At 59.5% G+C, this 57671-nt stretch carries 53 protein-coding genes, 1 other RNA gene and 1 riboswitch (1 of these 55 running past the window's edge); of the genes, 12 read left to right on the top strand and 42 right to left on the bottom strand.

Annotated features, from left to right (window positions below; all coding sequences use genetic code 11):
* On the top strand, window positions 1–370 hold the 3' portion of the coding sequence (locus tag SFLMC1_RS03320; protein ID WP_226814241.1) for a C-GCAxxG-C-C family protein. The gene continues 77 nt to the left of window position 1, outside the view; the window shows 370 of its 447 coding nt (coding positions 78–447); the start codon falls outside the window, past its left edge; it ends in the stop codon at window positions 368–370.
* Window positions 371–437: 67 nt separating this feature from the next.
* On the opposite strand, the gene SFLMC1_RS03315 is transcribed toward SFLMC1_RS03320, so the two are convergent.
* The 3 genes from SFLMC1_RS03315 to rpsA all read right to left on the bottom strand — a co-directional run bounded on the left by SFLMC1_RS03315 (window position 438) and on the right by rpsA (window position 3170).
* Window positions 438–1076 (bottom strand): YigZ family protein, encoded by a 639-nt coding sequence (locus SFLMC1_RS03315; RefSeq protein WP_187323842.1) that lies wholly within the window; start codon window positions 1074–1076, stop codon window positions 438–440.
* 223 nt (window positions 1077–1299) lie between these two features.
* Window positions 1300–1661, bottom strand: an RNA gene (gene rnpB, locus SFLMC1_RS03310) — RNase P RNA component class A.
* Between the two features lie 342 nt (window positions 1662–2003).
* Window positions 2004–3170: a 30S ribosomal protein S1 gene (rpsA, locus tag SFLMC1_RS03305; protein WP_022095232.1), complete on the bottom strand. Its 1167-nt coding sequence runs from the start codon at window positions 3168–3170 to the stop codon at window positions 2004–2006.
* A gap of 316 nt (window positions 3171–3486) precedes the next feature.
* Between rpsA and SFLMC1_RS03300 the strand changes: the two genes are divergently transcribed.
* Entirely contained in the window at window positions 3487–4245 is a 759-nt protein-coding gene (locus SFLMC1_RS03300) for an HAD family hydrolase (RefSeq protein ID WP_152073982.1), read from the top strand.
* Window positions 4246–4479: 234 nt separating this feature from the next.
* Here SFLMC1_RS03300 and SFLMC1_RS03295 read toward each other — a convergent pair whose 3' ends face one another.
* Window positions 4480–5799 carry a serine dehydratase subunit alpha family protein gene (locus tag SFLMC1_RS03295; RefSeq protein ID WP_152073983.1) on the bottom strand — a complete coding sequence of 440 codons (1320 nt, stop codon included), beginning with the start codon at window positions 5797–5799 and terminating at the stop codon, window positions 4480–4482.
* A gap of 272 nt (window positions 5800–6071) precedes the next feature.
* Here SFLMC1_RS03295 and rpiB point away from each other — a divergent pair, with 272 nt between their 5' ends.
* Window positions 6072–6539: a ribose 5-phosphate isomerase B gene (gene rpiB / locus SFLMC1_RS03290; RefSeq protein WP_152073984.1), complete on the top strand. Its 468-nt coding sequence runs from the start codon at window positions 6072–6074 to the stop codon at window positions 6537–6539.
* A gap of 180 nt (window positions 6540–6719) precedes the next feature.
* Here the strand turns inward: rpiB and ndk are convergent, their stop codons facing one another.
* The 4 genes from ndk to SFLMC1_RS03270 all read right to left on the bottom strand — a co-directional run bounded on the left by ndk (window position 6720) and on the right by SFLMC1_RS03270 (window position 10688).
* Window positions 6720–7124 (bottom strand): nucleoside-diphosphate kinase, encoded by a 405-nt coding sequence (ndk, locus tag SFLMC1_RS03285; protein ID WP_128620015.1) that lies wholly within the window; start codon window positions 7122–7124, stop codon window positions 6720–6722.
* Between the two features lie 382 nt (window positions 7125–7506).
* Window positions 7507–8937 carry an argininosuccinate lyase gene (gene argH / locus SFLMC1_RS03280; protein WP_152073985.1) on the bottom strand — a complete coding sequence of 477 codons (1431 nt, stop codon included), beginning with the start codon at window positions 8935–8937 and terminating at the stop codon, window positions 7507–7509.
* A gap of 118 nt (window positions 8938–9055) precedes the next feature.
* Window positions 9056–9226: a hypothetical protein gene (locus tag SFLMC1_RS03275; protein WP_156062830.1), complete on the bottom strand. Its 171-nt coding sequence runs from the start codon at window positions 9224–9226 to the stop codon at window positions 9056–9058.
* 235 nt (window positions 9227–9461) lie between these two features.
* A complete protein-coding gene (locus SFLMC1_RS03270) occupies window positions 9462–10688 on the bottom strand; it encodes an argininosuccinate synthase (RefSeq protein ID WP_035138001.1) in 1227 nt (408 codons plus the stop codon).
* Between the two features lie 555 nt (window positions 10689–11243).
* On the opposite strand from SFLMC1_RS03270, the gene SFLMC1_RS03265 reads away from it, so the two are divergent.
* Window positions 11244–12071: a Cof-type HAD-IIB family hydrolase gene (locus SFLMC1_RS03265; RefSeq protein WP_152073986.1), complete on the top strand. Its 828-nt coding sequence runs from the start codon at window positions 11244–11246 to the stop codon at window positions 12069–12071.
* A 269-nt stretch (window positions 12072–12340) separates the two neighbouring features.
* On the opposite strand, the gene polA is transcribed toward SFLMC1_RS03265, so the two are convergent.
* Entirely contained in the window at window positions 12341–15091 is a 2751-nt protein-coding gene (gene polA, locus SFLMC1_RS03260; RefSeq protein WP_152073987.1) for a DNA polymerase I, read from the bottom strand.
* Between the two features lie 166 nt (window positions 15092–15257).
* Here polA and SFLMC1_RS03255 point away from each other — a divergent pair, with 166 nt between their 5' ends.
* Both SFLMC1_RS03255 and SFLMC1_RS03250 read left to right on the top strand, forming a co-directional pair.
* Complete coding sequence (locus tag SFLMC1_RS03255) at window positions 15258–16655, top strand: aminopeptidase (protein WP_152073988.1); 1398 nt, start codon at window positions 15258–15260, stop codon at window positions 16653–16655.
* Between the two features lie 101 nt (window positions 16656–16756).
* Window positions 16757–17566, top strand: coding sequence for a YaaA family protein (locus SFLMC1_RS03250; RefSeq protein WP_152073989.1), 810 nt, complete (start codon window positions 16757–16759; stop codon window positions 17564–17566).
* Between the two features lie 40 nt (window positions 17567–17606).
* Here the strand turns inward: SFLMC1_RS03250 and SFLMC1_RS03245 are convergent, their stop codons facing one another.
* Window positions 17607–18122 (bottom strand): hypothetical protein, encoded by a 516-nt coding sequence (locus SFLMC1_RS03245; RefSeq protein WP_152073990.1) that lies wholly within the window; start codon window positions 18120–18122, stop codon window positions 17607–17609.
* A gap of 63 nt (window positions 18123–18185) precedes the next feature.
* A riboswitch (TPP riboswitch) is annotated at window positions 18186–18301 on the top strand.
* Here SFLMC1_RS03245 and thiC point away from each other — a divergent pair.
* Window positions 18294–19628 (top strand): phosphomethylpyrimidine synthase ThiC, encoded by a 1335-nt coding sequence (gene thiC / locus SFLMC1_RS03240; RefSeq protein WP_152073991.1) that lies wholly within the window; start codon window positions 18294–18296, stop codon window positions 19626–19628. Its footprint overlaps the riboswitch before it by 8 nt.
* Before the next feature lie 182 nt (window positions 19629–19810).
* Window positions 19811–20641, top strand: coding sequence for a bifunctional hydroxymethylpyrimidine kinase/phosphomethylpyrimidine kinase (thiD, locus tag SFLMC1_RS03235; protein ID WP_152073992.1), 831 nt, complete (start codon window positions 19811–19813; stop codon window positions 20639–20641).
* A gap of 388 nt (window positions 20642–21029) precedes the next feature.
* On the opposite strand, the gene SFLMC1_RS03230 is transcribed toward thiD, so the two are convergent.
* From SFLMC1_RS03230 to SFLMC1_RS03210, 5 genes are all read right to left on the bottom strand, one after another.
* Window positions 21030–21635: a pentapeptide repeat-containing protein gene (locus tag SFLMC1_RS03230; protein ID WP_226814242.1), complete on the bottom strand. Its 606-nt coding sequence runs from the start codon at window positions 21633–21635 to the stop codon at window positions 21030–21032.
* An 85-nt stretch (window positions 21636–21720) separates the two neighbouring features.
* A complete protein-coding gene (locus SFLMC1_RS03225; RefSeq protein ID WP_152073993.1) occupies window positions 21721–22380 on the bottom strand; it encodes an SGNH/GDSL hydrolase family protein in 660 nt (219 codons plus the stop codon).
* Between the two features lie 75 nt (window positions 22381–22455).
* Complete coding sequence (locus SFLMC1_RS03220) at window positions 22456–23589, bottom strand: TIGR02452 family protein (protein ID WP_152073994.1); 1134 nt, start codon at window positions 23587–23589, stop codon at window positions 22456–22458.
* Window positions 23590–23730: 141 nt separating this feature from the next.
* Window positions 23731–24426, bottom strand: a complete 696-nt coding sequence (locus SFLMC1_RS03215) for a Bax inhibitor-1 family protein (RefSeq protein ID WP_152073995.1) — start codon at window positions 24424–24426, stop codon at window positions 23731–23733.
* 78 nt (window positions 24427–24504) lie between these two features.
* On the bottom strand, window positions 24505–24843 hold the full coding sequence (locus SFLMC1_RS03210) for a hypothetical protein (protein WP_152073996.1): 339 nt from the start codon (window positions 24841–24843) through the stop codon (window positions 24505–24507).
* Between the two features lie 250 nt (window positions 24844–25093).
* On the opposite strand from SFLMC1_RS03210, the gene SFLMC1_RS03205 reads away from it, so the two are divergent.
* The 4 genes from SFLMC1_RS03205 (at window position 25094) to SFLMC1_RS03190 (ending at window position 28539) form a co-directional block, all read left to right on the top strand.
* Window positions 25094–26143, top strand: coding sequence for an inorganic phosphate transporter (locus tag SFLMC1_RS03205; RefSeq protein WP_152073997.1), 1050 nt, complete (start codon window positions 25094–25096; stop codon window positions 26141–26143).
* A gap of 67 nt (window positions 26144–26210) precedes the next feature.
* Window positions 26211–26834 carry a DUF47 domain-containing protein gene (locus SFLMC1_RS03200; RefSeq protein WP_118237944.1) on the top strand — a complete coding sequence of 208 codons (624 nt, stop codon included), beginning with the start codon at window positions 26211–26213 and terminating at the stop codon, window positions 26832–26834.
* Window positions 26835–27117: 283 nt separating this feature from the next.
* Window positions 27118–27648 (top strand): nitroreductase family protein, encoded by a 531-nt coding sequence (locus SFLMC1_RS03195; RefSeq protein WP_152073998.1) that lies wholly within the window; start codon window positions 27118–27120, stop codon window positions 27646–27648.
* Between the two features lie 180 nt (window positions 27649–27828).
* A complete protein-coding gene (locus SFLMC1_RS03190; RefSeq protein WP_187323841.1) occupies window positions 27829–28539 on the top strand; it encodes a transposase in 711 nt (236 codons plus the stop codon).
* Window positions 28540–28617: 78 nt separating this feature from the next.
* On the opposite strand, the gene SFLMC1_RS03185 is transcribed toward SFLMC1_RS03190, so the two are convergent.
* The 27 genes from SFLMC1_RS03185 to SFLMC1_RS03055 form a co-directional block, all read right to left on the bottom strand.
* Window positions 28618–29295, bottom strand: coding sequence for a DivIVA domain-containing protein (locus SFLMC1_RS03185; protein WP_152074000.1), 678 nt, complete (start codon window positions 29293–29295; stop codon window positions 28618–28620).
* Between the two features lie 62 nt (window positions 29296–29357).
* Window positions 29358–29603, bottom strand: a complete 246-nt coding sequence (locus SFLMC1_RS03180; protein ID WP_222838021.1) for a YggT family protein — start codon at window positions 29601–29603, stop codon at window positions 29358–29360.
* 57 nt (window positions 29604–29660) lie between these two features.
* Window positions 29661–30386 carry a cell division protein SepF gene (locus SFLMC1_RS03175; RefSeq protein WP_152074002.1) on the bottom strand — a complete coding sequence of 242 codons (726 nt, stop codon included), beginning with the start codon at window positions 30384–30386 and terminating at the stop codon, window positions 29661–29663.
* Window positions 30387–30446: 60 nt separating this feature from the next.
* The gene (locus SFLMC1_RS03170) at window positions 30447–31184 is read right to left on the bottom strand and encodes a YggS family pyridoxal phosphate-dependent enzyme (protein ID WP_152074003.1); all 738 of its coding nucleotides are present in this window, start codon (window positions 31182–31184) and stop codon (window positions 30447–30449) included.
* Between the two features lie 120 nt (window positions 31185–31304).
* A complete protein-coding gene (locus tag SFLMC1_RS03165) occupies window positions 31305–32162 on the bottom strand; it encodes a phosphate signaling complex PhoU family protein (RefSeq protein ID WP_154063900.1) in 858 nt (285 codons plus the stop codon).
* Window positions 32163–32254: 92 nt separating this feature from the next.
* Window positions 32255–33058: a phosphate ABC transporter ATP-binding protein PstB gene (gene pstB / locus SFLMC1_RS03160; protein WP_154063899.1), complete on the bottom strand. Its 804-nt coding sequence runs from the start codon at window positions 33056–33058 to the stop codon at window positions 32255–32257.
* A 12-nt stretch (window positions 33059–33070) separates the two neighbouring features.
* A complete protein-coding gene (pstA, locus tag SFLMC1_RS03155) occupies window positions 33071–33976 on the bottom strand; it encodes a phosphate ABC transporter permease PstA (RefSeq protein WP_154063898.1) in 906 nt (301 codons plus the stop codon).
* A 3-nt stretch (window positions 33977–33979) separates the two neighbouring features.
* A complete protein-coding gene (pstC, locus tag SFLMC1_RS03150; protein WP_152074004.1) occupies window positions 33980–34906 on the bottom strand; it encodes a phosphate ABC transporter permease subunit PstC in 927 nt (308 codons plus the stop codon).
* 1 nt (window position 34907) lies between these two features.
* A complete protein-coding gene (locus SFLMC1_RS03145; protein ID WP_152074005.1) occupies window positions 34908–35744 on the bottom strand; it encodes a phosphate ABC transporter substrate-binding protein in 837 nt (278 codons plus the stop codon).
* Window positions 35741–36541, bottom strand: coding sequence for a polyphenol oxidase family protein (locus SFLMC1_RS03140; RefSeq protein ID WP_152074006.1), 801 nt, complete (start codon window positions 36539–36541; stop codon window positions 35741–35743). Before SFLMC1_RS03140 ends, SFLMC1_RS03145 begins: the two co-directional genes overlap by 4 nt.
* Before the next feature lie 208 nt (window positions 36542–36749).
* A complete protein-coding gene (ftsZ, locus tag SFLMC1_RS03135) occupies window positions 36750–37904 on the bottom strand; it encodes a cell division protein FtsZ (RefSeq protein WP_152074007.1) in 1155 nt (384 codons plus the stop codon).
* A gap of 199 nt (window positions 37905–38103) precedes the next feature.
* Window positions 38104–39252 (bottom strand): cell division protein FtsQ/DivIB, encoded by a 1149-nt coding sequence (locus tag SFLMC1_RS03130; protein ID WP_226814244.1) that lies wholly within the window; start codon window positions 39250–39252, stop codon window positions 38104–38106.
* Between the two features lie 73 nt (window positions 39253–39325).
* Complete coding sequence (gene murB, locus SFLMC1_RS03125) at window positions 39326–40237, bottom strand: UDP-N-acetylmuramate dehydrogenase (protein WP_152074009.1); 912 nt, start codon at window positions 40235–40237, stop codon at window positions 39326–39328.
* Between the two features lie 5 nt (window positions 40238–40242).
* Entirely contained in the window at window positions 40243–41661 is a 1419-nt protein-coding gene (gene murC / locus SFLMC1_RS03120; protein WP_152074010.1) for a UDP-N-acetylmuramate--L-alanine ligase, read from the bottom strand.
* A gap of 97 nt (window positions 41662–41758) precedes the next feature.
* Entirely contained in the window at window positions 41759–42874 is a 1116-nt protein-coding gene (murG, locus tag SFLMC1_RS03115) for an undecaprenyldiphospho-muramoylpentapeptide beta-N-acetylglucosaminyltransferase (protein WP_152074011.1), read from the bottom strand.
* Window positions 42864–44384, bottom strand: coding sequence for a putative lipid II flippase FtsW (ftsW, locus tag SFLMC1_RS03110; RefSeq protein WP_152074012.1), 1521 nt, complete (start codon window positions 44382–44384; stop codon window positions 42864–42866). The genes murG and ftsW overlap by 11 nt, the downstream gene beginning before the upstream one ends.
* A gap of 9 nt (window positions 44385–44393) precedes the next feature.
* Window positions 44394–45800 (bottom strand): UDP-N-acetylmuramoyl-L-alanine--D-glutamate ligase, encoded by a 1407-nt coding sequence (gene murD, locus SFLMC1_RS03105; RefSeq protein WP_152074013.1) that lies wholly within the window; start codon window positions 45798–45800, stop codon window positions 44394–44396.
* A 9-nt stretch (window positions 45801–45809) separates the two neighbouring features.
* Entirely contained in the window at window positions 45810–46829 is a 1020-nt protein-coding gene (gene mraY / locus SFLMC1_RS03100; protein ID WP_152074014.1) for a phospho-N-acetylmuramoyl-pentapeptide-transferase, read from the bottom strand.
* 3 nt (window positions 46830–46832) lie between these two features.
* Window positions 46833–48257: a UDP-N-acetylmuramoyl-tripeptide--D-alanyl-D-alanine ligase gene (murF, locus tag SFLMC1_RS03095; RefSeq protein ID WP_152074015.1), complete on the bottom strand. Its 1425-nt coding sequence runs from the start codon at window positions 48255–48257 to the stop codon at window positions 46833–46835.
* A gap of 125 nt (window positions 48258–48382) precedes the next feature.
* A complete protein-coding gene (locus SFLMC1_RS03090; RefSeq protein WP_152074016.1) occupies window positions 48383–50005 on the bottom strand; it encodes a peptidoglycan D,D-transpeptidase FtsI family protein in 1623 nt (540 codons plus the stop codon).
* Window positions 50006–50268: 263 nt separating this feature from the next.
* Window positions 50269–50739, bottom strand: a complete 471-nt coding sequence (locus tag SFLMC1_RS03085) for a hypothetical protein (RefSeq protein WP_152074017.1) — start codon at window positions 50737–50739, stop codon at window positions 50269–50271.
* 90 nt (window positions 50740–50829) lie between these two features.
* Window positions 50830–51795: a 16S rRNA (cytosine(1402)-N(4))-methyltransferase RsmH gene (gene rsmH / locus SFLMC1_RS03080; protein WP_152074018.1), complete on the bottom strand. Its 966-nt coding sequence runs from the start codon at window positions 51793–51795 to the stop codon at window positions 50830–50832.
* A 20-nt stretch (window positions 51796–51815) separates the two neighbouring features.
* Window positions 51816–52250, bottom strand: a complete 435-nt coding sequence (locus tag SFLMC1_RS03075) for a division/cell wall cluster transcriptional repressor MraZ (protein ID WP_035137949.1) — start codon at window positions 52248–52250, stop codon at window positions 51816–51818.
* Between the two features lie 462 nt (window positions 52251–52712).
* Complete coding sequence (gene xerD / locus SFLMC1_RS03070) at window positions 52713–53654, bottom strand: site-specific tyrosine recombinase XerD (protein WP_187323840.1); 942 nt, start codon at window positions 53652–53654, stop codon at window positions 52713–52715.
* 2 nt (window positions 53655–53656) lie between these two features.
* Window positions 53657–55318: a CTP synthase gene (locus SFLMC1_RS03065; protein ID WP_152074019.1), complete on the bottom strand. Its 1662-nt coding sequence runs from the start codon at window positions 55316–55318 to the stop codon at window positions 53657–53659.
* Window positions 55319–55495: 177 nt separating this feature from the next.
* Window positions 55496–55834, bottom strand: coding sequence for a hypothetical protein (locus SFLMC1_RS03060; protein WP_152074020.1), 339 nt, complete (start codon window positions 55832–55834; stop codon window positions 55496–55498).
* 249 nt (window positions 55835–56083) lie between these two features.
* Window positions 56084–57565, bottom strand: a complete 1482-nt coding sequence (locus SFLMC1_RS03055) for a DUF1846 domain-containing protein (RefSeq protein ID WP_152074021.1) — start codon at window positions 57563–57565, stop codon at window positions 56084–56086.
* Between the last annotated feature and the right edge of the window lie 106 nt (window positions 57566–57671).

The following is a 57671-nucleotide window of genomic DNA, read 5'->3' as shown; positions in this document are numbered from 1 at the left end:
TAACTGCGCCCAGGCCGTCGCCTGCACGCTCGCGCCCGCCGTCGGACTCGACCCCCAGGTCGCCTTTACCCTCACCGAGGGCTTTGGCGCCGGCATGGGCGGCATGACCGAAACCTGCGGCGCCATCTCGGGCGCCGTGGCCATCATGGGCTTTGTAATGAGCGACGGCATGGAAAACCCCAAGACCAAGGGCCTGACCTACAAGCTGTCGCGCGAAATCGCCAAGCGTTTTGGCGAGAAGAACACGACGACCGTCTGTGGCACGCTCAAGGGCATCGGATCGGATAAGGGTCCGCTCCGCAGCTGCCCCGGTTGCATCGACGATGCCATCGAGATCGCCTGCGATGTGCTAAAGCAGCTCGCCGAGTAAACGGCAGCAACAGAAAACGACGGCCGGCGCGCTTGGGATCCATCCAAAAGCACGCCGGCCGTCGCCGTTAGAACTCGGCAAATTCGGGAGCGCCGACCTCGATCTTCTCGCGCCCCGCCATAAGCTCGCGCATCTTAGCGCAAAACGGCTCCTGCTCCCCCGCTTTAAACACTAAATGAATCGTCACGGCATCCGCGTAATCGGTATCCGAAACCTTGGCATCCGAATCCTGCGCCAAACGAAGCACCTGCCCATACTGCGGATAGGCCACGTGTACGTCAACAGGCACGACACTCGTCATCTCGACGATCTGCCCGGACTCCTGAGCTGCGGCCACCGCCGCCTGCGTCGCCGCGGTATAGGCGCGTACCAAGCCACCAGGCCCCAACAGCGTGCCACCAAAATAGCGCGTCACCACGCAGCAAACATTTTTGAGCCCCGCGCCGCGCAGCACCTCGAGCGTCGGCATACCGCTCGTGCGGCTCGGCTCACCGTCATCGCTCTGGCGCTCGCGGCCATCGACCAAAATCCACGCAGGAACATTGTGTCGAGCGTCGTAATGGCGCTTGCGAACCATCTCGATAAAGGCATTCGCCTCATCCTCGGACTCAATATGGACCAGCTGGGCAATAAACCGACTCTTGCGATCGACAAACTCGCCCGAAGCCTCAATATTCGATTGCAGAGTAAAATAGCTGTCCAACAAAGCCCCTCAAACACAAGCAAAGCAATAAACAGCCTCAATAATACGGCAAAGGGTGTACCGTTGACCCCGGTAAAGAGAACGGCAATACCGATGACCAGGCAAAAACAGCGAGACGGCGTCAGCTGAGTCGATTTGGCCCGAAAGAGGAGGGAGCACGCCTTATGGCGGCGACCGACGAATGAGCGCCAAATCGGCCAGCTGACGCCGTCGCAGCGTCAACAAAGTGCCAAGTGGGCCGATAAGCCGGGTTCTGTCGTGAACGATCATTTATCTTGTCTGCACGTTACCGCGCAGCTCCACGCACGCTACCCGAACGCGGACCGGGCCGGCCCATAGCGTTCCTATTCGCGCTTGCTCCGGATGGGGCTTGCCAAGCCGCCGTGTTGCCACGACGCTGGTGGTCTCTTACACCACCGTTTCAGCTTTTCCCTTTACGCCTTGCGGCGCAGGTGGGAGTCTTCTTTTCTGCGGCGCTTTCCGTCGAATCACTCCGCCCGGCCGTTAGCCGGCATCCCGCCCTCTGGAGCCCGGACTTTCCTCACGTGTGCTGCAAGCAGCACATCGCGCGACCGTCTGGCCCACTCAGCAGAGCAAGAGTGTAGCACACCGTTGCCGCGGGCAATGGCACAACACAAGCGTTCGACACGATAAACCAAGAACCACGTCATGCAGTACAATAGGGTTGTCGATGGGCAACGTCGTCAGTCGAGACGCGACCGCGCTCCGCACCCCTCCGTCTACTCGGTGCGTTCCCGCCTCCTCCCCGAGGCGGGATGTCGGCATTTTTCATGCACCGACAACCCAATAGCCTGTGAACAGCCCGGGCAGCATTGTGCACGGGCACCATCACGCACCTCAGCAGCAAATGCAAAAAGGGACCCGTCCATTGCGAACGGGTCCCTTAAAACAAGTGATCGTCAAACCGATTTACTCGGCGTCGGTCTCCTCGTCCTTCTTCTCGGAAGGCAGCGGGGTAACCTCAATCTCAACGCCCAGAGTCTCAGCAGCAGACTTCATGGACAGAGAGATACGACGACGGTCGAGGTCGATCTCCATGACCTTGACCTGTACCTTGTCGCCCACGTGGGTGACCTGAGAAGGCTGGTCGACGTGCTTGTTGGCCATCTCGGAGATGTGCACCAGGCCCTCGATGCCCTCGCCCAGGTCGACGAAAGCGCCGAACGGGACAAGCTTGGTCACAGTGCCCTCGACGATAGCGCCGACGGGGTACTTCTTGACCAGTGCGCGCCACGGATCCTCGGTGGTCTGCTTGAGACCCAGGGAGATGCGCTCGCGGTTGAGATCGACGTCGAGAACCTCGACCTCGACCTCCTGGCCGACCTTGACAACCTCGGAAGGATGGTTGACGTGGTTCCAGGAGAGCTCGGAGATGTGGATGAGGCCGTCGATACCGCCGAGGTCGACGAAGGCGCCGAAGTCGACGATGGAGGAAACGGTGCCCTGGAGACGCATGCCAGACTTGAGCTTGGACAGGATCTCGGAGCGCTCGGCCTTACGGGACTCCTCGAGCACGACGCGACGGGAGAGGACGACGTTGTTGCGGTTGCGGTCCATCTCGATGACGCGGGCCTCGATGCGGGTACCCATGTAGGAGGTGAGGTCCTTGACACGACGAAGATCGACGAGGGAAGCAGGCAGGAAACCACGCAGGCCGATGTCGAGGATCAGGCCGCCCTTGACAACCTCGATAACCTCGCCCTCGACGTTCTCGCCGGAGTTGAACTTCTCCTCGATGCGGTTCCAGGCACGCTCGTACTCGGCACGCTTCTTGGACAGGACCAGACGACCGTCCTTGTCCTCCTTCTGGAGAACCAGGGCCTCGATGGGATCACCAAGTGCAACGATGTCTGCAGGGTTAGCGTCCTTACGGATGGACAGCTCGCGGACCGGGATAACGCCCTCGGACTTGAATCCGATGTCAACGAGCACCTCGTCATGCTCGATCTTAACGACAGTGCCGTTAACGAGATCGCCCTCATCAAAGTCGGTAATCGTACCGTCGATGAGGTTGTTCATCTCCTCCTCGTTGACATCGTCAAGAGAGAAAATGGACGAGTTCTGAATCTCACTCAAAGGTGGACCCCTTTCGAACTACGGGGCCCCGATTGCTAGGACCTACAGAAGGGTGCGACAAGCACACAACGTTTAGGAACACTCGGGAGCCGACAGATACTAATGTGACGCTTATGCAATCACGTTCGTATAGGTTACGGGGAAATGGGTTCGATTTCAAGCGTGAACTGCGTTTTTTTACTCGTGTGGAGACTTTTTCGTAATCTTATGGACAGGTGTCTCCACAACTTGACGATAAGCAGTTTGCCCATACGCCTTTGGGGTAAAGTATCCCAGACATACGATTCTGGAACGATTTTTCGAGAAAGGTGCCCGCGTGCTCAAAGCAGTCGTTTTCGATATGGACGAAACGCTTCTTAGCATTAACCTCAACGCGTTCATCCTTCGGTATTTTAAGGATGTCTCGTCGATGCTCGCGGATATCGGGCGACGCGGCCGCGGCGGCACGATGGCGCGCCTGGGCACGATTCTGGTCGACCTCAACGCCAATCGTCGAAGCGGCACGGATAATCGCACCAATCTTGAGTTCTACCAAGAAGAGGTTGAGCGCCGGTGCGGCATTTGCCTCTCGGACCCACTCATCTACGAGGCGTTTACCTACTACGATCGCGAAGTCCTGCCGTACAAGAACGATGACGTAATCAATGCGAAAGCCATGCCGGGTGCGCACGCCGCGCTTCACGCGGTACAGAACGCGGGCCTGCGCTGCGCGCTCTTTACGAACCCCAGTTTTCCCCAAGGCGCCATCGAGTGCCGCATGGGCTGGGGCGACCTGGTCGACGCCCCCTTTGAGCTCGTCACGCACATGGGAAACGCCACCCGCTGCAAACCCGATGCCACCTACTATCTAGAGCAGCTTCAGGTGATGGGGCTCGAGCCGCACGAGGTCCTTATGGTGGGCAACGACCCCAAGCGCGACTTCCCCAGCCCCGCCTGCGGTATTCAAACCGCCTATGTTGGCCAGGGAAAACCTGGCCGAGCCACCTGGCGCGGAACCATGGAAGACTTCGCCCGCGACTTCAATGCCGTAGTAGAAGCCTTCTATGAGCACCAAGTTGCCGACGAACTATCGTAAGGGTTAGTCGTTGGGGACGTTCTTAAACGTCTAGTCAAACAAGAACGTCCCCAACGACTACTCCGGCAACGCCGATGTTTTGGCAACGACAGCGAAAACCCGCCAGAGCGAGCAAGGTGCCCTGAAACGAGGCGGCATTGACCTTCTGGTCATGCCGCCGAAGTTGAAAGGCAGATTGCCGCTTAGGGGCGTTTGCAGCGGCAACTGGTTACGCGGTTTGGCAAAACCGCGCAACTAGCAAACCTGGGTTTTGCCGATCATAATGTTGAGAATCTCGATGTCGGTATCCTTCATACCCACGCGGCCCACATAGCCCATGCTGGCGATCGTCTGTTCGACGGTATCCTGGATTAGGCCCTCACCGGCACGGAAGCCGCGACCCTGCATGGCCATATCGTGGCCCAGAATCGCCGCATCGACGGCAGCGGAAATCTTGGCGGCACAGCTTGCCTTGGCGCCATCGCACACGATGCCGCCCACGTTGCCGAGCGTGTTCGAAACCGTCGCGCCAATCTGCTCGCGCGTGCCACCGCACAGCCAGGTAATCGCGGCGCCGGCGCCGCACGCGGCGCAAATAGCACCGCAAAACGCCGAGAGCGCACCGATATAGCTCTTGATATGCACGGCGATAAGATCGGACAGCATCACGGCGCGCACCAGGCGCTCGTGGTCGCAGCGCAGGTACTCGGCATACTCCATAACGGGCAAGGCACAGGTAATGCCCTGATTGCCCGAGCCGCACACAATGACGACCGGCAAAGCACAGCCGTTCATGCGAGCGTCAGACCCGGCGGCTGCACGGGCACGGGCACGACAGGCAACGTCATCGGCACGAGCGCCCAGCAGCGTACGGCCCACCTCGGCGCCCCAAGCGTGCGCGAGGCCCTCGGCACTGATCGCACCGTTCAGCTCAATCTGACGCTCAACGGCAGCGCGGGCGCCATCGATGTCGCCGTCCTCGATGAAGTCGATGATGGACTCGATCGACATGGGCGCGTCGGCGCTACCTGTCGCACGCTCGGCCACGACGCGCTCGGCGCAGGCGGCACACTCCCCCGCCGACTTGCCGCATACCGGAATACCGTCAAGCGTATGGCACGTGACATTGGTGTGGTGGTCGGTAATCTCGACGACCGCGGTATGTCCGCCGGCGGTCGCGGTTACTTTGATATACAGATTGGGCACACCCTCGACAAGCGACACATCGCAGTAACCGGCATCGGCGAGGAGCTCGGCCACGCGAGCACGATCTTCGTCGTTAACGCTCTCGAGCACCTCGAGCGCGCTCTTGGCGTCGCCGCCCACGGCACCCAGCACGGCCGCGGCCTCAATACCGTGCATACCGCCCGAGTTAGGCACGGTCACACTCTTAACGTTCTTGATGATATTGCCCGAGCAGGAAACATCCATATGATCAGGTTCGCAACCGAGCGTCTGGCTCGTCAGCGCCGCTGCATAGGCAACGGCAATAGGCTCGGTGCAGCCGAGCGCACAGACAAGCTCGCGGTTCAAGACATCGCAAAAAGTAGCATCGCGAATGGAATCGGTAGGCATAGGTATCTCCTGCTTGTATAACGGACTGGGCTCTCGATAGCAATTAGCTCTATTAATTTGATAACAATGCATCAAAAACCGCAACCCAAGTTCCGGCGGACGGTGTTCAAGCGCAAAGTAACGGCATTCGTTCATGAGAAGATAGGCTTGTTGCAAGCTAAAGCGTTTGACCAAAAAAACGCCCGAACGTTTACACAAAAGTCGCGCTATCATGCAGTCGAACGCGGTAAACCTTTAGCAATTCCGCCGCACGGACCAGAGAGGAACCATCCATGAAGATCGGTATCGGTAACGACCACGCCGCCGTCGAGCTCAAGAACATCATCTCCGAGCACCTGAAGGAGCGTGGCTATGAGGTCGTGAACTTTGGAACCGACACCTCCGAGAGCTTCGATTACCCCATCGCCGGCTACAAGGTGGGCAAGGCAGTAGCCAACGGCGACGTCGATCTGGGCATCCTGATCTGCGGCACCGGCGTCGGGATCAGTCTTGCCGCCAACAAGGTCGAGGGCGTTCGCGCCGTCGTGTGCTCCGAGCCCTTCAGCGCCAAGCTCTCGCGCATGCACAATAACACCAACGTGCTCGCCTTTGGTGCCCGCGTCGTGGGTTCCGAACTCGCCAAGATGATTGTCGACGAGTGGCTCGACGCCGAGTTTGAGGGCGGTCGCCACGAGCGTCGCGTAAATCTCCTCAACGAGATCGACCAGACCCGCGGACTCAAGGTCGTCGACGAGGCCTAAACTACTTAGCGAAAAAGCTCACAGCAAGGTGCCCGCTCGGAACACACATCCGGGCGGGCACCTTTGTAGATTTTTGGGACATGCCTAGAAATCTACTGGTATATAACAAAAAGAGCGCCGCGGATGGAGTTCCGCGGCGCCCAAGCCACACGCTAACAGCTTTAAGGAGTCAAAGCTGGTTTAGCCAAAGAAACGCTTGATCTCGATCTCGGCGTTCTCCAGGCAGTCGGAGCCGTGGATCACGTTGGCGTTGACATCGACCGCAAAGTCGCCGCGGATGGTGCCAGGGGCAGCGTCGAGCGGATTGGTAGCGCCCATAAGGGTGCGCATCTTAGCAACAGCGGAAGAACCGGAAACGACCATCTTGACGACCGGACCGCTCGTCATAAAGTCACACAGACCGCCAAAGAAGGGCTTGTCGGCCAGATGGGCGTAGTGCTCCTCGGCGGTAGCACGCTCGAGCGTGGTCATCTCCATGCGCTCGATGACAAGGCCGCTGCGCTCAATGCGGGCAACGATCTGGCCGATCTTACGGTCGCGTACAGCGTCGGGCTTAATCATGATGAAGGTCTTCTCGATAGCCATAAGGTAGCCTTTCAAGTAGGTTCGCGCGTGCTCAAGTCCCATTCCGGCACCCGCCTGGACTGCATCGTAACAGAGTTTTAGCTGCAGTTAAACAAAAAGCTGTTTTTTGAAACGCTACAATTTATTAAAGCGTTCCATATGTGTCACTTATGTTTAAAAGTCCGATTAGAGTACCATCCGACCGAGCATCATCCGCATCGAACCGAGAGGACGGTCGGTTGCCGCCCGTGGACGTACTCCCTTCACAACCCGCCCAAAGGTCCTACAGAAGTTCTTGACAAGCCCCCCCCATAGCAACAAAATACGGGCGCCCGCAACAGCAGACGCCCGCAAAAACAAAACGATTTATCAATACATGGCCAAAGCCGCTACAGCCAAAACCTTACTTTGCCCCGTGTCCCATCTCAACGACCCTGGTTAGCGACCCAAACACACCTTCGTCGGCAACGAGTTGCGCCTCGGCGCGCTGCAGCTGCACGGCAACGGCGGCAGGGGCGGTACCGCCCTCGGTCGTGCGCGCAGCGACAATCGACGGAATGTCGAGAGCCTCGGTAATGTCACGCTCAAAGAGCGGGCTTGCCTCCTGGAACACCTCAAACGGCAGGTCCTCAAGATTGCAGCCGCGCTTCTCGCACATCAAGACCAGATGCCCCACCACGGCATGTGCCTCGCGGAACGGCAGACCACGCTTAGCCAGGTAATCGGCAACATCGGTGGCGGCAAGGTGCCCCACGCCGCACTCGCGCGCCATGGCATCCTCGTTGACGGTCCAGGTCGAAATCATTCCGGCCATAACGGACAGGCACTGCATGAGCGTATGGGCGGTATCGAGCGCGCCCTCCTTGTCCTCCTGCAAGTCCTTGTTATAAGCGAGCGGCAAGCCCTTCATGGTCACGAGCAGCTGCACCAGGTTGCCATAGACTCGGCCGCTCTTACCGCGGATGAGCTCAGCAAAATCGGGATTCTTCTTCTGCGGCATGATGGACGAGCCGGTGGAGTAGGAGTCGGAAAGCGTGATAAAGCCAAATTCGGAGCTCGACCACAGCACGATTTCCTCGGAAAGACGCGACAGATGCATCGCCATGACGGAGCCGGCGTAATGCAGATCGAGCAGGAAATCACGGTCGGAAACCGCATCGAGCGAGTTGGGAATCACGCCCGCAAAGCCAAGTTCGGCAGCCGTCATCTGGCGATCGAGCGGATAGCTCGTACCGGCAAGCGCGGCAGCACCCAGCGGGCAGTTGTCAGCGGCATCAAAGGCGGCCTTCAGGCGCGTAAAGTCGCGCGCGAACATCCAGGAATACGCCAGCAGATGATGCGACAGCAGCACGGGCTGAGCATGCTGCATGTGGGTATAGCCCGGCAGAATCACCTTGTCGTACTTCTTGGCCGCATCCACCAGTACATGACGCAGCTCAAGATTGGCCTCCATGAGCTCCTTGGCCAGTGCCTTGACGCCCAAGCGCGTGTCGGTCGCCACCTGGTCGTTGCGCGAACGTCCGGTATGCAAGCGCTTGCCAGCCTCGCCGATGCGACGCGTCAGCTCGCTCTCGATAGACATATGGATATCCTCGTCGTTGATATCGAAGCAGAAGTTGCCGGCATCGATATCCTGCTCGATTTCGGTCAGGCCCTCGGCAATCGCCTGCTCGTCCTCGACACTGATGATGCCCTGGGCGGCCAGCATCTTGGCATGCGCCTTAGAGCCGGCGATATCCTGCTTATAGAGATGTTTGTCGACCGGCAACGACGCGCCAAACTCCTGCGTGACCTCGGCCACTCCTGCCTCAAAACGACCGCCCCAAAGAGCCATGGAATCGTCCCCTTTCATCAAATACCAAACCCAGCGCCCAATGAAATGCGCCATGTCGCTAAAGCGATTTACCAACCGCTAGTTTTGCACAATCCCCGCTGCGTGCGGGGCCGTGTAGCTAATTTGCAAAGAAGTGACGCACCAGGCACTTGGCGCCCATCGACTCCCGCCAGCCGTTGCTCGCCGAGCCGTCAATCCATGCCTTCAGGCTCACCGGGACCTCCTCGACCTTTGCAGCATCGAACTCGGGCGCGAGGGAGAGCAAAGCATTCGCGATAGCATTGAACATAATGGATACTCCTCAGATATATATAGGCGCAGAGCCGCCAAATTGATAGAAAGAGCCCCACCGGACAACCCCGGCGGGGCTCGGACTCAGCCGCAGTCGCGGCATCATATATGCGGGCGGAACGTAGGGGCCACCGATGTTAAGAAGTGTCAGCAAGCATAACGAAAGGTAGGGACCCCGTGCGCCCGTTATGTATCACGCGGATGGGCCGCGCGGATACCAAGAAAAGGAAGCCTTAAGCCTGAGCGGCAGCAGAGCTGGGACCCTGGACCTTAGCCCACGTCTTGAGCGACAGCGTATCGATCTCGATAAAACCGGCGCTGGCCTTCTCGTCAAACGTGGTGTCACGGTCGTAGGTGGCCAGACCGTAGTCGTAAAGGCTGAAGGGGCTCTTGCGGCCGACAACATGGCAGTTGCCCTTAAAGAACTTCAGACGGACGGTGCCGGTCACGAACTTCTGGGTGTCGGCCATAAAGGCATCGAGCGCGTTTTTGAGCGGGCTATACCACTGGCCGTTGTACACGGCGGTGGCCCAATCCTGCTCGAGCTTAATCTTGGTCTTGAGCAGGTCGCCCTCGACGCAGATATCCTCGAGTGCCTTGTGGGCGGTGATGAGCGTCAGGGCGCCGGGAACCTCATAGCACTCGCGGCTCTTGAGGCCCACCAGACGGTCCTCAACCAGGTCGAGACGGCCAAAGCCGTTGTCACCCGAAATCTTGTTGAGGGCGATGACGATCTCGGAGAGCTTCATCTTCTTGCCGTCGACGGCGACGGGCTTGCCCGCCTCAAACTCAATCTCGGTATACGTCGGGGTGTCGGGCGTGTCCTCGGGATTCTTGGTCATAACCCAGGCGTCGTCGAGCGGCTCGTTCCAGGGATCCTCCAGGTGGCCGCACTCAATGGCACGACCCCATAGGTTGTCGTCGATGGAATAGGGGTTGTCGTTGGCGCCTTCGGGAACCGGCACGTTGTGAGCGTGGGCATAGGCGACCTCGTCGGGACGGCACTTCAGATCCCACTCGCGAACCGGGGCGATAACCTTAAGCTCGGGGTCGAGGGCCTTGACGGCAGCCTCAAAACGAACCTGGTCGTTACCCTTGCCGGTGCAGCCGTGGGCGACGTAGGTCGCGCCAAACTCGTGAGCGACCTCGACAAGCTTCTTGGCGAGCAACGGGCGGGACAGGGCGGAGAGTAGCGGGTACTTGTTCTCGTACATGGAGTTGGCGGCGATGGCCTTAGTCAGGAACTCATCGGAGAACTCGTCGCGCAGGTCGAGCACCTGGCAATCCAGAACGCCCAGGTCGAGGGCCTTCTGCTTCTTGGCATCCAGGCCGGTCTCCTCCTGGCCCACGTTGCCGCAGACACAAACGACATCGAGATTCTTTTCGTCCTGGAGCCACTTGACACATACGGATGTATCAAGACCACCGGAATATGCGAGAACGACTTTTTCCTTGCTCATGGCTGTTTCCTTTCGCCCTTGGTAGCTAGTTAGAACATCGGTCAGGTGCAAGTCATTTCAAGGTCACTTATCGTGCAATATCAGGTTAAATAGCAAAAATCAGCACATACATGCCCTAGAAACATGCGTCTATATCGTGCTAAAACCCGACGACCTCAAAATGACTCTGTTGAGGCGTTACGCCCCATGCGGACAGAGACGATTGTTATCGTCGTCGGGATATTGCGCGCTGACGTCGGATGGCATTGTCTGCAGTGGTGATGATCTGTACGAACTGCATCTGCCTCTCCTTTCACGTATCGCCGGGCGCAATTCGAATATCGCAAACGGTACCTTTTCTTCGGTAAGCGGTTCTTTCGCCATCTCCGTTTTCGATGTTCGCTATATTACGATAAAGTGCTCGCTGTACAAGCGACAAATTCAAATTTCTGAAAAGTTTTTTCATTAGTTTGTGAATTACTGTGCAAATACGCACCATTCCTGCGAAAATACGCTCGATTACATGGCAGAGGGTCATTACGCCCGAAACAATCTGGAAACGGAAAGGCGCATTTTATGCAGACTTACGAATCAGACGCTAACATCGGCAAGATTAAACTCATCGCCGTCGACATGGACAAGACGCTGCTCACCGACGAGCGCGTGTTGCCCCAGGGTCTTGACGAGCGCCTGGACAAGCTCGCCGACGCCGGCATCGTGTTCTGCCCCGCCAGTGGACGTCCCGCCCCCAGACTCGAGGAAATGTTCGAGAGCTTTAAGAACCGCCTTGCTTTTTGTCCCGACAACGGAGCCTGCGTCATCTATCGCGGCAACTATATCTATAAGAGCAACATCGATGTGGCGCTGTATCAGCAGGTCTTGAGCCGCGCCTCGGAGGATTCTCGCGCGGTCCCCGTCCTGTGCTGCTTCGACGAGTTCTACGTGCTTGCCCGCGACCATCAATACCACGACGAGATCAGCGTGTACTACAACACGATCAACTACGTCGACAGCTTTGAGGGCATTGATATCGCGTCCAACAAGATCTCGATCTTCTTCCCCGCCTATGACGCCGAGCCCGCATTCCGCGAGACCTATAGCCCCGAGTTCTCGGACAAGCTCTACGTCACCAACGCCGGGCGCGAGTGGATCGACTTTATGAACCTGGGCGTCGACAAGGGCGCCGGCGTCGCGCACCTGTGCGAGCAGCTCGGCATTGATATCGCCGATGCCGCCGCCGTGGGTGACACCTACAACGATATTCCCATGCTTGAGCGCGTCGGGCATAGCTTTATCGTGGACAATGCCGAGGAGCATATGAACGCGCATGCTAAGTGGCGCATTCCGAGCAACAACGACGGGGGCGTACTGACACTCATCGACGCCATCTTGGCGGCTCGTTAAACTCGCCGCCATGCCCGGGGCCGGCCGTTTGATTTTTGCTCGGTCAGGTCCTGGGCTCGCTCGAAGAGCACATTAAGTGCTCTTCGGCTCGTGCGGAATCTACAAAAATCAAACGGCCGGCCCCGGGCATGGCGACGTTGACTTGCTTGCCGTCTGGATGGCGTCTTGGCGCCTAGATACTTTGGCTGAATTTAATTGAACGAAGGACGCTCCTTGTTGATGAGGGGCGTCCTTCTGTTTTTGGTTACTTTGGAACTGTGGTTGCTTTCCTATTTCGCGTCTGCCCAGGTCACGCCCGTGCTGGCTTCGGCGATTAACGGCACGCGCAGGTCTACGACGTGTTCCATGACGTCGCGGACCATGGCGGTGAGGTGCTCGACTTCGCCGACGGGACACTCAAAGTCCAGTTCGTCGTGAACCTGTAGGATCATGTGGGCGGCAAAGCCCTCTTCTTCCAGGCGGCGACTTACGCGGGCCATGGCGATCTTGATGATGTCGGCTGCGGTGCCCTGCATGGGATGGTTCATGGCTGTACGCTCGCCAAAGCCGCGGAGCTGTGGGTTTTTGGCCTTGAGCTCGGGAATATGGCGACGGCGGCCATACATGGTCTCGGCGTAGCCCGTCTGCTTAGCACGCGCCACCACGTTGTCGAGGAACGTGCGCACGCCCGGATAGGCATCGTAGTAGCGGTCGATCATGTCGCGCGCCTCGGCCATCGAGATGTGCAGCGACTGCGACAGGCCATAGGCCTGCTGGCCGTACACGATGCCAAAGTTCACGGCCTTGGCGCGACTGCGCAGGTCGGGCGTCACCTCGGACACCGGCACGCCAAACACACGCGCTGCCGTCTCGGCATGGAAGTCCTCGCCCTCGTTAAAGGCGCGCACCAGGTGCTCGTCACCCGAGAGATGCGCCAGCAGGCGCAGCTCGATCTGCGAGTAGTCCACCGCCAAAAAGACGCTGCCCTCGCCCGCCGAGAACGCCGTCTTGACGGTACGCCCCAGCTCCGAGCGCGTCGGGATGTTCTGCAGGTTCGGGTCGCTCGAGGACAGACGCCCCGTTGCCGTGATGGTCTGGTTGTACGTGGTGTGCACGCGACCGTCACCGCGGCGCAGCGGGCCCAGCGTATCCAGATAGGTCGACTTGATCTTGGACTTTTCACGCCAGTCCAAGATCAGGCGCACGATCTCGTGGTCGCGGGCAAGATCGCTCAGCACCTTGGCGTTGGTCGAATAGTAGCCGCGCTTGGTCTTTTTGAGACCCTTGGTCGGAAGCCCCATAACGTCAAACAGCACATGCGAGAGCTGCATGGGACTGCCGATGTTAAAGGTCTCGTCACCCACCAGATCGCGAATGCTGCGCTCGACCTCGGAAATCTGGGTCGCCAGGCCCTCGGACAGACTATGCAGACGGTCGGGGTCTACAAGCATGCCCGCGCGCTCCATCTTGGCAAGCACCGGCACGAGTGGCATCTCAATCCCATCGAACACGTTGGCGGCGTTCTCGCGGGCCATGCGGTCGCGCAGCGGCGCCACAAGTGCCAACGTCAGGGCCGCGGTACGGGCAGCAGGCGCCGGAGCGTCCTCACCAGCACCCTCTGCGCCGCGCACCGCAGGCAGCGCCATCTGCAGATACGTATCGGCAAGATACGCCTCATCGAACTCGGAGCGATCGGAATCCAGCAGATAGGCAGCGACCACGGTATCGAAGATGCGCGTGGAATCGGCAGCGAGCGGATCCATGAGCTCGGGCTCAGAAGAATCGATGGGCGACAGCTCGTGCAACAGCGCCTTCATATCCGGGCTCGCCACGCGACCCTCCATAAACAGACGCGCGAGCACGCCGGCAATCACGCCGTGGACGAAGTTGAAGCCCTCAACCTCAGCCGCCACACCGCCGTCGCCCTCCTCGAGCGCGAACAGGCCCTTGGACGTCGCCAACCACAGTGTGCGCGTCAGTCCAAAGAGCGCGCCCTCTTCCTTGTCGTCGTCCACCACGGCGGCGATCCACTCGCCGGCATCAATCGCGTGGGAGACCTCAGCCGCAACGGCACCAAGCGCGTCAGCATCGCCGGCGGCTGCGCGAACCATCGCAGGCATCTCAAACACATGGGAGGCGACAGCAGCCCCGCCCTCGCCGCCGATCAGTGCCATAAAACGGTTCTGCATGGCGGTGATACCAAGCGTACCCAGCGCCGCGGAAACCACGTCGGAAGAAAACGCCGGGAAGGACGTCGCCTCAAAATCGAGCTCAACGGGCGCATCGGTGCGGATGGTCGCCACCTTACGGCTCAGCAGCGCGTCATCGATGTGTGCGCGCAGGTTTTCGCCCATCTTGCCCTTTACTTCGTCGGCGTGTGCGATGACCTCGTCCAGACTGCCGTACTGTGCAATAAGCGCACTCGCCTTCTTGGGACCGATGCCCGGCACACCAGGGATGTTATCGGACGTATCGCCCTTCAGACCATAAAAGTCGGGCACGAGCGCCGGCGTGATGCCGTGATACAGATCGTCCACGCTCTCGGGCGTCATAATCGCCACGTCGGACAGGCCCTTGCGGGTCGAGACCACGTTGACATGCTCGGTCACGAGCTGATACATGTCGCGGTCGCCGGTCACCAGCAGCATGTCACAGCCGGCCTGCTCGCCCAGGCGCGCCAGAGTGCCCAGGATGTCATCGCCCTCCCAGCCCTCGGACTGCAAAATCGGCACGTTGAGCGCGGCGAGCAGCTCCTTAATCATGGGAAACTGTGCGTGCAGATCGGGGTCCATGGGCGGGCGCTGGGCCTTGTACTGTGGCAGCATCTCCATGCGCACGCGCGGCTTGCCCTTGTCAAACGCCACAACAACGCCGTCGGGATTAAAGGCGTCAATCATCTTGAGGAACATATTCAAAAAGCCAAAGATCGCGTTGGTGGGACGACCGTCCGGCGCGTTCATGGTGGGCGGCACGGCGTGGAAGGCGCGGTGCATGAGCGAGTTGCCGTCGAGGACGGCAAAGGTACGGCGCTTGTCAGACATATTGATTACCTCGCTTTGGGCTGGGCACGGTTTGCTCACACCAGTTTACACGCTCCCCGCCCCACGGCCACCGCACATCAGGCTTCCCTGCCGCCGCGGGCCCGCGCGTGATACGATGGCTCACGGTACATCAACCAGCACGATCGATCCGAAAGGAGCCTGCGTCATGGAGCGTCCCTGCGCATGGAAAAAGTACACGTCACAGCAGATCGAGGAGCTCGAGGAGCTTTGCCGCAGCTATAAGCAGTTTTTGAGCGAGAACAAGACTGAACGCCTGTGCGTCAAGACCGGTATTAAGATGGCCGAGGAGGCGGGCTACGTCAATCTGGAGAACGTGATCGCCGAGGGCCGCGCGCTCAAGGCCGGCGACAAGGTGTACGCCGCAAATCACGGCAAGGACCTTATGCTCGTCAACCTGGGCACCGCCCCGCTCGAGCAGGGCTTTAACATCCTGGGCGCCCACGTGGACTCGCCGCGCCTGGACCTTAAGCAGAACCCCGCCTTCGAGGCCGGCGACATGGCTTATCTCGACACGCACTACTATGGCGGCGTCAAGAGCTACCACTGGGTCGCTTCCCCGCTCGCACTCGTAGGCGTCATCTGCAAAAAGGACGGCGCCACCGTCGACATCAACATCGGTGACAAGGCCGACGACCCGGTCTTTACCATCTCCGACCTGCTGATTCACCTCTCGAGCGAGCAGATGGCCAAGCCCGCCAAGGACGCCGTCGACGCCGAGATCCTCGACGTGATCGTGGGCGGCCGTCCCGTCAAGTTCGACGAGGACGACAAGGATGCTCCCAAGGAGCCCGTCAAGCAGATGTTCCTGGATATCCTCAAGGAGCAGTATGACGTCGAGGAGGAGGACTTCCTCTCCGCCGAGATCGAGGTCGTGCCCGCCGGCCCGGCCCGCGACATGGGCCTCGACCGCTCCATGATTCTGGGCTATGGCCACGACGACCGTGTCTGCGCCTATCCGTCCATGCTCGCCCAGATCAATGTCGCCAACGTGGAGCGCACGAGCATCACACTCATCGTCGACAAGGAGGAGATCGGTTCCGTGGGTGCCACCGGCATGACGAGCCGCTTCTTCGAGAACACGGTCGCCGAGATCATGGCGCTCGCCGGCGAGGATAGCCCGCTGGCCCTGCGCCGCGCGCTCGCCCGCAGCCGCATGCTTTCCTCCGATGTGTCCGCCGGCTTCGACCCGGGCTACGCCAGCAAGTTCGAGACCAAGAACGCCGCCTTCATGGGTCGCGGCCTGTGCTTTAACAAGTACACGGGCAGCCGCGGCAAGGGCGGTTCCAACGACGCCGATGCCGAGTACATGGCGCTTGTCCGCGACATCATGGACGAGGCCGGCGTGGACTTCCAGACCTGCGAGCTCGGTCGCGTCAACGCGGGCGGCGGCGGCACCATCGCCTACATCATGGCCAAGTACGGCATGAACGTCATCGACTCCGGCGTTGCCGTCCTGTCCATGCACGCCCTGTGGGAGGTCGCCAACAAGGCCGACATCTACGAGGCATATCGAGGCTACAAGGCCTTCCTCGAGCGCGCCTAACCAACCCTCGTAACTTGCGGTGAAAGACGGACTAAACTGGCCCATACACGGCCAAAACAGACCGCATTCCACCGCAACTTTTTTAGCGGGAGGAGAATTCCGTGCTACAGGTCGTCATTTCGCCCGCCAAACAGATGCGGACAGCTCAAGATGCCTTTGACGTTTGGGGCATACCGCCTTTTGCACATCAGACGGCCCGGCTCCATCAGGCACTGCTGGACATCGAACACGAGGATGGCGCGGCAGGTCTTCAGACCCTTTGGAACGTGAGCGACAGGCTGCTTACAGCGTGCCTGGATACGCTTCACAAATTTATGCCCGTCCTGAGCGATACCGACCTCGCCGATCCCGATATCGCGCGTCGAATCTCCCCCGCCGTCATGTCCTACCACGGCATTCAATACCAGAGCATGGCGCCCGAGGTGATGGATTCCGCGCAGCTCGCATGGCTGCAAGACCATCTGTGGATCCTCTCGGGACTCTACGGATGCGTACGCCCCTTTCATGCCGTTGAACCGTATCGGCTGGAGATGGGCGCGAAGCTTGCCGTCGACGATACCCGAGACCTCTACGCGTTTTGGGGCGACAAGCTCGCACGGGCCATCGCTCCGGCAGGCTCCAACGCCACGATCGTCAACCTCGCCAGCGTGGAATACGCCAAAGCCGTTCTGCCCTGCCTCACCACCGATGCCAAGGTCGTCACATGTCTCTTTGGCGAAGGCGTCCGCAACGGCAAGCCCATCCAGCGCTCGACCGCCAGCAAAAAGGCGCGCGGCTCCATGGTACGCTGGATGGCAGAAAACAAGCTCGAGGATGTAAGCGGGCTCACCGCGTTCGACGTTGGTTATCGTCACTTTCCCGAGCTTTCAAATAAAAACACTATGGTCTTCCTGAACGAACAGGCCTTGTAGGGCCACCGCGACTTTTGAATGTGCTGCCTAGGCACGGCGTCTATTCCGCCAAGCCGTCGGCTTTGGCAATTTCATTTGTCGAGCCGTCCTGATAGGTAATCTTGACATGCTCCACCTCGGACACCTTGACGCCCGACGGGGGCTCCAGGCGCCATTCTGTCAGCGCGATATCCATCGTCGTGGGCACATCCCCTTGATCTTTGAGCGCGACCGACAGCGTCTTAAGCGACGCATCGAAGGTCACGCGCTCGATCTCTTCACCAGGAATGGAACCACCGCTCAGCTGCAACTGCACAAACTCATCGCACGGATACCAATAATCGCCGGGAGCTGCCACCGTGTTGCCGCCAGAGACCTTCATCGCCATAATCGGTAGGCTATCATCAGCCTCGAACTCCCAAGCAGCGCCGCCTTGACCGCCAAACGTCCAAATACAAAAGGCAATCACCAGCACGGCAAGCGCCGCAAAGCCAATCGCGACCAACCCATGGTGTGCACGGCCACCCTCGGCCGATACATCCCGTTGCGTCTCTCGATATAGATGCTTGTCTTCCATGTACGCCTCCCCACAGGCACGCTCGTTGGCCCAATCGTACCCATTCAGGCTATACTTGAGCCCATGACATAAACGGGGAGCTTGCAGGACAGGACGGCAGGCTGAGATTGGGCGCGCCCGCCCTGACCCGCAAACCTGATATGGGTAATGCCAACGAAGGGAGCCGTGCCAATGAGCACACAGACCGAGCCCACGCTCGTCACGCAAATCGACTTCGCCCGCGCCGGGCAGATCACACCGCAGATGAAGGAGGTCGCCGAGCGCGAGCATCGCGACCCCGAGTACATCCGCGAGCGCGTGGCCGACGGCCGCATCGCCATTCCCGCCAACATCGTGCATATCAAAAAGGGCATGCGCGCCTTTGGTGTCGGTGAGGGCCTGTCCACCAAGGTCAACGTCAATCTTGGTATCTCGGGCGACAAGGCCGATGCCGCCGAGGAATGGAAGAAGGTCAAGATCGCCGAGGATTACGGTGCCGACGCCATCATGGACCTCTCCAACTCGGGCAAGACGCGCCAGTTCCGCCAGCAGCTCATCGACGAGACACCGCTCATGGTGGGCACCGTCCCCATGTACGACGCCATCGGTTACATGGAAAAGCCGCTGGTCAAGCTCACCAAGGACGACCTGCTCGAGGTCGTGCGCGCGCATGCCGAGGACGGTGTGGACTTTATGACCATCCACTGCGGCATCAACAAGTCGGTCATCAAGACCTTTAAGGAGACCGGCCGCCTCATGAACATCGTCAGCCGCGGCGGCTCGCTGCTGTTTGGCTGGATGGAGGTCACCGGCAACGAAAACCCCTTCTACGAGTTCTACGACGAGGTGCTCGAGATTTGCCACGAGTACGACGTGACGATTTCGCTCGGCGACTCCTGCCGCCCGGGCTGCCTCTACGACTCCAACGACGCCACCGAGACCGCCGAGATGATCGAACTGGGCAAGCTGTGCAAGCGCGCTTGGGCCGCCGGCGTCCAGGTCATGGTCGAGGGCCCAGGTCACATGGCGCTCGACGAGATCGCCGCCAACATGAAACTGCAGAAGCGTCTGTGCCACAACGCCCCGTTCTATGTGCTCGGACCGCTGGTGACCGATATCGGCGTGGGCTACGACCACATCACCGCCGCCATCGGTGGCGCCATCTCCGCGAGCTCCGGCGCCGACTTCCTGTGCTACGTAACGCCCGCCGAGCACTTGTGCCTGCCCAACGCCCAGGATGTGCTCGACGGCCTCATGGCCACTAAGATTGCCGCGCACGCCGCCGATATCGCCAAGAAGGTGCCGCACGCCCGCGACATGGACGACAAGATGGGTCGGGCACGCCGCAAACTCGACTGGGATGCCATGTGGAAGTGCGCTCTCGACCCGGTCACCGGTAAGAAGCGCTACGAAGAGTCCCCCGCCGCCACCGAGGGCACCTGCACCATGTGCGGCAAGATGTGCGCCGTCCGTACCGTCAACAAGGTGTTCGAGGGCACGACGATCGATCTTGGCATGGAGGACTAGGCTTATCACCACGGTCGGCCGCAGGCCCTCAGCAACGTTCGTCGATTGTTGACGTGTGAACATTTGCTTTCATTTGCGTAAAGATTGCATCACCCGCCCGGGTCCGACATAGAGTTGGCCCGGGCGTCTCTATAATGCAGGCTTAAAGACCCACTTGAATCCAATCGGACAAGGGAGTGAGCATGGATCGCAGTAATGTACCTGCCGTTCTATCCATCGCAGGATCCGATTCCAGCGGCGGTGCCGGCATTCAGGCCGACATCAAGACCATCACGGCGCACCGCCTGTATGCCGAGACGGTCATCACTGCCATCACGGCACAAAACACCCTGGGTGTCACCGCCGTGCAGGATATCTCGCCAGATATCGTAGCCGCGCAAATTGACGCCGTCTTTGACGATATCCGCCCGAGCGCCGTCAAAATCGGCATGGTTTCCTCTGTCGAGATTATCGAAGTCATCGCCGACCGCTTGAGCGCTTGGAACGCAACGAACGTCGTCGTCGACCCCGTCATGGTCGCCACCTCGGGCGCGCGCTTGATTGCCGAGGATGCCTCCGAGGCACTCACCCGCCGCCTGTTCCCGTTGGCAACGGTCATCACCCCCAACATTCCCGAGGCTATGGCGCTGCTCGACTACGAGGTCGATTCCGAGCGCACACAACAAAATGCCGCTATGCTCCTCACCCGCCGTTTTGGCTGCGCCGCCTTGGTTAAGGGCGGCCATTTTGTCAACGAGGCCAACGACGTGCTGGCCGAGCCCGCGCCCCTCGATGACGAGGGCAACCACCTGGGCGATCCGCTCACTACGTGGTTTCGCCACAAGCGCATCGAGACCGGCAACACGCACGGCACCGGCTGCACGCTTTCGTCCGCCATCGCTTGCGCGCTGGCCCAGGGCATGAATCTTGCCGACGCCGTCAACGCCGGCAAGGCCTACCTAACCGGCGCTCTCGCCGCCGGCCTGAACATGGGCAAAGGCTCCGGCCCTGTCAACCATATGTGGCAGTATTAAATAACCAGCGACCTACTAAAAAGGGACAGGTTTATTTTGGCAGGTTTTATCTGGGCAAACATCAAAACCACCACAAAGGAGCTAGGCACCTTTGTGGTGGTTCCCACAAATGTCTCGATCTGTAACAGTTTGAGTCCATTTCTAGGTCTAACTGTTACAGATCGAGATTATTTATCAGCACCCTTTTATTTATCTCAATCTGTAACAGTAACTCGGCAAAATCGACCCTAGATGCTACAGATCGAGACAAACAGGTGGTGCAAAAGGGTCATATTACTTTGCACCAAAAACCGTCACAACATTCGATGAAAATCGCGCAAACGCGAAAAATTATCGAATGTTGCGACGGTTTATTTTTAGATAGCAGTCGAGCAAAGGACCGGCGCGTTTATTCGTCGGCAAGTTGAATACCCAGCAGACCCGACAACGCCAGCGCCTGCTCGGCGTTGACCGTCAGACCACGCAGCTCATGGTAGTCGCCCGAAATAATGGGCGCCGCAAACGTGCAGCGCGATACATCCACGCCGGAAAGCGGGGTCTTGAACACATCGAGCCGCGTTAGCTCGCAGCCGTCCAGGCGCAGCTGCCCCAGCTTGGCACCCTGAAGTGCCGCCTCGGTCAGACGCGTATCACGCGCCGCCAGGGGCCCAATGCGTCCTTCCGAGAGGTTCGCATAGCTCAAATCGCACGATGCAAACGACACGCTCGACAGGCGTGCCTTGAGCAAGTTGAGTCCCGGCGCCGAGCAGTCAACAAAGTCGCAGCGATTGAGCCAGCAGCCCTCCATATTGCAGCGGATAAAGCGGCAGCCGCGAAACAGCACGTCGTGGAAGGTAGAGCCGCTCCAATCCACACCGTCGAACACGCAGGATCGAAACACGACGCCATCGAACGTCGCACCATTCGCTACGTCATAAGCAAGCTCCATATCCTCAAAAGCGGTGTTTGAAACAAGTTCGTCGCCCTCGGCAAACAGGTCAATGAGCTCATCCATGCCCATATGGCAACCGATCCGCTCGTTGACGCGGGCAAAACCACCACAAAGGTGCCTGTCCCCTTTGCGGTGGTTTGGGGTCGCGCTACTCACCGAGCATCTCCTGGAGCTTGGCTGCCACGGCATGTCCCAGGCTCTCGTGGCTTTCGGGCATCATGTGCAGATAATCGATATCGCCCGGCTCGGCAAACTCGGCGGCATTCAAAAAGTCACAGCCAAACTGCTCGGCCACATGCGCATAGTACTCGCCAAAATGCTCCGAGGCCTCAACGGAATGCTTGTCAAAATCGGTCATATATACATCGGCGATCTGCGGCTTGATCTTGATAGGAGCCATCAGCAGAATGCGCGGGCGGGGCGCAGCGTCGGTCCACGGAAACGCGCGGACGGCGCGAATCAGCGCCATGGCGCCACGGGCGATATCGGAAGCTGTCACGTTAAAGACCGTCTTACAGTCGTTGGTGCCCAGCATGATCACAATGGCGTCCAGCGGCTTATGGGCCTCGAGCAGCATCGGAAGCGCGCGAATGCCGTTGAGGTTAGTGTCCAGATGGCACATATCGTCGCGTACCGTCGTGCGGCCGTTGAGCCCCTCCTCAATCACATGCCAGCCCGCGCCCAGGTCACGCTGCGCCACGCCGCACCAGCGCACATCCTGCGCATAGCGCACCGCGGTGCCATCGCGCATACCAGCCGGATCATAGCCATAGGTATTGCTGTCACCAAAGCACAGAACGTTTTTCATCGTATGCTCCCCACTCAATAAAAAGCCGACGGGAGCAGCCCCCGTCGGCTCGGCATGTCGCAACACGCGCACCGTTTACAGGTATTTGCGCCAGTCGTCGTCATCCTCATCGTCCTCGGCAGCGGCCTGAGCCTGCTCGGCGGCACGGGCGGCCGCGGCGCGGGCGGCAACCTGAGCATAGGACTCCTCATTACGCTCGGGGAAGCTTGCCAACACATGATCAAACTTGGCGAAGTCCTCATCCCAGCGCGTAGAAGGCACGGCAAAGAACACCTGTTTGACCTTGAAGTCACCCGACGCGAGCTCCTGGCGGAAGAGCTCGGCTACGGCCTCGGCATCAAACCCGTTATTCTCGCAGCCCCAAGCACCCAGCACGAGCTTCTCGCGACCAAGCTCGTCGCAGATGGCAAGGACAAAGCGGATACGGTCGCGCAGGGCATCCAACAGGGCGTCGTCACTCACGCGGTACTCCTGGCGGGCACGCTTGGCGTTGGGCGCGGCGGCAACGATCACATCGGCGTATGCATGTACGTGGTTGCGGTCGAAGCGCACCGCGGGCACCACCAACGCACGGTTGCGGTACAGCTCGCAGTTGATGTTGCGGCGACGGTTCTCGCCGTACCACTTTCGCTGCTTGTCGAGCACATTGTACAGGTACGAATCGGCGCAGAGCGTCGGCTCCTGGCCCAGGTAGCCCTGGATATAGCCGCCGCCCGGATTGGTAAACGAGGCAAAGGCAAGCACGGCCATATCGCAGAACTGCGCATAGCCGCGGCCGTTATCGAGGATTGCCTGCGTGGCGGAGGCATCAAGCACAGTGACCTCGGGCAGGACCGGAGCAGCCTCCTCCGCGGGCGCGGACTCAGCCTCGTCGGCCGACTCGGTGGACTCGAGTGCCACCTCGGGCTCGACCGCAGTCTCCACCTCGGCAGCCTCAACCTCGGCAGCGTCGGCCTCCACAACCTCGGCAACCGACTTCTCGGCAGCCGCAGCCGCTTGGGCCTTGGCCTTCATCGCCGCGACAAAACCGGCAGGCATACCATCGAACTCGCGCACGCCGGCAAGTGAACGCTCGATGTCCTTGGCGCAGGCCTCGGACACAGCCGCCACATGGCGCTCGGCGGCCTTGGCGCGCGCCTCGCGCTTGGGATTGGGCTGTCCCGCGCGGTTGGACCTGCGGTTACGGTTCCTGTTGTCGACATCTGCCATACGTGGCCACCTTTCCTGTCGCTGCCGCTATCGGCTTTTTCCCATCCATGATACCCCGCCGTGCACAAAAAAGGCGGCCCCGCAGGACCGCCTTTCGCATCGTTTTACCGTATCCGACAAGAAACGTCGCAATGCCCCACGCTAATCGCGACGACCGAGGATGTTCAGAATGCGCAGGAACACGTTGATAATGTCCACGAACAGGTTGGACGCCATGAGCACGGCGTTGGGCAGCGTGGGCGACACCGTCGTGGCAACATAGGTGTCGTAGCCAATAAACCCGGCGAACACCACGATCACGATCAGGTCGGTGATAGTCTGCGAGACGCCCATGAACATCAGCACAATCTCGACCAGAATCGTGGCAAGCAGAATACCAAAGCCGATGCCATACACACGCTGGAAAAACTTGGGGAACGTCACGCCCAAGGCGCCAAAGACAAAGGTAATGGCAGCGGTGGCGATAAAAGCGGTATTGATGGTGGGCAGATCATAGTTGGCAAGGCCAAACGACGCGGTCAGGCCAAAGGTGCTCGCAAAGATCACGTAACCCACGAGCGACAAGCCCACGGACTGTTTGCTGGCGGCAGCCGACATCATGACGATGCCGACGATGGTCAAAATAAACGAGCCAAAGACCAGTGGCAGGGCGGCCCCGCTCATCATCATGCGAGCAAACGCCATGGTGCTCGTAAAGTAAGCACCGGCGCCCATGGCGCAAAAGCCCAAGAAGATGAGGACAGACATGGCGAGATTGTACGCGCGCGGCGACATCTCCTTGGCGCGACCTGCGCCAGTCTCGATGGGGCCGTTCTGATAGCCCTGGATATCGTTCATACTTCGTCCTTTCAAAAAGCGCACGACAGCGCCGTAGGTGACAAGATTCCTGTCATTGTACCCGAATGCCGTACGTCCTTACCTACGGCGCTCGCCCTCAAGCGTACGATCAAAGGCCCAGACCCACCAACGCATCACGTGCGCCTGCGAGCCGTCCGCCCGCTCGCGCGTCTGGTCCTCCAGATACAACTCGGTCGCGTGCCCGCCAAAACGCACCTTATATGTTGCCGTACGGACACCGTGGACCATCAGGTCAAACCCGGTGGTCGAGATAATTTCGTCGATCGTAAAGCAGCGACCGTCGACCCAGCAGACGGTGACCGGCACGACTTGTCCGCCCGCAAGGATGCGGGCCACGACGTCCACATACTGCTTGTGCACGCGCCGAGTTTTGCCGTCTGTCTGTCGATATTCCATGCCCCCTATTATCGAACGCGTGTTTGCATGTTGTAAAGCGAACAGACTGTGGTTTTGGGGTGTTGGGGCGCACGCGCGTGTCCGCGCAACGTATGAGCAAAAGGAACGACCGCGGTCAACAGAGCTAATATTCAATTGTAGTGCCGAAAAATTCACTTCTCCCATCAGAACTAGGTAAAGAAACTCGCAGGAGGTGATACGATTTATCATGTTTTTGTAACGTGTCTGCAAACTTCGAGAAAGCCCATATATGGACGTAACGTTCTCAACCTTCCTCGGCCAACTTGTGTCGAACCCAGTCCTTGCCGTCACCGTGATCCTCGCGCTCGGTGCCATCTTCGTCAACGGATGGACCGACGCGCCCAACGCCATCGCGACCTGCGTCACCACGCGTTGCATGCCCGCCCGCGCCGCCATTCTCATGAGCGCCGCATTCAACTTCTTGGGCGTGCTCATCATGACGCACTTTAACGCGAGCGTCGCCAACACCATCTCACATATCGTCGACTTTGGCGGAAACAGCACCATGGCGCTCGCTTGCCTGTGCGCGGCGCTCTTCTCTATCGTCGTCTACGGCGCCACGGCATCGCGCTTTGGCATTCCCACCTCTCAGAGCCACAGCCTCATCGCCGGCCTCACCGGCGCCGCCATCGCCCTCGGCGGTGCCGGCAGCGTCAACATCCACGAGTGGATGAAGGTCATCTACGGCCTGGCGCTCTCCATCGGTCTGGGCTTTGTCATGGGCTGGGTCCTGTGCAAACTCGTCTCGATTCTGTTTGCCGCTGCCAATAGGCGACGTGCCAACGTCTTCTTTAAATATGCTCAGATCGCGAGCGCTGCGGCCATGAGCTTTATGCACGGCGCGCAGGATGGACAGAAGTTCATCGGCGTGCTCATTTTAGGTGTCGCCTTCGCCAACGGCCAGACCGGCGTCGGCGACGCCGGCATCCCCATCTGGATCATGCTGCTGTGCTCGGCCACCATGGGCATCGGCACCAGCGTGGGCGGCGAGCGCATCATCAAGTCCGTCGGCCAGAGCATGGTCAAGCTCGAGAAGTATCAGGGCTTCTCCGCCGACCTCGCAGGCGCCGCGAATCTGCTGCTTGCCACCCTTACCGGCATCCCCGTGTCCTCCACCCACATCAAGACCTGCGCCATCATGGGCGTCGGCGCCGTCAAGCGCCTTTCGGCCATCAACTTTGGCGTGGTCAAGGACATGATGTTCACCTGGTTCTTCACCTTCCCCGCCTGTGGACTCATCAGCTTTGTCATGGCCAAGCTGTTCATGATGTTCATCTAGTCACACCGAGCGCCCATCCGGACCGTAATACTTCGCCCACCCATCTTCGCCTCGAAAGGACCCACTCATGGCAAAGAAACCCGATTCGTTCTACTTTGACAACTACGTCGCCTGCGCCGATCTTGCCGTCCAGGCTGCCGAGCTGCTCACCCAGATTTTCGAGAACTTCGATCCCGCGAAGATTCACGATATGCTCGACAAGATGCACGCGATCGAGCATGCGGCCGACAAGAAACACCATGAGCTTGAGGACGCCCTGCTCACGGCCTTTATCACCCCGCTTGAGCGCGAGGACCTGAACCTGATGAGCTGCTCGCTCGACACCGTGCTCGACCGTATCGAGGGCGTCGTGCAGCGCGTCTACTTCACCAACATCCAGAGCATCCATCCCGATGCCATCGTAATCGCCCACAAGGTGACCGACGCCTGCCGCGCCATGAAGGACCTGATGGTCGAGCTGCCCAACTACCGCAAGTCCAAGACCCTGCGCGAACTCGTCATCCAGATCAACACCATCGAGTCCGAGGCCGACGAGCTCTACATCAACGCTATGCGCAACCTGCATGTCAACGGCAAGGATCCGCTCGAGGTCATCGCCTGGCGTGACGTCTATGCCTTCCTGGAGTACTGCGCTGACTGCTGTGAGAATGTGGCTGATGTTGTGGATTCGATTGTCATGAAGAACAGTTAATTGGGGGTACGTGTCCCGGCGGCGAAGGGCCGGCCACGGTTTGCTTTCTCACTCCGGCTGCTTTGCAGAGTCGTTCGAAAGTAAACCGTGGCCGGCCCTTCGCCTTACGCACCACCATTGGGAACTTTGGCTGATAGTTTTAGCGCAATGGGGGCTTGGCTGAAGGGACCTTCGGTGCCCGTTCGAACACTTTGGCCCTTGATGAGCGTTTGACTGATTGCTGCCTTGGGTACTCTTTAGGTTACTTTGGGTTTGTTTGATTTTTAATTTTAGGAGGGCTTGTATGTCTTATTTGGATCTGGCTCGGGGTCGTTATTCTTGTCGTTCGTTTGAGGACCGTCCTGTTGAGCAGTCGGTGGTGGATGCCATTGTTGAGGCGGGGCGTATTGCTCCTTCTGCCTGCAATAATCATCCAAGCCGCGTGATGGTGCTTGATACTCCGGAGTTGTTGGAAAAGGCTGCTGCTTGTCAGCCGCGCTTTGCTCGTGATGGGTCTATCTTTGGGGCGCCGCTTATCTTCCTTATCTGCAGCGTTACCGATGACGCCTGGGTGCGCCCGTATGACCAGATGAACTCCAGCGAGATCGACACCTCGATCGTGTGCGATCAGATGATGATGGAGGCGAAGGAGCAGGGCCTGGGTACGTGTTGGGTGTGCCATTTTAAGCCCGAGGTGGCCTGTGAGCGGTTCAGCCTACCCGAGGGCGTCTATCCGTATCATATGCTCGTCTGTGGCTATCCTGCCGATCATATCGCCGACCCCGAGCATCGCGAGGCCCGCACCATTCCCCTCCCCGACTTCCTCCTCAAGTAGATTTTTGGGACATGCCTTAAAATCTACCTTTGACCGCTCACCCGTTCGCCGAGTTCTGCAATCACATCAGCAGAGCTCGGCCTTTCCATGCTTATCCTTAAAGTCCAGTCGACAGACCGATGCTTTGGAGGATCTATGTCACGAGGCCCACGAACCCTAACGGAAAAAGGATGCTATCACGTGGTTCAAAAGGGCGCCGGCGGACAGCAGATCTTCGAGGACGCCGAAGATAGGCTTTACTATCTCAATCTACTCAACAGGTCGTTTCAACGCCACCACTTGCGCCTCTTGGCATGGTGTCTAATGGACAACCATACGCACCTGTTACTCGATGACCCAGATGCCAACGTGAGCGAGGCATTCCAGAGACTCGGCACCGGATATGCAATGTTTTTCAAAGGAAAAACCGGGCTGGAGGGTCCCGTGTTCAAGGGTCGCTTCTACAGCAAGCCTATCGAAGACGACAATCAGCTCTTGCAAGCCATGAGGTATATCCACGATAACCCAGTCAAAGGGGGACGTGCCTCCCTATTGGAATACCGATGGAGCAGTTTTCACGAATACATGACTGAGCCGCAGATTACCGACACATCAACGATTAACGCCCTGCTCGGCAGCACCGAGAGCTTCTATCGATTTAGTACGTCCGGACTTCCCAATGCGTATTACATCAAAACCGGAAGGTCAATTTCTGAGCAGGATTATCGTGAAGTTGCCGAAGCCGCCTTATATCCTTTGCGATGCGTGCAAGTCAAAAGCTTGGAAAAACCACCGCGAAATGAAGCGCTGATCAAACTTGCAGACATCGGACTTTCGCTCAAACAAATCGAACTCGTAACAGGCATCCCCCGTAGCACGGTATTTAAAATCATCAAAAAAGGTAGAAATTAAGGCATGTCCCAAAAAACTACTAAAAAGGAGCCCGCAGGCGCGAGCTCCTCACAAGGATGCTGGATTGTAGTCCGATCGTTAGTCCAGGTCGTCGGCGGCGAAGTTGTCGATCGGCGCGAAGGGATCGGCAACGGGGATAACCGGCTCGGCGACGGGCAGCGGCTCGGCAGCAGGAACGGTCACAGCCGGAGAAGCGGCGGAACCGACCGGTGTGGAAGCCATGAGATCGGCCGGGAAGGAGTTCTGAGCATCGTCCATGAAGTGCTGGATGAGCTTGAGGTACTCGGCCTTAAACTCCTCACGGGAAGCCTTCAGACGGTCGATCTCCTCGAGCTCGGCCTGCTTCTCGGTCAGGGCCTGGCGGATGACCTCGCGGGCCTTGGCGTCGGCCTCGTTGCGGATGCGCTCGGCGTTCTCGTTGGCGTCGTTAACGATACCCTCGGCGGTCTGCTGGGCAGCGATCAGCGCCGCGGAAATCTGGCGCTCCTGAGCGGAGAAGTCGGGCGCAGGAGCGGCCACAGGAGCGGCGGGAACGGCCTGCGCGGCGGCGTCCTGAGCCTGGGCAAGCTGGGCCTGCGTATCGGCAAGCTGCTGCTCGGTAGCAGTCAGACGACCCTTAAGATCGACAATCTTGGCGAGCATGGCGTCGACCTCAGAGGACAGCGTCTCCAGGAAGACGTCGACCTCGGCGGGATCGTAGCCGCGCTTGGCCTCAGAGAAGGTCTGAGCCTGAATGTCAGCAGGGGTAATAGCCATAACAAGTTCTCCTTTATCTTCGCCTTGGCGCCGTGCGCCCGACGTGAGTTACTAAGCCAGTTTTATATGAGTATACCTATAAGAAGTTGCAGAACCAGCTTCTGCACCAACTGCAACGCAATAATCGCAACGACCGGTGAAAAATCGACGCCGCCCATGGGCGGGATAAACCGGCGGAACAAATTGAGCCACGGGCCGCACACACTATCGAGAACAGCGGCGATATCCTGTAGCAATCCGCCCTGTTTCATAGGGATCCACGTCATAAGGCAGTAGACCACGATGAGCGTGGAGTAAAAGTTGAACAGCGTATTGATCAGCTGGACAATGGTGTAGATGTTGATGAGAATCTCCTCGTCTTGCTTTTACTTAAGGTAGCCGTCGGCACGGAGCTTTTTAAGGTCCGAATCCTTGACCTCGCAACCGGCGGGCAGCACCATAAACACGCGATCGCCCACCTCCTTGACTGTGGCACCCAGGCCACAGGCAAAGCCGTAAGAGAAGTCCAGGACGCGCTTGGCGACCTCGGTACGAACGCCGACAAAAATCAGCGCGACAGGCTGCTTGGTACGCACGCGGCGCACGACGGTCTCCACGTCGTCATAGCTCTCGGGACGCAGGACATAGGCCGGCAGCTGCGGCGTAGCGTTGATGATGTTGTTCGCATACGCCGAGGCATCGCTCGGTGAGGGAGCGGGTGCGGGGGCAGCAGCGCGGGCACGTGTACTCTCGGCGTAGCTCGACGGCGTGTCGTAGGCACCGGGGCGATAACCGCCCGCAACCGTCTCCTGCGAGCGCGATGGCGGGTTGTAGGTCGTAGCGTGGCGAGAATCGTCGCCGACCAGCTGACCGGAGCGTGTGTACACGGCCACCGACTCGGCCTCGCCGCGGCGCGTCTGACCCAACAGGCCGTTGCTCGGCTCATCCTGGGTGTAGAAGCCCTCGCCCGAGGCACCGCTGTAACCGTTGTTCTGGTAGCCGTCGTCATAGCCATCATCGTAGCCGTAGTCGTCGTCCTGACCATAACCCTGGTCGTAACCCTGCTGGCCACCCAGGTGCATCTTATTTTTAATCTCGTCAAGGAAGCCCATGCTTGTGTCCTCTCGCGGTTTAGTGCAGGCACTCCGATAATCAGCGCGCACTTCAGAGCCTTATTTTACTGCAAACTCCGGGCTAAATACTACCCTGCCCAGGCGAACGAGCGTAGAGCCCTCCTCAAGGGCAGACTCAAAGTCCTCGCTCATGCCGCAGGAAAGCTCGGTCAGGCTCAGATCGGAGTGCGTGGCCTCAAGCTCATCCCTTAGCTCGCGAAGTCCGGCAAAGATGCGGCGCGCCACATCTTTGTTCCCCCGTGGCGCCATAGTCATAAGCCCCTGCACACAAATTCCCTCAAGCTCCGCAAGCTCACCTGCGGCGTCACGAACCTCATCGGGCGAAAAGCCGCCCTTGGACTCCTCGCCGCTCACATTGACCTCGATCAGCACACGCTGGGGGCCGGAGAGCTCGCCCGCCTCCATCTTGCGAACCGCACGGCTCGAGATAGCCTGAGCCAAATGCAGCGAGCCGACCGAATGAATCAGCTCGGCCGAGCCCAGAACCGCATTAATCTTGTTGGTCTGCAGGTTGCCGATCATATCGAAGTGCACCTTGGGTAGCTCCGGATGCTCCGCAAGGCCCACAAGCTTGCGAACGAGCTCCTGCGGGCGGTTCTCGGCAAAATGGCGATACCCCGCCCGAATAGCGGCAACGGTCTCATCGACGCCAACAGTCTTGGAGACGGCAATCAAGCGCGCGGCATCGTGGGGACGGCCCGCGCGATCGAGTGCTGCATAAAAACGCTCCAGAATCTGCCCGCGGCGAGCGCGTATCAAGTCCAAATAGTCATCCATTGCCAATCGCCTCCGCTAACAGCACAACAAGTAGTCCCATGCTAACGCAAGAGCGCGGCCCCGCATCCGCAAGGCCGCGCTCACTTAGGTATTTACAATCTTTCGACGAACGGGGCTACCCTACTCCTCGTCGTCCTCGGCATCATCCTCATCCTCAAGATGATCAAACAGGTAGCGAAGACCTTCGCTCACCTCGTCAGCGGGCACCTTGGCAACAAAACGCGCGTCGACGGCGGGCCTTATGATGACACCCTCACCCGAAGGCACGCGCATGCTCTCGAGCTCATCCTCATCCGTACGGGCGATATCGCCGGCGTTCATGCGCTGGCCGGTCAGCAGGAAGGTCAGACGGCAGGCGGCATCGATGGAAATCGATGCGATACGATCGAGATAGCGCGAGACCATGATGGCACGGCGCAGGTCGTCGTAATTGCTGTTGTCATCCATAAACTCGCCGGCATCCATGCGGTTAAAGGTACGGAAGAACTTCTCGTAGGCGGCGTGCACCGGCTCGTCCTCGACGGCCCGGTTGCAGATGATGGACATGTCGTTGGCAACCAGGGCAGAAAGCGAAGAGCCCAGCACCTGATAGACGGCCTCGGCCTCGGCTTCAACCAAGGTCACAAGCTCCTGAGGCAGCGAGATGTCGGCCTTGACCATATGACTGGCGGCACGGCAGATCTGGCGAACCTTATCGGTCATACGCTGCAGGTTAAAGTCGACATAGATGATTGTCTGCAGCAAGCGGAAGTCGGAGGCGACCGGCGACTGCGTAGCGATCAGGTTGTAGCACACGGCCTCCAAGTTGGCGCAGCGCGCGTCAATCGAAAGCGTGCGCTTCTTGGTCTTGGTGGCGAGCTTGCGATCGTCGGTCACATAGGCCTTCACGGCGTCGTGAAGCGCTAGGTCTACCGCCTCGTAGATGCTCAGCATCTCGTGACGGGCCTCGATGAGCTGACGGGAAAACAGTTTGCGCATGGTTCACTCCAATCAGTTGGGTGCGGTCATGCCGCCCGCACAGTGAATACGCACCGGACCAAGTCCGATCGGCTTGGGACTAGTCGCACCGATCAGCCAAAGCGGCCGGTGATATAGTCTTCCGTCCGCGAATCCACCGGGCTGGTGAAGATCGCGTCGGTTTGACCATATTCGATGAGCGTGGCAGGCTCGCCGGCAACTTCCTGCAAAAAGAATGCGGTATAGTCGCTAATACGAGCAGCCTGCTGCATTGAATGCGTAACGATGATGATCGTCATCTCGGGCGCCAGCTCGGCCATCAGATCCTCGACCTTAGAGACGGAGGTAGGGTCGATGGCGGAGCAGGGCTCGTCCATCAGCAGGACATCGGGCTGCACCGCAAGCACGCGCGCGATGCACAGACGCTGCTGCTGACCGCCCGAGAGCGCCAAACCATCCTTGTTGAGCTGATTGGATACCTCTTTCCAGAGGTTGGCGCGCTTGAGCGATTCTTCCACGATGTCATCGAGGTCGCTTTTGCTAGTCACGCCCTGCAGACGAGGGCCAAAGGCGACATTCTCGTAGATGGATTTAGGGAATGGGTTGGGCTGCTGAAAGATCATGCCCACGCGACGACGGAGGTCGACCGGATCGACGCCCTCGGCATAGATATCGTTGCCGTCGAGCGCAATGGTGCCCTCGACGCGCGTACCCTCGATCAGGTCATTCATGCGGTTGATGCAGCGCAGAAACGTCGACTTGCCGCAACCCGAAGGGCCAATAAAAGCAGTAATGGCATTTTTAGCGATATTGAGGTCGAGCCCCGTCAGCGCATGAAAGTCACCGTACCAGAAGTTGAAATCCTTGGCCGTGATGGCCGCTTGCTCCAGCGTGGGAGCGGACTGATAGACGGACATGGGACTCCTTAACTAGCGGCGTTTGCGCGACAGATAACGCGCAAACAGGTTGAAGGCCAGAATAATCGCCATCAGCAAAAGCGCGGTGCCGTAGGCTGCGTTCATGTTGATGCCGTCATTGGCAAGCAGATAAAGGTGAACGGTCATGGGGCGACCGGAATCGAGCGGCGTGATAGGCAGATTGATGGCCTGACCCATGGTGTAGAGCACCACGGCGGTCTCGCCGATGGCGCGGCCGATGGCGAGCACGATGCCGGTGGCGATGCGGCCAAAAGCCGAAGGAAGCACGATCTTGGAGACGACCTGCCACTTGGTGGCGCCCAGGCCATATGCGCCCCAACGGATATAGCGTGGAACGGCGCGGATTGCCTCCTCGGTGGTGCGCATGACAATGGGCAGCATCAGAAGCGCGAGTGCCAGGGCGGCCGAAACCATCGAAAGACCCAGGCCCATGGCCTCGACAAACAAGGCATAGCCAAAGAGGCCCATAACAATGGAGGGCACCGAGGCCAAAGCATCGGCGGCGTAGCGAATGATGTCGACAACCTTGCCCTGCTTTGCGTACTCGGCCAGATAGACCGCAGCCAAGACGGCAACCGGCGTGCAGATGAGCATGGCGAGCGCCGTCACGTAGATGGTCGAGACGATTGTGGGCCAAATGCCGCCCTCGGCGTTTACGCCCTGCGGCCAGCCGAAGATAAAGTCGAGCGAGATGTGCGGCAGACCGTTGATGACCACGTAGGCGATAATGGCGACCAGTACCAGCGTGGTGATATAGGCCGCGGCGCGAAACACGCCGAGCATAATCTTGTTGGACAGATCCTTGTTGATACGGCCCTTCTTACCATGGGAAAGGGCACGCTTGATGCGCTCGCGCGATGAGGTCGCATCGACCATCGTGTCAACGGAATCGGACATAGCCTACCCCCTCTTCTTCTTGGAAATCAGACGGACGATACCCACCAATGCCGCGGAAATGATAAACAGGACCACGCCCATGCCAAACAGAGCCGAGCGGTGAAGGCCCGAGGAATAGCTCATGTCGAGCGCGATCTGACTCGTGAGCGTCGAGATGGGACTCGAGATGCTGTCCGGGATGACCGGAGCGTTGCCAACGACCATGAGCACGGCCATGGTCTCGCCGATGGCACGCCCCATGCCCAAGACAATCGCATCGACGATGCCCAACTTGGCTGCAGGCAGCACGACCTTGTAGATGGTCTGCCACTTGGTGGCACCCATGGCATAGGATGCCTCGCGAATACCCATGGGAATGGAATTGAGGGCATCGATGGTGAGCGTGGTGATGGTGGGAACGATCATGATGGCAAGCACGAACCACGCCGTCAGTGCGCCAAAGCCAAGACCGCCGGTCAGCTGCGCGATAAACGGACGAATGATGACCATGCCAAAGAAACCGTAGATGATGGAGGGGATGCCCGCCAGTAGGTCAACGGCGGGGCTGATGAACCTGCGCACGCGCTTACTGGCGATCTCGACCAGATACACGGCCGTGCCCACACCCAAGGGCACGCCCATGGCGAGCGCACCGACCGTCACCAGACCGGAGCCCGCCAACAGCGACATGATACCGTAGTGACCCTCAGAGGGCGCCCACGTAAAGCTAAAGAAGTCCGCCAGACCGATATCGGTAAAGACGGGCAGCGCCGAGTACGTGGTAAAGACAAAAATCAGGATGACGGTGACGACCGCCAAGAACGCGCAGGCAAAAAAGATCCACTGTAGCGCCTTCTCCTTGAGATAGGTGCTATGCGATACCAACGCCAACTCACGCTTTTTGGGCGCCTGAGCCTCGTGCTCAATCTGGGGGATTTCCTGTGCTTCCACGCTACTCACTCCCCTTTCCGTCGTTGGTGACGGGAATAAAGCCCGCCTCGCGAATCTGCTTGTCCATCTTTTGGGACGTCACATAGTCAATGTAGTCCTGCGCCCGCTGCGAAGGGGTACCTTTCACAAAAAAGTAAAGGTCGCGCGAGATGGGATAGCCGCCACTTGCGACCGTCTTCTCGGATGCCTCGACATGGTTGACCGAAACGGCCTTGACCGAGGTCTGGGCGTTGAGGCTCTCAACAAAACCGAGCGAAATGTAGCCAATAGCGCCACGCGAGCGGGACACGACATCGCGTACCTGGCCCGTACCCGAAAGAACAGCCGAGCGACGATCGAACGGCATGCCGTCCATCACGATGGTACGGAAGGCCTCGCGCGTACCGGACGCCTCGTCGCGATTGATAACCTGAATCTTCAGATCCTCTCCACCGACTTCTTTCCAGTTGGTGATCTTGCCGGCGTATATGTCACGGAGCTGCTCGGCCGAGAGGTTGTCGACCGGGTTGTCGTCGTTTACGATGACCGCAATCCCGTCGTGCGCGATTACGATCGGGGTCAAGCCCAGGTCTTGCTCATCGGCATTGAGCCCACGAGACGAGCTGGCAATGTCGGCCGTGCCGTTGCTGACGGCCTCGATACCCGCAGAGGAGCCAAGGCCGGAGACGAGCACGTCGATGCCGGTCTCTTCCTTAAAGCCCTCGGCCGCGATCTCGGCAATGGGAAGGCAGGTAGTCGAGCCGGCCACGGTAATAGAAGACGTAGAAGATCCCGAGGAGCAGGCGCACAGCGTGAGCGTGAGCACCGCTGCACTCAGGACCGATCCGATCTTTCTCATAGCATCACGCCGATCGCTGCATGGCGCCCGCAGGTGCCACCCTCGTTGCGGTAGGAATAAAAGCGGTCGTTCTGACGAACGGTGGAAAGTTTGGTGTCCACAATGCCGTTCACATCGACACCGGCATCCACCAGCGTCTCGCGAATGGCGGCGGAAAGATCGAGCATACGGGAATCGGTAGCATCGATGCACGCGAATTCGACGGCAAAGCGATCCATAAGCTCTTGGGGCACCTCGTACTCGTCGCCTAGGATATGGGGCCCAATATAGGCAGAAATGTCCTTTGGTGTGCAGCCAGCTACCTCGCAGAGTGCTTGGCAGGCCTTGGCGGAAATGCGCGCAATCGTGCCCTTCCAGCCAGAATGCACCACGGCAAAACCGTTAGGAGCAACCAGCACCACGGGAACGCAATCGGCAAAGCAAAGCATCACGGGCACCTTACGGGCCGTGCAGACGATGGCATCGCAGCCCTCGGCAATCTGCTCGCGAACAGCCTCAAGATCGTCGGCGCCGTTCGAGGTCACCGTAACGATATGGTCACCATGTACTTGATTGGGCACGAGCAGATCGTGCTCGCACTCGGTGGCGCCCATGGCTTCGAGCGCTCGACGACGATTTTCTTGAACAGCAAAGGGGTCATCGCCTACATGCGATCCCAGGTTGAGTGAGGAGTACGCATCTTCGGAAACGCCACCGGTGCGCTCGGTAAAGGCAAAGCGTGCATCTGCTATCGCGCCCTCCACCAACGTAACTCCATCATGGTCGACACGCGAAACTCTGTCCGCACGTGCTGCCATACTAAAGCCTCCTAATACAACAAGTACCGCGGCGTCGCCGCACAGTCGTGTTTACACGGCTGTCATACTTCTTAAAAAGGATACCCGCTGCTTTGGAGGCAAACGTAAAGGGAACGTAAAGAGATTGGATACTCGGGTTTACAGAGTCAAAACAAAAGGGGCGCACCCATACGGATGCGCCCCGGTGCAAAAGAATGAGATGAACGACTTAGAAGCTGCCGCGCTTGAGGAAGTCGGGAAGCTCAAACTGGTCGTTGCCAAAGTTGGGCAGCTCGGTACCGCCGACGTTGCGAGTCGGCGCGGCCTGAGCCGGACTGGCAGCCGGAGCAGTGCGCTGCGGCTCAGCGGAAGCGGCTGCCTTGCCCTGAGACTGCTGAGCAGCAAAGAGCTCGTCCTGACGGTTGACGTTAGAGTCGGAGAAGCCCGTGGCGATAACGGTGATGCGTACCTGGTCGCCCAGGGACTCGTCAACAACGGTACCAAAGATGATGTTGGCCTCGGGGTCGACGGCATTGGCGACAACGTCGGCGGCATCGCTGATCTCCTGGATGCCCAGGTCCTTGGAGCCAGCGATGGAAAGCAGGACGCGCGTGGCGCCATCGATGGAGCTCTCGAGCAGCGGACTGGAGATAGCCTGCTGGGCAGCGTCGACGGCACGGGTGTCCCCAGAAGCGGTACCGATACCCATCATGGCGGTACCGGCCTGCTTCATGATGGTCTTAACATCGGCGAAGTCCAGGTTGATAATACCCGGGACGGTGATGAGGTCGGTGATGCCCTGGGTGCCCTGGGAAAGGACGCCATCGGCAATCGCGAACGCCTCGAGCATCGTGGTCTTCTTCTCGGCGATGTCAAGCAGCTTGTCGTTAGGGATAACGATCATGGTGTCGACGCAATCGGAGAGGGTCTTGATGCCCTCCTCGGCACTCTTCTTGCGCTTGCGACCCTCGAAGGTGAAGGGCTTGGTCACGACGGCGACGGTCAGCGCGCCAACCTCGTTCATCGCGATATCGGCAACGATGGGAGCGGCGCCGGTACCGGTACCACCGCCCTCGCCGCAGGTGATGAACACCATGTCGGCACCAGCGAGCGCCTCGGCGATATCGTCGCGGGATTCATCGGCAGCCTTGCGACCAACCTCGGGGTTGGCGCCGGCGCCCAGGCCGCGGGTAAGGTCGGTGCCGATGTGCACCTTGATATCGGCATCAGAGATCGCGAGTGCCTGAGCATCGGTGTTGATGGCAACAAACTCGACGCCGCGGATGCCCTCTTCGATCATTCGATTGACCGCGTTGGTACCGCCGCCGCCGACGCCGACCACCTTAATGACGGCAAGGTAGTTGTTGATCTCTGTCTCGTGCATGTCGGTCCTCCGAACAAAGGTTATAGCCATAGCATGGGTCGACCCCTGCGCACATTAACCTTTAGGTTGAAAGTAAATGCAAAGGTAAACCGTATTATGTTTGCACATTATGAACGTATCAGTCAAATAATTGACCGTGAAAACCAAACAAACCAGATAAACGGCGTGGTATGGCCCCTCAACAAAGCCATTTAGGATGCTAGGCGGTCGGTGCGTTCCTAAACGTGTAGTTGCCCGGAGAGCGCACATTGATATAGGTTACGCCCTCTACCTGCGAAAGTAGCTTGGTCACGATGCGTTCTTTCTTGGCGACATCATCCGAATCGCCCAGCGACACCTCGACGCCATTGTCGAGATTTGCCGAGATAGCCTCAACGGAAGGCGTGGAAATATCCTTCACCTGGCCCAAGAACTCGCTCGAAAAACCGCGTGCGTAATCCAGGCCGGCCTTGACGGCCTTGGAGCTCACCGCCCGACCCGAAACCGGTGCGACATCGGCCGAGACGTCAGTCAACAGCACGGCACCGTAGTGCTTGGCAAGCGCCAGGGCCGCATCGATGCCGGTCAGGGTGCGGGCACCCTCCCCCGATGTAATGACGTTCCCCCGGTCGTCCACCTCGACAGACGTCGACAGCGGAGCGATCCAGGTGTCATCGTCTCCGATCGCCCAGGCAAGGTCGTCGGAGCTGATATACGCAATGGCGATAACTTTACGCTCCGTCGGCGTGATGATAAGCGTATGGGGAAACTGGCGCTGGATATCCACGCCCGAGACCCACGGGTTTTGCTTGAGGCCCTCGGTGATCTGATCGGGATCCACGTTAAAGAGCGACGTGTTCTCGGGAAGATTGATGAGTTGCATGGCGTCGTGCTTGGTCACATGCTCGCTACCATAAATCTGGATATCGGTTGCGGCAAACAGGCCAGAGTTGATGACGACGATGGCAATAATGGCAAGTACGGCCACGGCTGCCAGGATGCCGCCCGCGATCTTGCCCTTACCCTTAATGGCAGAAGCGGCGTCGGCCGTCTTGCTTGCCATGGCTCCCAGCGATGGCAGAGGATTGATGCCCTTTGTTGCCGAAGACGCCTTGGCGGCGGGTACCGATGTCAGTGAACGCGGCTTAGCGCCAGCAAACGTACGACTGGCATGCGGCGCACGAGCTCTCAGCGAAGGCCTGGTCGTCGCCATGGGTCGGGAGGTCTTGGTGCCCATCGCCGGCTTGGGCGTCACCGAAGGACACGGAGCCGGACGACTCGTCTTTTTAGAAGCGGGGCGTCCTCCCAGCTGTGAGCCGACGACCGGGCGCTTGGCAGGACGAACGGGCCCAACAGACTTGGAGGGCATGGCGGGCTTATGTTGAGGCTGGGCAGGTGCGCCGGAACGCCCTCCGGCGCGGCGGAAGGTTGGCTTCGATGCTCTAGAAGCCGAGGAATTTAACTTCCGGTCTGAGCTCGATGCCATACGCCTCCCTCACCTTTCCGTGAACATGCCTGATAACCGCGGCCACGTCATCGGCCGAGGCGGTTCCGTTATTAACGATAAAATTAGCGTGTACGGGCGAGACTTCCGCACCGCCAACCGAAAAACCCTTTAATCCACAATCCTCAATCAACTTGCCCACGCTTGCATCGGGCGGGTTGCGAAAGACCGATCCGCAGGATGCACGGCCCATGGGCTGCGTGCGCTTGCGGCGCGTCAGGTACCGCTCCATGCGCTCGCGAATGTCGGCCTTGGGCGCGGCCTTGAGCTTAAGCACGCACTCGAGAATGATCTCGTTACGCGGCAGGCTGCACTCGCGATACCCCCAAGCGATCTCGGACCCTGCATAGTGCTTAATACCGGACGCCGGATCAAACGTGACCACGTCCTCGACAAGGGAGCCGATCCACTCGTTCCGCGTGCCTGCGTTCATGGACACGGCGCCGCCGACCGAACCGGGAATGCCGACCGCGAACTCAAGGCCCGAAAGCCCACGCGACAAGGCGTCGTTGACCAAACGCGCGAACATCACGCCCGCACCAACGGTCAGCGTGCAACCGTCCTCGGCAACAACCGTGCGCTGGAACTCACGTCCCAGCGAAATAACGGCGCCGCGATAACCGGCATCGGCAACTAGCAGGTTGGACCCCTTGCCGATAATCACCCACGGCACCCGCTCGCGGTCAAGCACCGCCACGGCGCGACGCAGGGCATGATAGCTATGGCACGTCACAAAGAGGTCGGCCTTGCCGCCGATACGATAGCTTGTATGGCGTGCAAGACGTTCGTCCTCGACCACGTCCGTGTCGATCATGCCCGAAAGCGCCATGACGGCGTTAAAAAGACCCATAGAGGTTAAGCGTCTTTCTTGGCAGTCAGATACTCGATGAACTCGGGGCCGACGGTCGTAACATCGCCGGCACCCATGGTGAGCAGCAGGTCGCCCTCGCCCACGAGCTTCTCAAGCTCATGGTTGAGCTCAAGACGGCTGGAGCAGTACACGACCTCCTTGCCGGGGTGCTTGGCGCGAACGGTATCTGCGAGCATCTTTGAGGTAACGCCCGGAATCGGCATCTCGCCGGCGGAGAACACATCGATCAGCAGCAGCTTATCGGCGTTGGCAAAGGCATCGGCAAAGTCATCGCACAGAGCCTGCAGGCGCGAATAGCGATGCGGTTGGAACACGACATCGACATGTTTGTAGCCCAGCGAAGAGGCGGCAGCGAGCGTCGCCTTGATCTCAGTGGGATGATGGCCGTAATCGTCAACCACCGTGATACCGTCGATATCGCCCACGTGGGTAAAGCGACGGCGGACGCCCTCAAAACTCGAAAGTGCCCGAGCGGCGGCATCGATATCGAGGCCTAGGACATGCGCGACGGTCAAGACGGCCGTGGCGTTGAGCATGTTGTGACGACCGGGGTTGCTCTTAATCTCGACAGCGTGCTCGGTGCCGTCCTCAAAACGAACGATAAAGTCGCTCTGGATGCCCTTGACATCCGGATGCACGCAGACGATGTCGTTGTTCTCGGCAAAGCCATAGGAAAGCACATGACGGCCCGTCGACTTGGCGAGCTCGACCAGATGCGGGTCCTCGCCGCAAACGATGACGGTGCCGTCCTCGCCCACCAGCCCCATAAACTTGGCGAAGGTGGCCTCGATCTCCTCGATGCCCGAGTAGTGGTCAAGATGGTCGGCCTCGACGTTGGTCACGATGACCACGTTGGGGTTCAGGAACAGGAACGAGCTGTCGGACTCGTCTGCCTCGGCGACAAAGTAGTCACCCGAGCCGTTCTTGCCGTTGGTGTCGTAGCCCTCGACGATGCCGCCGATTAAAAAGCTGGGGTCCAGACCCATGCGATCGAGCATCGTTGCGCACATCGAAGACGTCGTGGTCTTGCCGTGCGTGCCGGCAACGGCGATGGTGGTGTAGCCGTGGCCCAGGGCCGAGAGCATCTTGGCACGGGGCCACACGGGAATACCGAGCTCGCGGGCACGCACGAGCTCGGGGTTGGATTCGGGAATTGCGGTGGAGACCACAACCACGTCGGGCTTGACCTCATCGATCGTCGCAGCCTCGTGGCCCACGTGGACCTTCACGCCGGCGCGGGTAAGCTGGCGAATATAGCGCGACGTCTTAAGGTCGGAGCCGGTAACGGTATAACCGCGCTCGTGCAGGACGAGGGCGATGCCGCTCATGCCGGCGCCACCGATACCGATAAAGTGGGCGCTCTTGAACTCGGGCGCGGAGGTTGCAGTCTGGGAATCAGCCATGTGCTCGTGTACTCCTTGCGTAAACACTGCCTGTAACCCGTTAACTGTACCGCACCTACCGCATCCGCGCGAGGGCGACCGGCGATATCCCGTCTAACTAACGCAATCCCTCTACCGCGTCGGCCAAAAGTGCGGCGGCACGGTCCTGGGCCAAGCCACGCGCCGCCTGACGCATGGCATCACGCGCTGCAGCGTCATCGATCAGGCGCAGCAGCTCGTCGGCAAAGGCAGGGGCATCGATATCGGCATCGGCGCATAGCACGCCGGCACCGGCATCGACCAGGTAACGCGCATTCGTGGTCTGGTGGTCGGCCGTAGCGTGCGGATACGGCACGAGTACCGAGGGCACGGCAAGCGCGGCGATCTCGGCCACGCTCGAGGCGCCGGAACGCGAGAGCACCAGATCGGCCGCAGCCAGCATATCGCCCATGTTGTCGATGTAGGGCTGGACACGATAGCGCTTCGCCTCCTCGGGCGTCAGCGCCAAAGCGCGCTCGGTCTCCTCAAAGCCGTCGGCACCCGTCGAATGCAAAATGTAGAGATTCTCGCGGGTCAGCAGCTCACTCTTGAGCGAGGCAACGCGCTCGTTGAGATGCCGGGCACCGAGTGAACCACCAAAGACGAGCAGAAGCGTCGCGTCCTCGGGCACACCGAGCGTCTTGCGGCCGCGAGCGCGATCGCCCTCGATCACCGAACGACGCACGGGATTGCCCGTCATGAGCACATGGTCGGGGTCGCCCTCGCGCTCAAAGACCGCGCGGGCCGCAGGTACCGAAATGCACACGCGGGCGGCATGTGAGTTCATCATCTTATTGGCCAGACCCGGAACAGAGTTCTGCTCGTGCAGCAGATACGGAACGCCGGCGCCCTTGCACCAACCCAGCAGCGGGACCTCAACGTAAGCACCAAAGCCGATAGCGGCATCGGGCTTACCGACCTTCGAGAAGTGACTGGCAAGCGCACGCTTCGCCTTGTTGACGCGCCACAGCGAGGTCAGCGCCGTCCAGGGACGCGAGCGATCGAAGCCCGTGACCGTGATGGGCACAAAATCGAATCCGGTCTCGGGAACCAGACGGCCCTCGAGCTTGCGCGATTGGCCCACGAACACGACGTGATGACCGCGGTCACGCAGCTCCTCGGCCAGGGCGAGCGCGGGGTTGATATGTCCTGCCGTGCCGCCGGCTGCAATAGCAACGGTCATCTTATCGGTCATGGTAATCCCTTCGTACACGCGGCCCCTGGTCATCGGTGCGCAAACGCGCCGACGGGTCCGAATTCAAATCGATTCGATTATATCCACCGTACGCATTGCGAGGAGTGGGGCGCTGAGGACGACCTTGCGACGCCGTTCGCTGACGCGGACGGGCTTCCGGCTCGGTCGCAGAGCCATCCAGGACGGTAAAGTCGTTACGCGAAGAACGATCGCCGCGCACGTGGGGCACGCCGGCGGTACTCTCATCCATAACGGCAAAGCTCTCGCGGCGACGGTCGTACTCATCGCGACGGGCACTCTCATACGAAACGCGCAGGATCAGACCGGCGAGCATAAGCGACACAATAATCGACGAGCCACCGTAGCTAATAAACGGCAGCGGCTTGCCCGTCATGGGAAACACATTGAGAATACCCAGCGCGTTGATCAAAAACTGCACCGCAAGGATGACCGCGGAACCCGATGCCATAAGTGCTCCGCGACGGTCGCTCGCCTGCTCGGCAATGCGAAACGCCGAGTAGATCAGCATCGCAAACACCAAGAAGAACAGCACGGTTCCGATAAAGCCAACTTCCTCGCCGATAATAGCCAAGATGTAGTCGTTATGCGCCTCGGGCAAATACGAGTACTTCATGGTTGAGTTGCCGATACCGCGACCGAATAGGCCGCCCGAGGCAAACGCCATGATGGCAAGTGTTGCCTGATAGCCGTCACCATATTCGTCTGCCCAAGGATTCCAAGCAACCTCGACACGCGTCATACGGTACGGCTCGGCGATAAGGGCGATCGCAATGACGGCGATACCGGCAACGACCGTCCAAACAATATATTTGGGGTCCAATCCCGCAAACAACGCCATGCACATGAGGGTCAACAAGATGATCAAAACGGTGCCGAAATCGGGCTGAATAAAGATCAGAAAGAGCGAAATGCCCAGGTAGACACCCATCTTGCGAAGAAACTCGTTGATGTTGCCGCCGGGCGAAAAGATGCGGTCGAGCATGATTGCCGAATACGCGATGGCGAACGGCTTTAAAAACTCAGACGGCTGGAACTGAATACCGGCGATGTTGAGCCAGCGCGTGGCGCCACGACTGCCGCTGCCCACCAAGAACACCAGAAACAGGAGCCCTATCATGCCTATGAGGAAAATCCTGAGCACGTCTTCCCCAAACCAACTGTCCGGCAAGATGCGCACGATGGCAACCATAGCCAGCACGCCAACTCCGGCAAACGCGGCCTGTCGAGACAGGAAAAACGTCGCCGAACCATTCTCGTGCAGCGCCTCGACCGAAGATGCCGAGTACACCATCAGCAAGCCAAAGCAAACCAAGCTAAACAGGCAGGCCATAAATATCAAACGGGGGCGCATGATGCGGGCGGGGACGCCGGCAATATAGCGCTCACCGAACGTCTGCCCGCCGCGACCAGAACGCGGCGTGCTACGCAGCGAGGAAGCACGGTCCGAGTCGGGCCTCCTCATATCACTTCGGGGGCTCTCCTCTCTCACTGGCAACCCCTATTCCGTTTGCGATTTCGCTGCTGCAGCAAGCTGGGCAACATAGTCCTTAAACACGCGACCGCGCTCCTCGTAGCCCGAGAACTCGTCGAACGAAGAGCAAGCGGGCGAAAGCAGGATCACGTCGCCGCGGCTCGAGAGCGAGCGGGCAACGTCAACGGCATCACGCAGATCATCGGCCTGGGCGATATCCACGTCGCCATCGACATCGGCCTCGTCCATAGCGGCGGTAAAGCGCTCGCGCGCATCTCCAAAGCAAACGACCGAGCGCACGTTGTCCATAACGACGTGGGCAAAGTCCGCAAGCGGCGTGCCCTTATCGTGGCCACCGAGCAGCAAAATCACATCGTCGTCGGGAAACGCCGTCAGAGCCTTTTCGACCGCATCGGTGTTCGTTGCCTTGGAATCGTTGACGTAGCGCACGCCATCGATCTCGCCGCAGGGTTCCACGCGGTGTTCGAGCGGCCGGAACGATGCCAAACCGCGGCAAATGCCCTCGGGATCGGCACCGACGGCCAGAGCAGCCGTGGCGGCACAAAGGGCGTTGATGACATTGTGATGGCCCGAGATCTTGAGCTCGGACGTGGCGACAAGCTGAGTCTCGACGCCCTTCAGGCGAACGACCATCTTGCCGTCGCGCACAAAGGCGGCGTCTGCACCCTCGGGCTCGTCAAAAGCGACCTTGCAGATGCGGCGACCCGGTGTGTAGATGTACTCATCGAACTCATGGATGCCGGCATCCTCAACGTCGATAACCACGAGGTCGTCGTCGACCATATTCTCGAACAACTTGATCTTGGCAAGCGCATAGTTCTTGTGGCTCTTGTGCCAGCCCAGGTGGTCGGGCGTGATGTTGAGCAGCACCGCCACGCGAGGATGAAGCTCGGCGGTCGTAGCAATCTGATAACTCGACAGCTCGGCCACAAACCACTCATTGTGTGCGCGGCCGTCAACCTCGTTCACCGGCGGCTCACCGATATTGCCGACGGCCACGCTGGCTTCACCGGCGGCCTTGAGCAGATAATCGGTTAGCGATGTGGTAGTTGTCTTGCCGTTGGTGCCCGTGATGGCGATCCAATTTTGGGGAGACAGGCGATAGGCAAACTCGGGCTCGCCCATAATCTGAGCAGCATGTTCACGCCCAGCCTTAAAGAAGGCCGAGAACTCCGAGATACCCGGGCATGTCACGCACACGTCATAGGCACCCTCGACCTGCTCGGTGCCGTAGACAAACGACGCGCCCTGCGCCTCGAGCGCACGTGTGGCGTCATTGGGCTCGGAGGTACCGCCGCCAAACACGGTCGTGGCGCTCACACGCTCGGGGTGAGCCAACGCCCAGCGGGCGACATCGAGACCGGATTTACCCTGCCCCAAAACAAGCAGGCTAAAGACATCAGCAAGAGGCATGAAAGACCACTATCCCAACTGGAAGAACAGGGCGAGGCCAACGGCGCCAAAAGCCGCGGCGATAATCCAAAAACGGATAACGACCTTGGTCTCGGCCCAGCCCTTCTTTTCGAAATGATGATGAATGGGCGCCATAAGGAAGACGCGCTTGTGCGTAAAGTGGAAGTAGACAACCTGGATCATGACCGACAGGGTCTCGACGATAAACAGACCGCCGATGATGAGGGAAACGACTTCGGTGTTGGTAATGATGGAGGTGCAGGCAAAAGCGGCACCCAGGGCAAGCGAGCCGGTATCGCCCATAAAGATGCTCGCCGGGTAGCAATTGAACCACAAAAAGCCCAGGCAGGCACCGGCGCACGCCGTGCAGAAGATGGACAGGTTCACGTCACCGTGCAAAAATGCCATGGCGGCCATGGCGAGCATGGCGATCATGGAAGTACCGCCGGCAAGGCCGTCCAGACCGTCGGTCAGGTTCACCGCATTGGAAAGACCGGCGATCATCAGCCAGCAAAATACGATGTAGAGCCACGGGAACGAAAGGCCGCAGATGGTGGTCGAAAGAACACCGAGATCAATCGTCAGGCCGCCGGGAAAACGAATCTCGGGGGCGACGCCGCACCAATTGACGGCGAGCACGGTAAAGGTGACGCAGATGATGGTCAGACCGATCATCTTGGCGTGAGGCGTCAGGCCGAGCGAGCGACCATGCGTGACGGAGGTCAGGTCGTCGATGAGACCCAGAACGCCGGTGGCCAGCGTGGCAAGCAGCACGAGCATGAGCTCGGTGGTGAGCTTGCCCATCAGCAGGCAGGTCAGCGAGATCGCGACAAGGATGATGACGCCGCCCATGGTGGGCGTACCCTGTTTGATCAAATGACGCTTGGGGCCGTCGGCTCGGACCTGTTGGCCGATACCCTCGACCTTCAGCAGCCTGATCCACCACGGCATAAGCAGCAACGCAATGGCGGCAGCGATGCCAAGTCCCAAAAAGGCCTGATACGTAGGATACGAGGGATTGCCGAACATGGGCTAGCACACACCTTCCACAAAGCGGTCGAGCTCAACAAAACGGGAACCCTTGACCAGTACAACATCATGATTTTCAAGCGCGCCGCCCATGCGGTCGAGCACCTGCTGATAATCGGAGAACACCTGGATGCGGTCCTCATCCATACCCATCATGCGTGCGGCATCGGCCATGAGCTGAGCCAGCTCGCCGCCGACGCACGCGAGCATGTCGAGCTTCTTGGCGGCGGCATAGGCGCCCACGAGTTCGTGCATGCGGGGAGCCTCGTCGCCCATCTCGCCCATCTCGCCCAAGATCGCCATGCGCGAACCGTCACAGATGAGCGAGCACAGCAAATCGAGGCCGGCGGCCATAGACTCGGCACTGGCGTTATATGAGTCGTCGATGATGCGTGCCCCGCTCTTGGCGCGCTTGATCTCCTGACGGTGACCGGTGATTGTAAGGCCCCTAAAGGCAGTATCGATCTGCACGGGCGTCACGCCCAGACGATAGGCGACCGCGGCGGCCTTGACGGCATTGGGCACGGACTGCACGCCGGGAATGGCCAGCATGGTATCGACCGTGTCGCCCTGACCAAAGTCGAGCGTAAAGACCGGATGGCCCTCGTCGTCGACGCGAATGTCGCGTGCGCGGACCTCGTCGTCGTCCGAGACACCGGCCAGCATCACGTCAATACCCGCAGGCCGGGCGAACGTATCGCGAATGAACGGTGTAAAGTCGTCCTCGCCGCCCAAAACCAGCAACGGCGAGAAGTCGCCGGCGGCGCACATGCCCTGGACAATCTCGGACTTGGCGCGGGCGATGTTCTCGCGGCTGCCCAGGATACCGATATGGGAGGTTCCGATCTTGCTCACGATGGCGAGATTGGGGTTGGCAGACTGGGACAGGCGCTCAATCTCATGAAAATGGTTCATGCCCATCTCGAGCACCAGAACCTCGGTATCGGCCGGAGCGGAAAGCACTGTGAGCGGCATGCCGATCAAGTTATTGAAATTGCCCTTCGTGGCCCAGACGCGATAACGCTTGGCAAGCACGGCGGCGAGCACGTCCTTGGTCGTCGTCTTGCCAATCGAACCGGTAATGCCGACGACCAGGCAGCCAAGCTCCAAGCGATATACATGCGCCAGGCGCAGCAAGAACTCCTCGGGGTCGTCGGTCAGCAAGATGGCGCATCCCTTGTCCTGCGCCAGCGAAACCAGCTCGGCATCGGGCTCGCGCGTCATCACGACGGCACCGGCACCCGACTCGATGGCACGGGAGGCAAAATCATTGCCGTCGACCTTTTCGCCGGGGAAGGCGACAAAGATCGTCCCCTCCTCGACCTGGCGCGAGTCGATAACGCACCCGCGGCATACCCGATCGACTTCTTCCGTCACGGTTCGGGCCCCCGTTGAGGCCGCGAGGTTGTTGACGGCGATCTCTATCATTGCAGCTCCCCTGTAAACCTAATAATGCTATCGGCGTATTGTATCCCACTGCCATGCGCGCGTGGTGCAGGGCATGTGAACACCCTTCAGATCAAACGGCAGACCACGCTCAAGACTGTAACCCCCTACTTTGTGCGCGGGATACCCAGCACGTCGAGCGCGTTGGCCATAATGGACTGGAATGGCACCGCGGCGGCATCCGAGCCACTCGGCGTTCCATCGAGTGTGATATAGCACAGCACCTTGGGCGATTGTGCCGGCGCAAAGCCCATAAAGGACGACATGTAGTTCTCCTTGAGGTAACCGCCGTTCTCGTCAGCACGCTCGGCCGTACCGGTCTTGCCCGCCACGTCATAGCCATCGACCGCACCGCCGACGCCCGTGCCTTCGGACACGACCGTCTGCATGCACGATGTCACCTGGGCTGCAGCGTCCTCCGAAATCACACGCTCGCCTTCGCCCCAGTCCTTCTCATCGCCCTTGCTGGACTTATAGAAGTGCGGAGTCATCATCACGCCGCCGTTCGCGATGCCGCCCACGGCACGCGCGACCTCAATCGGCGAGACGGACAGCGCCTGGCCAAAGCTCATCGAGCCCAGCGTGGCGCCGTCGTACTGGTCGCGCTCCTTGACGATGCCCAGACTCTCACCCGGAAAATCGACACCGGAGCTATGACCGATACCCCACTTGTCCACATAGGCGGCAAAATCATCGGCACCGATCTTGCGTCCCACCAGGACAAAGCCCACATTGGACGAACGGCGCATCATCTCGCGAACGTCCATGGTCATGGTGTAGTCGCGCTTGTCGGCGTCGGTAACGGTGTCGTCGCCAACCTTAATGCTCGCCGGCACCGCAAACGACGTGTTCGAACGCACGGCGCCCAAGTCGAAGCCGGCACCGGCCACGAGCGTCTTAAAGACCGAGCCGGGCTCGTAGGCATCGGTAACCAGGCGCAAATTCATGTCCTCGGTCTTAGCGTTTTCCAGATCGGTCTGGTCATATGTCGGATACGAACATGCCGCCAGAATCTCGCCCGTCGTGGGATCGGTGACCAGGGCCGAGCCATTCTTGGCCTTAGTCTTTTCGACCGCCTCGGCCAGGGCGTCCTCGGCGGCACGCTGGATATTGACATCGAGCGTCGTCACGATGTCCACGCCGTCCACCGCGGCAACCTTCTTATAGGCGCCGCCCGCGATATAGCTACCGTCCCTCGCCCGCTCACGCACCAGCGAACCGTTGGTTCCGGTCAAAAGCTTGTTGTATTGTTTTTCGATGCCCGTCAGACCGTCGTTGTCCACGTTTACCACGCCAAGTACCTGCGATGCCAGGTTGCCGTAGGGGTACACGCGCTTCATGGCCTGCTCAAAGAGCACGCCCGGCAGGTTCTTCTTCTCCAGCGCCGCGGCATCGTCCTCGTCCACCTGACGTTTGATATACACCCAGGTGCCATCGGACAAAACGAGATCCCGACAGGTTTTTTTATCGATGCCCGTAGCTTTGACCAGTGCCGATACCGTCTTGTCAACGTCCTCGATAAGCTGAGGATTCACGGCGATGTTGCGGCATTCGACCGACGACGTCAGCACGTTGCCGTTACGGTCATAGATGGTACCGCGCTTGGCATACAGCGTCTGCGCAAGCAAGCGACGTGCATCGGCGCGGTCGCGTAACTTATCGGCTTCCACGATTTGATAGTCGGCAAGGCGAAGGACGCCCAAACCCAAGCCAAGCCCGATGAAGCCCATGACGGCTTTACGACGGGGCAGCGGCGTGCCCGTGAGCCATTCGGTCGACGACGAGCTCTTGCGCGGTCTGGTGTTATGTATTTGAGGACCACTCGAGCCACGGAGACGCGACGCAGGGTCGTTGCCATAGGACGGCCTCGCGTTGTAAGATGGCCGACCCGTTCCTTGATAACCAGAACGTCCCCGCGATGAGGGACGTCCAGAACCGCGACCCCCGTCGGAACCGCGGCGATAGTCATTTGTCATACTCAGCTACCGTCTTGTTACTGAGCGGCCGCGGTCGAGCTAGCGCCCGCGGCTGCATCCTGCGAAAAATCAAGTGTAACGCTCTCGCTGGGCTCCACCATGCCATAAGCGCCCGCAAGGTCGCGAATGCGCGTGTCGGCACCATAGACCGAATGCATGACCTCCAAGTCTGAGCTCTCATCGGTCGCCTTCTCGAGCGTGTTGGTAAGCGCGGCGTTGCTGTTGAGCACCTGGGCTGTAGCGCCGGCGAGCGCCACACGGGCGACACCGATCGTCATGAAGATAGCCGCTATGATGCAAAACGTTTTAAGAACGCTCATGAAAACCGGGCTTACCGCCTGGTTTGCCTGACGGCCCGCGCCCGTGTAGACATCAAAGCGCGGCGTGCGCTGCTCGCGGGGAGCAACAGGAGCCTGCGGTGTCTCACGATAGGCGGGCATGGCGTTCATATCATAGGCAAGTGCTGCGTTTGAGGTGTTGTAGCCCATGATATGCCGCCTCCCATCCCGAGTACGTTGGTAGTGTGTTTAAGCTTCGTTTGTGGTACGAGCGGGAGGTCCAATATCGCGCGGTCACGTCTACAGACGCTGCGCCACGCGGATCTTGGCTGATCTCGCCCGAGGGTTGCGCGCAACCTCATCGGGTTGGGCAACCAGGGGTTTGCGGGTGATGACCTTGAGTATCGGCACGTTGCCGCACACGCACACCGGAATCTCCGGCGGACACGTGCACCCCTGGCTCATCTCCTTAAAGTGGTTCTTTACGATACGGTCCTCGAGCGAGTGATACGAGATGACGCAAATGCGTCCGCCCGGGTTGAGCCACCTGGTGGCGGCGTCAAGCCCTCGCTCGAGCACATCGAGTTCGTGATTGACCTCGATGCGAATAGCCTGGAAACTTTTCTTGGCCGGGTGTCCGCCATGCCGACGAGCGGCAGCGGGGATGCCAGCCTTGATGATCTCGACAAACTGACCGGTGGTTTCGATCGGTTCATGCTCGCGACGGCGCACGATCTCATGTGCGATCTGCGAGGCGAACTTCTCTTCGCCGTAGACGCGTAGAATCCGGGCGAGGTCGTGTTCGTTATAGGTGTTGATGACCTCAGCTGCGTTTAAGGTGTTGTTACCCGGATCCATCCGCATGTCCAATGGGGCGTCCTCGTTGTACGAAAAGCCCCTGCCGGGGATATCGAGTTGCGGCGACGAAACGCCCAAGTCGAACAGGAAGCCATCGACCCCGGGCACCTCGGACGAGCAAAGCAGCTCGTCCAAGTCGCCGAAGTTGCCCTTCAGCAGCTGGTGCGGTACGCCGGGAACCTCGCGGTCCAGACGGGCGCCAGCGGCCTCGAGGGCCATGTCGTCCTGATCGACGCCGAGCAAAAGGCCGGTCTCCCCCACCTGCGCGGCCATCTTTACCGAATGGCCGGCACCGCCAAGGGTGCAGTCGCAGACGACGGAGCCGCTCTTTAGCTGCAGCGACTCAAGCACTTCGCCGAGCATGACAGGTTCATGCCGATATTCTTGTGTCAAGATCCCACGCTCCATCCGTCACTCGTGCCTTGCCCTTACGAGAAGAAGAGGTCCAGCAGGGCCTCGTCGTCATCGTCCTCATCGGCCGTAGCGCGGTCCCAAACCTCAAGGTGGTCGTAGTTGCCCACAACCGTGACCTCGCGGTCGAGGTTCGCCTGCTTGCGGAGAGACTCAGAAAGACCGATACGACCCGCGCTGTCCACATCCATCGACGTGGTGCGCTTGTTGATCGCCCTCATGAGCTTCTGGTCGTTGATGTCACGCGGGTTAAAACCCTCGTGGCCCTCACGACCCGCGAAGAGTCCTTCGACCCACTTATCGAAGGCCTCGGCAGAGAACACGTACAGAGCATCGACATCCAGGGCTTTGAACACGCGAACGTGCTCTCCAAGCTCCTCGCGAAGGGGTGCAGGCAGGGATAGACGACCTTTTGCATCGAGATTGCGCTCGTATGCACCCGTCATTCCCATGTGCGCCCTCCCCTCGGTTACTCAGATGGCACGTACGCGGGGAACCACCCCGCCTGTCGACGTCATCAATAATATGGGGAACTGCCCCATTTTTCAACACCTTTCCCCACCCCTTCCCCCACCTCTCCCCACCACTCCACCCCCAATATGTTGCAAAACACCCCCGAGCATATGTTCGAAAACACAATATGTTGTGTTTGCAGCAAAGTCGGGATGCCACCTGTAGAACCACGCCCGCGAACCTCAACCTTCAAGTTGACCTTGAGGCGATTTTTACGTCCCTTTACACACCGTTCACATCGCCCCCAAACTCCCCCACCCACGGTACACACGGCCCACCACCGCGTCGGTGTCTGGCGAAAAATGGGACGGGCCCCAGATTGCCCATGTGCGCAAAAGTGCGTCTCGGCAATCTGGGGCCCGTCCCCTTTAATATGTATAAATATGCAGGTCAGCGAGGTGCTAGCGATGTGCCAGCGGATGCGCCGCCAGATAGACTTCGGTCAGTTGCGTGCGGTCGACATGCGTGTAGACCTGCGTGGTCGAAATATCGGCATGGCCCAAAATCTCCTGCAGCACACGCAGGTCGGCACCGCCCGCGAGCATGTGGGTGGCAAAGGAGTGGCGCAAGGTATGGGGATGGAGCCCCACCAGCCCCACCTGGCGCCCATACCGCTCGCATATCGCATGCACGGCTTGGCGCGACAGGCGACGTCCGTTCTTATTTAAAAAGACCGCCAAGGTCTCCGTCCCGTGAGCATGGGCGGCCAGGAGAGTGCGCCCGTCACCTATATAGTGTGTCAGGGCACGCGCCGCGCTTCCCACCAACGGGGCCAGACGCTCCTTGGAGCCCTTACCGCGCACCAGGACAAACCCGTCATCAATATGGATATCGCCCACATCGAGCCCAACCAGCTCACTCACGCGCAAGCCGCAACCGTAAAGCACTTCCAAGATGGCATGATCGCGCAGTCCCATCTCGCCCTCGGGAAAGTCTTGATCGAGCAATGCCGAGACATCCTCCACCGAAAGGTATTCCGGCAGGCGATCTGCCTTTTTGGGCAGGCGCAACGCCGCCGTCGGGTTTTGGGCCACGGCCCCATCGCGCACCAAAAAGGCATGCAGACCCTTCACGGCAGCAAGCGCGCGCTCCACCGAGGCGTCGGAATAGCCTCCATCGCGGCGATCGGCAACAAAGCCCTCCACGACCTGACGGCTCACATCTTCAAAAGACGCAATGTCAGCCCGCTCCAGATAGGCGCAGTACGTCGTCAGGTCACGACGGTAGGCCGCAATCGTATTGCGCGCCAAGCCCCGCTCGACCGCAAGGTAATCGAGATACTCCCCCACCGCCACAGCGAGCGACGAGGGAGTAGCTTCGGCATATTCTTGGTTCGCCGGCACCCTTAGTCCGTAGCGAGGTTCATGGGCGTCACCTGCACGCGATCGACGCCCTCATGCTGGCCAATCGAGGCGCGCACGAACTCGCGGAACAGCGGCTGCGGGTTGGTCGGACGGCTCTTGAACTCGGGATGAGCCTGGGTGGCCACATACCACGGATGTACGTCGCGCGGCAGCTCGACCATCTCGACCAGACGCTCGTCGGGCGAAAGGCCCGAGATAACCAGACCGGCGTCCTCGAGCTGGTCACGGAAGGCGTTGTTGAACTCAAAACGGTGACGGTGACGCTCGTAGACGAGCTCCTCCCCATAGGCCTCACGCGCGAGGGAATCGGCAGCAAGCTTGCATGGATAGGCACCCAGACGCATGGTGCCGCCCTTCTCGGTCACGTCCTCCTGCGAGCTCATCAGGTCGATTACGCTATACGGGCCATCCGGATCGAACTCGGAAGAGCTGGCACCGGCGAGGCCGACCACGTTGCGGGCAAATTCGCACACGGCCACCTGCATACCCAGGCAAATGCCCAGATACGGAATCTTGTGCTCGCGGGCGAACTCGGCCGCGAGGATCTTGCCCTCCAGGGCACGCTTGCCAAAGCCGCCAGGGACCAAGATGCCCGAGGCGTCACCCAGGATCTCGGAGACGTTCTGCTCGTCGAGGCTCTCGCCATCGACCAGCTGCACGTCAACGTGGCGATCGAAGAACACGCCCGCGTGGTGCAGGGCCTCGATAACCGACAGGTAGGCATCGGGCAGCTGCGTATACTTGCCCACGACGGCGATCTTTACCTTGTCGGCGTGCTGGTTGGCATGGTTCTGCTTGCGCAGGAACTCGTTCCACTCACTCATGTTGCGCTCACGCGGGTCCAGACCCAGACGCTCGCAAATGCGCAGGTCAAAGTCCTGCTCGGCGAGCAGCTGCGGGACATCGTAGATGCTCGCGCAGTCCTCGTTGGTAAAGACACAGTCGGTGTCGACATCGCAGAAGCTTGCGATCTTGCCGCGGATGGCATCGTCGATATGGTGGTCGGAGCGCAAAACGATAATATCGGGCTGGATACCAAAGCTGCGGAGCTCCTTGACGGAGTGCTGCGTCGGCTTGGTCTTGACCTCGTGGGCGGCGGCGATATAGGGAACGAGCGACACGTGGATGTAGCAGACGTTCTCGGGGCCGGCCTCCTTGCGATACTGACGAATGGCCTCGACAAACGGCTGCGACTCGATGTCGCCGATGGTGCCGCCCAACTCAGTGATGACCACGTCGGAGCCGGTCTGTTCCTCAATACGACGGAACTTATCCTTAATGGCGTTCGTGACGTGCGGAATCACCTGCACAGTGCCGCCCAAAAAGTCACCGCGACGTTCACGGGCAATCAGGCTCTTATAGATGGCACCGGTCGTAAAGTTGGAATCGCGGGTCAGGTTCTCGTCAATAAAGCGCTCGTAGTGGCCCAGGTCCAGATCGGACTCGTAGCCGTCCTCGGTCACAAAGACCTCGCCATGCTGGAACGGGCTCATGGTGCCGGGGTCGACGTTCAGATACGGGTCGGCCTTTTGCATCGTTACCTTGTAGCCGCGCGACTTGAGCAGACGGCCCAGCGAGGCCGCGGTAATACCCTTGCCCAGAGACGAAACCACGCCGCCGGTCACGAACACATGCTTGGTCATATTGAGTTACCTGCGCTTCCCGTAGAAGTTGTCCATACACATCTTACGGGTCTCCATTGTAATACTCGCGACGCGCGACGCACACAATTTTCTTACGAGCAATCGCATTTCTCCATCTCGAAACAAAACGCCGTCCGGTCGCCCAGGCGGCGTCGTTTCCCCTATGAGTGCGCGCTGTTATCGATCGGCGACTTCGTCCTTGATCAAGTCCTGCACGAGCATACCGGCACGGATGCCCTCTAGATACCACTCGCCACGCTCCGTGAGACAAATGCCATTTGCGAGCTGGCCGCCGTCGTCGCTGTAGCGCGAGACGACCTCAATGATGTCTTCGGATTCCAAGCGTTCAATTGCCGCGCGGGCGCGATACGGAGACACCCCCACACGCTCGGCAAGCGTCTTGCGCGAAAAGCCATAAAGTCCGCCGTTGTCTTCGGACTGCCGTGCAATCTCCATCAGCACCTGCACCTCGACACGCTTCATATCGTTGACACTCGCACGACCCTTGCCAGCCATGGCAGCCTCCTCAAACCGAGCACGGACATCACTTGCACCGTGCGCGACCGGCACACCCCATGATGGCCGGCAACATCCATCATGCGGCATCCTCGCATAAGGATGATACAATTAGGGTTATTGTATACCGCCCAAATCGCTTATAGGCAGGTAAACAGGCTAATTTTAGGTTAAACGGTAACTTTGTTGATAAAAGGGGCACACCGAATGTATACCCGATGTGCCCCTTTCAGACCAATTTATCCAGGCTTAGCGGTGGAAGAAACCGTGGCGCTCGAACTTGGGCTCGCAGCACACGTTGATGCCCAGCTTGCGCAACACCGTCTCGTCCGTCGGCGAGATGATCACGCTAAAGAAGGCATCACAGCCGCGCAGCTGCTCCAGGCCCGAAAGGACGCGGGCCGCCGTCTCGCTCGTTGCCGAGGTGATCGAGAGCGCCATAAGCGTCTCATCGGTGTGCAGGCGCGGGTTCTTGCTACCCAGGAAATGTGTCTTGAGCTTGCTGATAGGCTCGATCGCCTCATCGCTAATAACCTCGAGCTCAAGGTCAACGCCCGAGACATGCTTAAGCGCATTCATGATGAGCGAGCTCGAGGCGCCCAGGCGTGTGGAAGTCTTGCCGGTCACCACGGAGCCGTCGGGCATGACCATGGCGCCTACGGGGCCACCCGTCAGCTGCTCCCTGGTAAGGGCGGCCGAGCGTGCCGGCGAGTAATTCTTGTCGATACCGGCCTTCTTCATAATGAGCTTGAGACGATCAACCTGCTCATCGCCCACACCGGTGCGGCGCACGGCCTCGACCGCAGCAAAGTAGCGGCGGACGATCTCCATCTTGGAGGCATCGCGACAGGCATCGTCATCGGTGATGGCAAAGCCGACCATATTTACACCCATGTCGGTGGGACTCTGGTAGGGGCTCTCCCCCAGAATCTTTTCCATCAGGGCACGGACCACTGGGAAAGCCTCGACGTCACGGTTGTAGTTGACCGTGGTCTTGTTGTAGGCCTCCAAGTGGAAGGAGTCGATGATATTGGCATCGTCGAGGTCGGCCGTGGCGGCCTCATAGGCGATGTTGACCGGATGCGTGAGGGGCAGATTCCAGACCGGGAACGTCTCGAACTTGGCGTAGCCGGCGGCGGTGCCGTGCTTGTGCTCGTGATAGAGCTGAGACAGGCAGGTGGCGAGCTTGCCCGAGCCGGGGCCGGGAGCGGTGACCACGACAAGCGGACGGGTGGTCTCGACAAACTCGTTCTTGCCATAGCCGTCGTCGGACACGATCAGATCGACATCGTGTGGATAGCCCTCGATGGGATAGTGCAACTTGGCGGGAATGCCGAGCGCGTTCAGGCGATTGCGGAACACATCGGCGGCGGGCTGGCCGGCGTACTGGGTGATGACCACGGCCGCGACAGCAAAACCGTTGCCGCGGAACAGGTCGACCAGGCGCAAAACGTCCTCGTCATAGGTAATGCCCAGGTCACCGCGAGCCTTGTTCTTCTCGATGTGGTTCGCGTTAATGGCGATGATGACCTCGACGTCGTCGGCAATGCTCTTGAGCATGCGAAACTTGCTGTCCGGCTCAAAACCCGGCAGCACGCGGCTCGCGTGATAGTCGTCAAACAGCTTGCCGCCAAACTCCAAGTACAGCTTGCCGCCAAACTGCGAGATGCGCTCCTTAATATGAGCGGCCTGCAGCTCGATATACTTCGCGTTGTCGAAACCCTGGCGCATGTATGGCTCCCGTCCCGTTTCCATTTAATGTCTTAGGCGATTATAACGGAGCCCGCCCTCCCCAACCGCCGGGGCCGGGGTAGCTAATTTGGGACGGGGCTTTTTT

Origin of the sequence: Collinsella aerofaciens, assembly GCF_901212495.1 — a bacterium.
GTDB lineage: Bacteria > Actinomycetota > Coriobacteriia > Coriobacteriales > Coriobacteriaceae > Collinsella > Collinsella aerofaciens_H.
This window is presented reverse-complemented; position numbering and strand designations above follow the sequence as displayed.

Excerpts from the sequence above, each read along its gene's own strand:
- SFLMC1_RS03215 (WP_152073995.1), bottom strand. The coding sequence starts at position 24,426 with ATGAACGATATCCAGGGCTATCAGAACGGCCCCATCGAGACTGGCGCA.
- pstB (WP_154063899.1), bottom strand. The coding sequence starts at position 33,058 with ATGTCCGTCTATCAGTCCGCTCCCACGCTGGAGCAAGCGGCCATCACG.
- argH (WP_152073985.1), bottom strand. The coding sequence starts at position 8,937 with ATGGCTCTTTGGGGCGGTCGTTTTGAGGCAGGAGTGGCCGAGGTCACG.
- SFLMC1_RS03085 (WP_152074017.1), bottom strand. The coding sequence starts at position 50,739 with ATGGGCTACAACACCTCAAACGCAGCACTTGCCTATGATATGAACGCC.
- SFLMC1_RS03165 (WP_154063900.1), bottom strand. The coding sequence starts at position 32,162 with ATGCGCAAACTGTTTTCCCGTCAGCTCATCGAGGCCCGTCACGAGATG.
- SFLMC1_RS03065 (WP_152074019.1), bottom strand. The coding sequence starts at position 55,318 with ATGACCAAGCATGTGTTCGTGACCGGCGGCGTGGTTTCGTCTCTGGGC.
- SFLMC1_RS03275 (WP_156062830.1), bottom strand. The coding sequence starts at position 9,226 with ATGTTCAATGCTATCGCGAATGCTTTGCTCTCCCTCGCGCCCGAGTTC.
- murC (WP_152074010.1), bottom strand. The coding sequence starts at position 41,661 with ATGGCTGATTCCCAGACTGCAACCTCCGCGCCCGAGTTCAAGAGCGCC.
- SFLMC1_RS03205 (WP_152073997.1), top strand. The coding sequence starts at position 25,094 with ATGGACGTAACGTTCTCAACCTTCCTCGGCCAACTTGTGTCGAACCCA.
- thiC (WP_152073991.1), top strand. The coding sequence starts at position 18,294 with ATGAGCACACAGACCGAGCCCACGCTCGTCACGCAAATCGACTTCGCC.
- rpiB (WP_152073984.1), top strand. The coding sequence starts at position 6,072 with ATGAAGATCGGTATCGGTAACGACCACGCCGCCGTCGAGCTCAAGAAC.
- SFLMC1_RS03170 (WP_152074003.1), bottom strand. The coding sequence starts at position 31,184 with ATGGATGACTATTTGGACTTGATACGCGCTCGCCGCGGGCAGATTCTG.
- polA (WP_152073987.1), bottom strand. The coding sequence starts at position 15,091 with ATGTCTGACAAGCGCCGTACCTTTGCCGTCCTCGACGGCAACTCGCTC.
- SFLMC1_RS03255 (WP_152073988.1), top strand. The coding sequence starts at position 15,258 with ATGGAGCGTCCCTGCGCATGGAAAAAGTACACGTCACAGCAGATCGAG.
- SFLMC1_RS03075 (WP_035137949.1), bottom strand. The coding sequence starts at position 52,250 with ATGGGAATGACGGGTGCATACGAGCGCAATCTCGATGCAAAAGGTCGT.
- mraY (WP_152074014.1), bottom strand. The coding sequence starts at position 46,829 with ATGTTCGGCAATCCCTCGTATCCTACGTATCAGGCCTTTTTGGGACTT.
- rsmH (WP_152074018.1), bottom strand. The coding sequence starts at position 51,795 with ATGGAGCGTGGGATCTTGACACAAGAATATCGGCATGAACCTGTCATG.
- SFLMC1_RS03195 (WP_152073998.1), top strand. The coding sequence starts at position 27,118 with ATGTCTTATTTGGATCTGGCTCGGGGTCGTTATTCTTGTCGTTCGTTT.
- SFLMC1_RS03140 (WP_152074006.1), bottom strand. The coding sequence starts at position 36,541 with ATGGCAGCACGTGCGGACAGAGTTTCGCGTGTCGACCATGATGGAGTT.
- SFLMC1_RS03145 (WP_152074005.1), bottom strand. The coding sequence starts at position 35,744 with ATGAGAAAGATCGGATCGGTCCTGAGTGCAGCGGTGCTCACGCTCACG.
- SFLMC1_RS03090 (WP_152074016.1), bottom strand. The coding sequence starts at position 50,005 with ATGGGCTTCATCGGGCTTGGCTTGGGTTTGGGCGTCCTTCGCCTTGCC.
- murB (WP_152074009.1), bottom strand. The coding sequence starts at position 40,237 with ATGGGTCTTTTTAACGCCGTCATGGCGCTTTCGGGCATGATCGACACG.
- murF (WP_152074015.1), bottom strand. The coding sequence starts at position 48,257 with ATGATAGAGATCGCCGTCAACAACCTCGCGGCCTCAACGGGGGCCCGA.
- SFLMC1_RS03265 (WP_152073986.1), top strand. The coding sequence starts at position 11,244 with ATGCAGACTTACGAATCAGACGCTAACATCGGCAAGATTAAACTCATC.
- SFLMC1_RS03220 (WP_152073994.1), bottom strand. The coding sequence starts at position 23,589 with ATGGCAGATGTCGACAACAGGAACCGTAACCGCAGGTCCAACCGCGCG.
- murG (WP_152074011.1), bottom strand. The coding sequence starts at position 42,874 with ATGACCGATAAGATGACCGTTGCTATTGCAGCCGGCGGCACGGCAGGA.
- SFLMC1_RS03185 (WP_152074000.1), bottom strand. The coding sequence starts at position 29,295 with ATGGCTATTACCCCTGCTGACATTCAGGCTCAGACCTTCTCTGAGGCC.
- ftsZ (WP_152074007.1), bottom strand. The coding sequence starts at position 37,904 with ATGCACGAGACAGAGATCAACAACTACCTTGCCGTCATTAAGGTGGTC.
- SFLMC1_RS03130 (WP_226814244.1), bottom strand. The coding sequence starts at position 39,252 with ATGCCCTCCAAGTCTGTTGGGCCCGTTCGTCCTGCCAAGCGCCCGGTC.
- SFLMC1_RS03200 (WP_118237944.1), top strand. The coding sequence starts at position 26,211 with ATGGCAAAGAAACCCGATTCGTTCTACTTTGACAACTACGTCGCCTGC.
- SFLMC1_RS03060 (WP_152074020.1), bottom strand. The coding sequence starts at position 55,834 with ATGGCTGGCAAGGGTCGTGCGAGTGTCAACGATATGAAGCGTGTCGAG.
- SFLMC1_RS03270 (WP_035138001.1), bottom strand. The coding sequence starts at position 10,688 with ATGAGCAAGGAAAAAGTCGTTCTCGCATATTCCGGTGGTCTTGATACA.
- murD (WP_152074013.1), bottom strand. The coding sequence starts at position 45,800 with ATGCCTCTTGCTGATGTCTTTAGCCTGCTTGTTTTGGGGCAGGGTAAA.
- SFLMC1_RS03055 (WP_152074021.1), bottom strand. The coding sequence starts at position 57,565 with ATGCGCCAGGGTTTCGACAACGCGAAGTATATCGAGCTGCAGGCCGCT.
- pstA (WP_154063898.1), bottom strand. The coding sequence starts at position 33,976 with ATGTCCGATTCCGTTGACACGATGGTCGATGCGACCTCATCGCGCGAG.
- SFLMC1_RS03210 (WP_152073996.1), bottom strand. The coding sequence starts at position 24,843 with ATGGAATATCGACAGACAGACGGCAAAACTCGGCGCGTGCACAAGCAG.
- SFLMC1_RS03295 (WP_152073983.1), bottom strand. The coding sequence starts at position 5,799 with ATGCCTACCGATTCCATTCGCGATGCTACTTTTTGCGATGTCTTGAAC.
- SFLMC1_RS03230 (WP_226814242.1), bottom strand. The coding sequence starts at position 21,635 with ATGGATGAGCTCATTGACCTGTTTGCCGAGGGCGACGAACTTGTTTCA.
- SFLMC1_RS03225 (WP_152073993.1), bottom strand. The coding sequence starts at position 22,380 with ATGAAAAACGTTCTGTGCTTTGGTGACAGCAATACCTATGGCTATGAT.
- SFLMC1_RS03245 (WP_152073990.1), bottom strand. The coding sequence starts at position 18,122 with ATGGAAGACAAGCATCTATATCGAGAGACGCAACGGGATGTATCGGCC.
- thiD (WP_152073992.1), top strand. The coding sequence starts at position 19,811 with ATGGATCGCAGTAATGTACCTGCCGTTCTATCCATCGCAGGATCCGAT.
- ndk (WP_128620015.1), bottom strand. The coding sequence starts at position 7,124 with ATGGCTATCGAGAAGACCTTCATCATGATTAAGCCCGACGCTGTACGC.
- SFLMC1_RS03175 (WP_152074002.1), bottom strand. The coding sequence starts at position 30,386 with ATGGGCTTCCTTGACGAGATTAAAAATAAGATGCACCTGGGTGGCCAG.